The sequence below is a fragment of the Streptomyces sp. NPDC102402 genome, from assembly GCF_044765765.1.
In the GTDB taxonomy this organism is placed as follows: Bacteria; Actinomycetota; Actinomycetes; order Streptomycetales; family Streptomycetaceae; genus Streptomyces.
The window spans coordinates 388,143-443,997 of record NZ_JBIWKR010000002.1 but is presented as its reverse complement, the minus strand read 5'-3'; the positions used below and the strand labels follow the sequence as shown (position 1 = coordinate 443,997).

At 72.0% G+C, this 55,855-nt stretch carries 50 protein-coding genes (2 of these 50 only partly in view); 16 read left to right on the top strand and 34 right to left on the bottom strand.

Going from position 1 to position 55,855, the window contains the following annotated elements:
- Window positions 1-556: the 5' portion of a response regulator transcription factor gene (locus tag ACIRJR_RS06935; protein ID WP_103516958.1), read on the bottom strand. It extends 140 nt beyond the left edge of the window; the window shows 556 of its 696 coding nt (coding positions 1-556); it begins with the start codon at window positions 554-556; its stop codon lies beyond the left edge, outside the window.
- Window positions 553-1,845 (bottom strand): PspC domain-containing protein, encoded by a 1,293-nt coding sequence (locus tag ACIRJR_RS06930; RefSeq protein WP_403774917.1) that lies wholly within the window; start codon window positions 1,843-1,845, stop codon window positions 553-555. The genes ACIRJR_RS06935 and ACIRJR_RS06930 overlap by 4 nt, the downstream gene beginning before the upstream one ends.
- A 172-nt stretch (window positions 1,846-2,017) precedes the next feature.
- Here ACIRJR_RS06930 and ACIRJR_RS06925 point away from each other — a divergent pair, with 172 nt between their 5' ends.
- Both ACIRJR_RS06925 and ACIRJR_RS06920 read left to right on the top strand, forming a co-directional pair.
- On the top strand, window positions 2,018-3,352 hold the full coding sequence (locus tag ACIRJR_RS06925; protein WP_403774914.1) for a PspC domain-containing protein: 1,335 nt from the start codon (window positions 2,018-2,020) through the stop codon (window positions 3,350-3,352).
- A complete protein-coding gene (locus tag ACIRJR_RS06920) occupies window positions 3,339-3,587 on the top strand; it encodes a hypothetical protein (protein WP_403774911.1) in 249 nt (82 codons plus the stop codon). Before ACIRJR_RS06925 ends, ACIRJR_RS06920 begins: the two co-directional genes overlap by 14 nt.
- Window positions 3,588-3,777: 190 nt before the next feature.
- Here the strand turns inward: ACIRJR_RS06920 and ACIRJR_RS06915 are convergent, their stop codons facing one another.
- From ACIRJR_RS06915 to guaA, 5 genes are all read right to left on the bottom strand, one after another.
- Complete coding sequence (locus ACIRJR_RS06915; protein ID WP_403774908.1) at window positions 3,778-4,287, bottom strand: DoxX family protein; 510 nt, start codon at window positions 4,285-4,287, stop codon at window positions 3,778-3,780.
- Between the two features lie 75 nt (window positions 4,288-4,362).
- Window positions 4,363-5,631: a hypothetical protein gene (locus ACIRJR_RS06910; protein WP_403774905.1), complete on the bottom strand. Its 1,269-nt coding sequence runs from the start codon at window positions 5,629-5,631 to the stop codon at window positions 4,363-4,365.
- Between the two features lie 129 nt (window positions 5,632-5,760).
- On the bottom strand, window positions 5,761-6,516 hold the full coding sequence (locus ACIRJR_RS06905) for an SAM-dependent methyltransferase (RefSeq protein ID WP_403774902.1): 756 nt from the start codon (window positions 6,514-6,516) through the stop codon (window positions 5,761-5,763).
- Window positions 6,517-6,559: 43 nt separating this feature from the next.
- Entirely contained in the window at window positions 6,560-7,156 is a 597-nt protein-coding gene (locus tag ACIRJR_RS06900) for a Uma2 family endonuclease (protein WP_403774899.1), read from the bottom strand.
- Between the two features lie 133 nt (window positions 7,157-7,289).
- Window positions 7,290-8,876 (bottom strand): glutamine-hydrolyzing GMP synthase, encoded by a 1,587-nt coding sequence (gene guaA / locus ACIRJR_RS06895; protein ID WP_403774896.1) that lies wholly within the window; start codon window positions 8,874-8,876, stop codon window positions 7,290-7,292.
- A gap of 311 nt (window positions 8,877-9,187) precedes the next feature.
- Here guaA and ACIRJR_RS06890 point away from each other — a divergent pair, with 311 nt between their 5' ends.
- A complete protein-coding gene (locus ACIRJR_RS06890) occupies window positions 9,188-9,493 on the top strand; it encodes a chorismate mutase (RefSeq protein ID WP_403774893.1) in 306 nt (101 codons plus the stop codon).
- Between the two features lie 309 nt (window positions 9,494-9,802).
- On the opposite strand, the gene ACIRJR_RS06885 is transcribed toward ACIRJR_RS06890, so the two are convergent.
- Window positions 9,803-11,554 carry a peptidase gene (locus ACIRJR_RS06885; protein ID WP_403774890.1) on the bottom strand — a complete coding sequence of 584 codons (1,752 nt, stop codon included), beginning with the start codon at window positions 11,552-11,554 and terminating at the stop codon, window positions 9,803-9,805.
- Window positions 11,555-11,856: 302 nt separating this feature from the next.
- Between ACIRJR_RS06885 and ACIRJR_RS06880 the strand changes: the two genes are divergently transcribed.
- Window positions 11,857-12,861: an LAETG motif-containing sortase-dependent surface protein gene (locus ACIRJR_RS06880; RefSeq protein WP_403774887.1), complete on the top strand. Its 1,005-nt coding sequence runs from the start codon at window positions 11,857-11,859 to the stop codon at window positions 12,859-12,861.
- Window positions 12,862-12,931: 70 nt separating this feature from the next.
- Here ACIRJR_RS06880 and ACIRJR_RS06875 read toward each other — a convergent pair whose 3' ends face one another.
- From ACIRJR_RS06875 to ACIRJR_RS06855, 5 genes are all read right to left on the bottom strand, one after another.
- Window positions 12,932-14,770: a GMC oxidoreductase gene (locus ACIRJR_RS06875; RefSeq protein WP_403774884.1), complete on the bottom strand. Its 1,839-nt coding sequence runs from the start codon at window positions 14,768-14,770 to the stop codon at window positions 12,932-12,934.
- Between the two features lie 47 nt (window positions 14,771-14,817).
- Entirely contained in the window at window positions 14,818-16,455 is a 1,638-nt protein-coding gene (locus ACIRJR_RS06870; RefSeq protein WP_403774881.1) for a succinic semialdehyde dehydrogenase, read from the bottom strand.
- A 261-nt stretch (window positions 16,456-16,716) separates the two neighbouring features.
- Window positions 16,717-18,381 carry a protein kinase gene (locus ACIRJR_RS06865; protein ID WP_403774878.1) on the bottom strand — a complete coding sequence of 555 codons (1,665 nt, stop codon included), beginning with the start codon at window positions 18,379-18,381 and terminating at the stop codon, window positions 16,717-16,719.
- Window positions 18,382-18,498: 117 nt separating this feature from the next.
- Window positions 18,499-21,423 carry a protein kinase gene (locus tag ACIRJR_RS06860; protein WP_403774872.1) on the bottom strand — a complete coding sequence of 975 codons (2,925 nt, stop codon included), beginning with the start codon at window positions 21,421-21,423 and terminating at the stop codon, window positions 18,499-18,501.
- A 215-nt stretch (window positions 21,424-21,638) separates the two neighbouring features.
- On the bottom strand, window positions 21,639-23,711 hold the full coding sequence (locus ACIRJR_RS06855) for a protein kinase (RefSeq protein WP_403774869.1): 2,073 nt from the start codon (window positions 23,709-23,711) through the stop codon (window positions 21,639-21,641).
- A gap of 608 nt (window positions 23,712-24,319) precedes the next feature.
- On the opposite strand from ACIRJR_RS06855, the gene ACIRJR_RS06850 reads away from it, so the two are divergent.
- Complete coding sequence (locus ACIRJR_RS06850; protein WP_403774866.1) at window positions 24,320-24,799, top strand: hypothetical protein; 480 nt, start codon at window positions 24,320-24,322, stop codon at window positions 24,797-24,799.
- Entirely contained in the window at window positions 24,799-25,068 is a 270-nt protein-coding gene (locus tag ACIRJR_RS06845; RefSeq protein ID WP_403774863.1) for a hypothetical protein, read from the top strand. Before ACIRJR_RS06850 ends, ACIRJR_RS06845 begins: the two co-directional genes overlap by 1 nt.
- 343 nt (window positions 25,069-25,411) lie before the next feature.
- Here the strand turns inward: ACIRJR_RS06845 and ACIRJR_RS06840 are convergent, their stop codons facing one another.
- Window positions 25,412-27,118 carry a glycerol-3-phosphate dehydrogenase/oxidase gene (locus ACIRJR_RS06840; RefSeq protein ID WP_403774861.1) on the bottom strand — a complete coding sequence of 569 codons (1,707 nt, stop codon included), beginning with the start codon at window positions 27,116-27,118 and terminating at the stop codon, window positions 25,412-25,414.
- A gap of 253 nt (window positions 27,119-27,371) precedes the next feature.
- On the opposite strand from ACIRJR_RS06840, the gene ACIRJR_RS06835 reads away from it, so the two are divergent.
- Together ACIRJR_RS06835 and ACIRJR_RS06830 are read left to right on the top strand one after the other, a co-directional pair.
- Window positions 27,372-28,634 (top strand): nucleotide sugar dehydrogenase, encoded by a 1,263-nt coding sequence (locus ACIRJR_RS06835; RefSeq protein WP_403774858.1) that lies wholly within the window; start codon window positions 27,372-27,374, stop codon window positions 28,632-28,634.
- A gap of 114 nt (window positions 28,635-28,748) precedes the next feature.
- Window positions 28,749-29,366 carry a hypothetical protein gene (locus ACIRJR_RS06830; protein ID WP_403774855.1) on the top strand — a complete coding sequence of 206 codons (618 nt, stop codon included), beginning with the start codon at window positions 28,749-28,751 and terminating at the stop codon, window positions 29,364-29,366.
- A 67-nt stretch (window positions 29,367-29,433) separates the two neighbouring features.
- On the opposite strand, the gene ACIRJR_RS06825 is transcribed toward ACIRJR_RS06830, so the two are convergent.
- The 4 genes from ACIRJR_RS06825 to ACIRJR_RS06810 form a co-directional block, all read right to left on the bottom strand.
- Window positions 29,434-30,558, bottom strand: coding sequence for a GuaB3 family IMP dehydrogenase-related protein (locus ACIRJR_RS06825; protein ID WP_104788355.1), 1,125 nt, complete (start codon window positions 30,556-30,558; stop codon window positions 29,434-29,436).
- 104 nt (window positions 30,559-30,662) lie between these two features.
- Complete coding sequence (guaB, locus tag ACIRJR_RS06820; RefSeq protein WP_403774851.1) at window positions 30,663-32,165, bottom strand: IMP dehydrogenase; 1,503 nt, start codon at window positions 32,163-32,165, stop codon at window positions 30,663-30,665.
- Window positions 32,166-32,301: 136 nt separating this feature from the next.
- Window positions 32,302-32,877, bottom strand: coding sequence for a sigma-70 family RNA polymerase sigma factor (locus tag ACIRJR_RS06815; RefSeq protein WP_030123887.1), 576 nt, complete (start codon window positions 32,875-32,877; stop codon window positions 32,302-32,304).
- 426 nt (window positions 32,878-33,303) lie between these two features.
- The gene (locus ACIRJR_RS06810; protein WP_003948568.1) at window positions 33,304-33,915 is read right to left on the bottom strand and encodes a response regulator transcription factor; all 612 of its coding nucleotides are present in this window, start codon (window positions 33,913-33,915) and stop codon (window positions 33,304-33,306) included.
- Between the two features lie 433 nt (window positions 33,916-34,348).
- Here ACIRJR_RS06810 and ACIRJR_RS06805 point away from each other — a divergent pair, with 433 nt between their 5' ends.
- On the top strand, window positions 34,349-34,678 hold the full coding sequence (locus tag ACIRJR_RS06805; protein ID WP_099173812.1) for a WhiB family transcriptional regulator: 330 nt from the start codon (window positions 34,349-34,351) through the stop codon (window positions 34,676-34,678).
- Between the two features lie 246 nt (window positions 34,679-34,924).
- On the opposite strand, the gene ACIRJR_RS06800 is transcribed toward ACIRJR_RS06805, so the two are convergent.
- On the bottom strand, window positions 34,925-35,815 hold the full coding sequence (locus ACIRJR_RS06800) for a LysR family transcriptional regulator (protein ID WP_403774846.1): 891 nt from the start codon (window positions 35,813-35,815) through the stop codon (window positions 34,925-34,927).
- 82 nt (window positions 35,816-35,897) lie between these two features.
- Between ACIRJR_RS06800 and ACIRJR_RS06795 the strand changes: the two genes are divergently transcribed.
- Complete coding sequence (locus ACIRJR_RS06795; RefSeq protein ID WP_403774843.1) at window positions 35,898-36,572, top strand: MOSC domain-containing protein; 675 nt, start codon at window positions 35,898-35,900, stop codon at window positions 36,570-36,572.
- A 64-nt stretch (window positions 36,573-36,636) separates the two neighbouring features.
- Here ACIRJR_RS06795 and ACIRJR_RS06790 read toward each other — a convergent pair whose 3' ends face one another.
- From ACIRJR_RS06790 to ACIRJR_RS06780, 3 genes are all read right to left on the bottom strand, one after another.
- Window positions 36,637-38,247 carry an aldehyde dehydrogenase (NADP(+)) gene (locus tag ACIRJR_RS06790; RefSeq protein ID WP_403774840.1) on the bottom strand — a complete coding sequence of 537 codons (1,611 nt, stop codon included), beginning with the start codon at window positions 38,245-38,247 and terminating at the stop codon, window positions 36,637-36,639.
- A 37-nt stretch (window positions 38,248-38,284) separates the two neighbouring features.
- The gene (gene kdgD, locus ACIRJR_RS06785) at window positions 38,285-39,214 is read right to left on the bottom strand and encodes a 5-dehydro-4-deoxyglucarate dehydratase (RefSeq protein ID WP_403774837.1); all 930 of its coding nucleotides are present in this window, start codon (window positions 39,212-39,214) and stop codon (window positions 38,285-38,287) included.
- Between the two features lie 317 nt (window positions 39,215-39,531).
- On the bottom strand, window positions 39,532-40,713 hold the full coding sequence (locus tag ACIRJR_RS06780) for a mandelate racemase/muconate lactonizing enzyme family protein (RefSeq protein WP_403774834.1): 1,182 nt from the start codon (window positions 40,711-40,713) through the stop codon (window positions 39,532-39,534).
- Between the two features lie 398 nt (window positions 40,714-41,111).
- On the opposite strand from ACIRJR_RS06780, the gene ACIRJR_RS06775 reads away from it, so the two are divergent.
- From ACIRJR_RS06775 to ACIRJR_RS06760, 4 genes are all read left to right on the top strand, one after another.
- On the top strand, window positions 41,112-41,987 hold the full coding sequence (locus ACIRJR_RS06775) for a LysR substrate-binding domain-containing protein (RefSeq protein WP_403774831.1): 876 nt from the start codon (window positions 41,112-41,114) through the stop codon (window positions 41,985-41,987).
- Between the two features lie 178 nt (window positions 41,988-42,165).
- Window positions 42,166-43,560 carry an MFS transporter gene (locus ACIRJR_RS06770; protein WP_403774828.1) on the top strand — a complete coding sequence of 465 codons (1,395 nt, stop codon included), beginning with the start codon at window positions 42,166-42,168 and terminating at the stop codon, window positions 43,558-43,560.
- A 91-nt stretch (window positions 43,561-43,651) separates the two neighbouring features.
- Window positions 43,652-43,897, top strand: a complete 246-nt coding sequence (locus tag ACIRJR_RS06765) for a hypothetical protein (RefSeq protein WP_403774825.1) — start codon at window positions 43,652-43,654, stop codon at window positions 43,895-43,897.
- A 60-nt stretch (window positions 43,898-43,957) separates the two neighbouring features.
- The gene (locus tag ACIRJR_RS06760) at window positions 43,958-44,731 is read left to right on the top strand and encodes an SDR family NAD(P)-dependent oxidoreductase (protein ID WP_403774822.1); all 774 of its coding nucleotides are present in this window, start codon (window positions 43,958-43,960) and stop codon (window positions 44,729-44,731) included.
- Between the two features lie 72 nt (window positions 44,732-44,803).
- On the opposite strand, the gene groL is transcribed toward ACIRJR_RS06760, so the two are convergent.
- The 3 genes from groL to ACIRJR_RS06745 all read right to left on the bottom strand — a co-directional run bounded on the left by groL (window position 44,804) and on the right by ACIRJR_RS06745 (window position 48,082).
- Window positions 44,804-46,429, bottom strand: coding sequence for a chaperonin GroEL (gene groL / locus ACIRJR_RS06755; RefSeq protein ID WP_403774819.1), 1,626 nt, complete (start codon window positions 46,427-46,429; stop codon window positions 44,804-44,806).
- Between the two features lie 101 nt (window positions 46,430-46,530).
- Window positions 46,531-46,839, bottom strand: a complete 309-nt coding sequence (gene groES, locus ACIRJR_RS06750) for a co-chaperone GroES (RefSeq protein WP_003966899.1) — start codon at window positions 46,837-46,839, stop codon at window positions 46,531-46,533.
- A gap of 289 nt (window positions 46,840-47,128) precedes the next feature.
- Window positions 47,129-48,082: a polysaccharide deacetylase family protein gene (locus tag ACIRJR_RS06745; RefSeq protein WP_403774816.1), complete on the bottom strand. Its 954-nt coding sequence runs from the start codon at window positions 48,080-48,082 to the stop codon at window positions 47,129-47,131.
- Between the two features lie 90 nt (window positions 48,083-48,172).
- On the opposite strand from ACIRJR_RS06745, the gene ACIRJR_RS06740 reads away from it, so the two are divergent.
- Complete coding sequence (locus ACIRJR_RS06740) at window positions 48,173-49,396, top strand: methyltransferase domain-containing protein (RefSeq protein ID WP_403774813.1); 1,224 nt, start codon at window positions 48,173-48,175, stop codon at window positions 49,394-49,396.
- Between the two features lie 133 nt (window positions 49,397-49,529).
- Here the strand turns inward: ACIRJR_RS06740 and ACIRJR_RS06735 are convergent, their stop codons facing one another.
- The 5 genes from ACIRJR_RS06735 to tsaB all read right to left on the bottom strand — a co-directional run bounded on the left by ACIRJR_RS06735 (window position 49,530) and on the right by tsaB (window position 52,545).
- The gene (locus tag ACIRJR_RS06735) at window positions 49,530-49,802 is read right to left on the bottom strand and encodes a DUF1876 domain-containing protein (protein WP_403774810.1); all 273 of its coding nucleotides are present in this window, start codon (window positions 49,800-49,802) and stop codon (window positions 49,530-49,532) included.
- Between the two features lie 235 nt (window positions 49,803-50,037).
- Window positions 50,038-50,307, bottom strand: coding sequence for a hypothetical protein (locus ACIRJR_RS06730; protein ID WP_403774807.1), 270 nt, complete (start codon window positions 50,305-50,307; stop codon window positions 50,038-50,040).
- Window positions 50,304-51,410 (bottom strand): tRNA (adenosine(37)-N6)-threonylcarbamoyltransferase complex transferase subunit TsaD, encoded by a 1,107-nt coding sequence (gene tsaD / locus ACIRJR_RS06725; RefSeq protein ID WP_403774803.1) that lies wholly within the window; start codon window positions 51,408-51,410, stop codon window positions 50,304-50,306. Before tsaD ends, ACIRJR_RS06730 begins: the two co-directional genes overlap by 4 nt.
- Complete coding sequence (gene rimI / locus ACIRJR_RS06720) at window positions 51,410-51,901, bottom strand: ribosomal protein S18-alanine N-acetyltransferase (RefSeq protein WP_033297630.1); 492 nt, start codon at window positions 51,899-51,901, stop codon at window positions 51,410-51,412. Before rimI ends, tsaD begins: the two co-directional genes overlap by 1 nt.
- The gene (gene tsaB / locus ACIRJR_RS06715) at window positions 51,898-52,545 is read right to left on the bottom strand and encodes a tRNA (adenosine(37)-N6)-threonylcarbamoyltransferase complex dimerization subunit type 1 TsaB (protein ID WP_403776383.1); all 648 of its coding nucleotides are present in this window, start codon (window positions 52,543-52,545) and stop codon (window positions 51,898-51,900) included. Before tsaB ends, rimI begins: the two co-directional genes overlap by 4 nt.
- Window positions 52,546-52,714: 169 nt before the next feature.
- On the opposite strand from tsaB, the gene ACIRJR_RS06710 reads away from it, so the two are divergent.
- Entirely contained in the window at window positions 52,715-53,275 is a 561-nt protein-coding gene (locus ACIRJR_RS06710; protein ID WP_403774800.1) for a hypothetical protein, read from the top strand.
- A 78-nt stretch (window positions 53,276-53,353) separates the two neighbouring features.
- Here ACIRJR_RS06710 and ACIRJR_RS06705 read toward each other — a convergent pair whose 3' ends face one another.
- From ACIRJR_RS06705 to alr, 4 genes are all read right to left on the bottom strand, one after another.
- Window positions 53,354-53,545: a hypothetical protein gene (locus tag ACIRJR_RS06705; protein WP_403774797.1), complete on the bottom strand. Its 192-nt coding sequence runs from the start codon at window positions 53,543-53,545 to the stop codon at window positions 53,354-53,356.
- Window positions 53,546-53,718: 173 nt separating this feature from the next.
- Window positions 53,719-54,252, bottom strand: coding sequence for a tRNA (adenosine(37)-N6)-threonylcarbamoyltransferase complex ATPase subunit type 1 TsaE (gene tsaE / locus ACIRJR_RS06700; protein WP_403774794.1), 534 nt, complete (start codon window positions 54,250-54,252; stop codon window positions 53,719-53,721).
- Between the two features lie 19 nt (window positions 54,253-54,271).
- Complete coding sequence (locus ACIRJR_RS06695) at window positions 54,272-55,498, bottom strand: alpha/beta fold hydrolase (RefSeq protein WP_403774791.1); 1,227 nt, start codon at window positions 55,496-55,498, stop codon at window positions 54,272-54,274.
- A 69-nt stretch (window positions 55,499-55,567) separates the two neighbouring features.
- Window positions 55,568-55,855: the final stretch of an alanine racemase gene (gene alr, locus ACIRJR_RS06690; RefSeq protein ID WP_403774788.1), read on the bottom strand. The gene runs 867 nt beyond the window's last position; the window shows 288 of its 1,155 coding nt (coding positions 868-1,155); its start codon lies beyond the right edge, outside the window; it ends in the stop codon at window positions 55,568-55,570.

Here is a 55,855-nt window from a genome sequence, read left to right as displayed (position 1 = left end):
ATCCCCGGGCGATCAGCCGCAGCACCTCGCGCTCGCGCTGCGTCAGCCGGTCCAGGTCCTCGTCGACCGGCGGCGCGTCCGTCGAGGCGAAGGCGTCGAGGACGAAGCCGGCCAGCCGGGGCGAGAACACCGCGTCGCCGTCCTGGACCCGGAAGACGGAGTCGACCAGGTCGGCGCCGGTGATGGTCTTGGTGACATAGCCGCGGGCACCGCCGCGGATGACCCCGATGACGTCCTCGGCCGCGTCCGAGACGGAGAGCGCCAGGAACCGCACCGGATTCTCGACGGCGCCCATCATCGGGGCGCAGCGCCGCAGCACCTCGACGCCGCCGCCTCCGGGGAGGTGGACGTCGAGGAGGACGACCTCGGGGCGGGTCGCGGTGATCACGGTGACCGCCTGGTCGACGTCGGCGGCCTCGCCCACGACCTCGACCCCGGTCTCCTCGGTGCGGCCGATCTCGGCCTGCACCCCGGTGCGGAACATCCGGTGGTCGTCGACGAGCACGACCCGTACCCGGCGCTCCGGGCCCCCGGTCGCTTCGGTGTTCTCGGTCATTCGCTCGCCCTCTCCATCTCCAGCTCGACTTCCGTGCCCCCGCCGGGCACCGAACGCAGCCGTGCCGTGCCGCCGTTGCGCTGCATCCGGCCGATGATTGATTCTCGTACGCCCATCCTGTCGCCCGGGACGGAATCCAGGTCGAACCCCGGCCCCCGGTCCCGTACGGAGACGAAGACCGTGCGGCCCTCGACCTCCGCGAACACCTGGACGGCACCGCCCTCGCCACCGTACTTGGCGGCGTTGACCATCGCCTCGCGTGCGGCCTGCATCTGCGCCGTCAGCTTCTCGTCGAGCGGGCAGTCCCCGACGACGACGACCTCCAGCGGGACGCCGTGCTTGTCCTCGACCTCGGCTGCGGCGCGCTTGACCGCCTCGGCGAGGCTCGACGGCTCCTCGGCCTCGTCCTTGCCGGTGCCCTCGGGGTTGTACAGCCAGTTGCGGAGCTCGCGTTCCTGGGCGCGGGCGAGCCTGCGGACCTCACCGCCGTCGTCGGCGTTGCGCTGGATCAGGGTGAGCGTGTGCAGGACGGAGTCGTGGACATGGGCGGCGACCTCGGCACGCTCCTGGGCCCGGATGCGCATCAGCCGTTCCTCGGAGAGGTCCTGCGTCATCCGCACGAGGTAGGGGCCCGCGAGGAGCGCGATGCCGGTGAGCACGGCGATGGCGGCGGTCAGCGCGGTGCCCAGCTGAGCGGCCGATCCCCGGACCACCACGAAGGCGGCGAGGCCGAGTCCGACGAGCGCGACGCCGGCCAGCCCACGGGCCAGGTGCAGTAGGCGGCGCCGTCGGCCGACCTCGATCCACTGGGCGCGCCGGGCGTTGTCCGCCTGGCGCCACACGAGGACGGAGCCCGCGCCGATCAGCAGTGCCGGCCAGACGTAACGGTCCGCCTTGCTGCCCATGTCGACGTTGCCGACGAAGATCATGGCGCCGACGAGCAGCGCGACCAGGGCGAAGACCTGGCCCTTGTCGGGCTTGCGGAGTCTGCGCCGGCCGTCCGGGGCGGTCTCGAAGAGGGACCGCGTCTCCACCCCGCCGACCCCTCCGACCCCGAGGGGTACGACGATCCAGAACACCGCGTACAGCAGGGCGCCCAGGCCGTCCGCGAAGAACAGCCCGAGGAAGACGAACCGGACCCAGGCGACGGGCAGACCCAGATGTCCGGCGAGCCCGCGCGCCACACCGCCCAGCATCCGTCCGTCGGCGCTGCGGTACAGCTTGCGCGGCGCCGGCTCCTCCGGGTCCGGGGTGTGGGAGCTCGGCGCTCGGGTCGTGGCTGCTGGCATGGACCGATCGTCACACGTTCCGGCGGGTCATGGCATCAGGGTCTGCCCGGATCCGACCCTGAGGGCCGGACACCTCCGGGAGGGGGCCCGGGGGTGTCCGGGACGCAATATCAGGGACGGGCCAGGGTCGCCACGGACCCCACACGGGCGTACGGGCCGTCACCATGGAGCCATGACCGTTCCCCAGGACGCCTCCCCCGGCGTCGCTCCGCCCCCCGAACCCGCACCGCGGCTGCGGCGCAGCAAGCGGCAGAAGGTGGTGGCCGGGGTCTGCGGCGGGCTCGGCCGGTACTGCGACGTGGACCCGGTGATCTTCCGGATCGTGCTCGGTGTCCTCGCGGTGACGGGCGGCATCGGCCTGATCTTCTACGGCTTCGCGTGGCTGCTGCTCCCCGTGGACGGCGAGGACGAGAACGAGGCGCGCCGGCTGCTGTCCGGCCGGGTCGAGGGCGCCTCGCTGATCGCGCTGCTGCTGGCCCTGGTGGGCTGCGGGCTGCTGCTGTCGATGCTGCACAACGGCGGGATGCTCGCCTTCGCCGCGATGCTGTCGCTGACCGTGATCGGCTTCTCCGTCTGGACGCAGCACCGCAGGACGGCTCCGCCCGAGGAGGCACCGGGCGCCGCGCCGCACGTACCGGGAGGTACGGCGCACGCCGCCGGTCACGGGGCACCGCCCGAGGTGAAGGCACCGCCCAAGACGGCGGGCCCGTCCTGGTGGCGGGATCCGATCGTCAAGGACGGCACGACCGGTCCGGCTGGTACGGGCTATCTGTGGGGGCCCGCGAACGCGGTGTCCGAAGCGGCGGGACACGGCCGGCGCGGGCCGACCGCGGACGCCCCGTTCCGCCCGCCCCACCGTCCGCAGGGCACCCGGGGCCCCCGGTCGATCGGCGGCCTGGTCTTCCTGCTCGCCCTGCTCGCGGGCGGCCTCGGCACCGGGCTGAGCTGGGAGACCGAGCCGCTGGGCACGGCCCTGCAGACCGGGCTGGCCGCCGCGCTCGGGGTCTTCGGCCTCGGCCTGCTGGTGGCCTCCGTGCTCGGCAGGACCGGCTTCGGCACGATCCTGCTGGCCATGATCACGGCGGGACTGCTGGCGGGGGCCTCCCTCGTCCCGGCCGACATCGGCACCGACTGGGCCCGCAAGGAGTGGCGTCCGGCGTCGGTGGCCGCGGTCCAGCCGGAGTACAGACTGAACACCGGCGTCGCGAAGCTCGACCTCTCCCGGGTCACGGTGCCCGAGGGCGAGACACTGCGCACCCGCGTCCAGCTCGCGGCGGGCCGCGCGCTCGTCGTCGTACCGGCCGGGGTGACGGTGAAGATGGACGCCGAAGCGGGGCTCGGCGACATCCAGTTCCCCTCGGACCAGCGCAAGGACGTGGACATCGCCCCCGACCGGCGCACCCGGCGCACCCTGGCACCTCCCGCGAACAGCGAGCCCGCCGGCACCGTCGAGCTGGACATGGGAATCGGCATCGGACAGCTGGAGGTCATCCGTGCTGCGTCATGAGATCCGCCCGGGCCGCGCGGTGGCAGGCCTCGTCATGCTCACCCTGGCGGCCGGTTACGCGGCGGACGCGGCGGGGGCCTGGAACGCCCCGTGGACGTTCTTCGTGCCCGTCTTCATCGGCGGTCTGTGGCTGGCGGCCACGGTGACCTGGGTCAACTACAGGGTGCGGCGGAGGCGGGAGGCGCGGAAGGCATCGGCGGAGGCACCGGCACCTGGCTCGACCCGGATGCTCTGACCACCACGGGTCAGCCGGTCTCCGGCGCGCTGCCGGGGCGCTCGACCGTCTGGGAGCCGGCCACGCGGGCCGTCGTGAGGCGGGCGAAGTCCGCTGCCAGGGACACGGCCTCTTCCTGCGCCCCCGGTCCTCCGGGTCCGCTTCCCCCCTGTCGACACCGGCGTCCGCTCGCCTTTACGGTCCTCCGCGCTCAGATGCGCCCGGGGCGCCGGCTCCCCCTCAGAGCGTCCACCGACCAGTACGACGCGCCCGCCAGCAGCAGTGGCAGCCAGGCCATGAGGTAGACGAGGTCGTTGCCGTAGTAGTACGGCGTGGCCTGCCAGCTGACGGTCAGCCACAGGCTCAGCGAGATCAGGGCGCCGCCGAGGGCGGCGAGGCGGGCCCACAGGCCGGCGAGGGTGCCGAGGCCGACGAGGAGCTCGCCGATCGCGATGGCGTAGCCGAAGCCGTCGGGGCTCTTCAGGGCCAGGTCGACGAGGCCGGGGATCGCCGCGCTGTCGCGTACGCCGTTCATCATCTCGCCGATGGAGCCGGGGCCGCTCGCCGACAGGAAGGCGCTGTCGGTGAGCTTGTCGAGCCCCGCGTAGACGAAGGTGACGCCGAGGAAGATCCGCAGGGGCAGGAGCGCGTACTGCCCCGCCCGGTCCCTGAGACTCCTCGGCTCGTCCAGCCCGTACGAACCGCCCCTGTACCCGCTCATCACTGTCCCGCTTTCCGTTGGCCCTTCAACAGACCATACGTACGCCGGTTCGGTGCCGCTCACCAGGTGCGCGGTTCAGTCCGTGACGTCGATGAGGCAGGAGTTCGTCTCCACGCCCGCGGCCGTGACGACCTGCACCTCCACGGTTCCGGGTTCGACCTCCACGGGCACGGGCACGGTGAGCACCGTGTCCGACGGGTTGGCGAAGCCCCCGGCGACCGGGATGAGAGGGACGTGCACATGCACCCGGCCGATCCTGACGACCACCCGCGCCAGCCTGTCGGGGCCGCCGGCACCGGGCGGGACGAATCCCGCGCCGCGGATCTCGACGTCGTCGCCGGTACGGATCGGGGCGTCCAGGTCCCCCGCCTCCCGGGCCCGTACGACCGACAGGATGACGGGCCGGCCGCCCTCCGCGTACTTCCCGGCGAAGTACGTCGCCGCCGAGACGGCCACCAGGACCGCCAGGCCCCACGGCAGATCCGGGAGCTGCTCGGGCCGGCGGGCCAGGCGGACCGCGGAGAACAGCACGGCGACGGCGCTGACCAGCACGTACTGCACGTCCGTGAAGCTGCCGCGCCCGGAGTCGTCGGTGAGCAGGTCGGCCGCCCGGGGCCGGTCCGCCCGGAGCTTCTGCAGCCGCTGGGCCAGCACCCGTACGGTCACCACCCGGCGTACGACGACGGCGACGGCGCACACCAGAGCGAGCACGGTCAGTACGCCCGCCGAGCGGATCAGGTCGAGCCCCTCGATCAGGGCGTCGCGGTCGGCGTGGTCGGACGCCCCGGCCAGCTGCAGCGCGAGGACGAGCACGGCGAAGACGGCGAGGAGCACCCAGGACGCTGCGACCGTGCGCGAGGTGGAGAGCCGGTTGTCCTCGCCGATCAGCGGGGCGAGGAGGCCGCCGCGGGCCCGGTGGACGCGGGCCGCGCCGGTCAGCAGGCCCGCGGTGACGAACGCCGCGATCAGGCCCGCGGTGCGGGCCGTGGACCAGCCGGCACCGATCGCGGTCACGGCCTCTCCGATGACCAGCAGCGCGACACCGCCCCAGACCACCACGAGGGTGCGATGCCAGAGCGTGTGGAGCCAGGCGTCACCTGCCTCACGGCTCCGCTCGGCGACGGCGCGGGCCGACTCGGTCAGCTCGTCGGACACCCACTGGCGGGACGCCGACACGGACTGGGCTACGCCGGAGGGCAGGCCCTTCCCGGCGGCGAGTTCGTCCCGTTTGGCGAGGAAGGCCGCCACCGCGCGCCGGTGTCCTTCGTGTGCTCCGTGCGGGCAGTCGCCGCACGTACAGCCACCGCCGTGCGCACTCTTCGCCCTCGCCTCGTCCAACGCCACGGAGAACGCCGCCCTTTCCCGCCCCGGTAGAACCAACTCGCCTGTGATTTCTGCGAATTGTGCCGTACGTGGCGGGCTCGCCCCACATCGGGGCGGGCCGGGAGCGCCTGTCGTAGAAATGTGCGATTCTCAGGCGCCGAGCACGAGGTAGGCAAGACCCAGTGTCCCCCGGTATCCCCCGTAATACCCGGTGCGGCGGGCGTCGACGGCCTCGGTCACCCCGGCGTGCAGCGGGTGGCCCGGATTGGCCAGCGCCCAGCGCTCGCCGCGTCCGATGTTGGCCGCCGACTCGAAGAGGTCCCACTCCCGACGGTCGGCGACGGTCACCTGGAGCGGCCTCAGCCCCGCGGCCTCAGCCTGCCGGATCAGCTGCAGCAGCGAACCGAAGTCGTCCGGCTCGGCGCCCAGCCCCTCCAGCGCGGCGGCCGAGGGCTCGCGCTCCCAGAAGCCGTCCCCGAACAGCACCCGCCCACCGGGACGAACGGCTGCCCGCAGGGCCCTCAACGCGTCCGGGGTGCCGCCGGGCCAGGCGTGCGATGAGCCGATCGAGACGGCGAGGTCGTAGCCGCCCCCCGGATGTTCGGCGGCAGGGACCTCGTGGAACCGCACCCGGTCGGTGAGTCCGCGCTCCTCTGCCAGCCGGAGTCCTCGCGCGACGGCTTCCGGATCGGTCTCGATACCGTCCCCGGTTGATCCGGGCGCCGCTTCGACCAGGCGCATCAGCAGCTCGCCCCAGCCGCTGCCGAAGTCGGCGATGCGGGCGCCGGGGGGTGGCTCGCAGGCGGAGATCAGCCGGGCCGCGTGTTCCTCGGAGAGCGGGGTGTTCCAGGTGAGGCGGTCGTTCCCGGGGGCGGACATGAGGGCGCGGATCTCTTCGCTCGGCATGACCGGGAGCCTGGCACGGGACGTCGGCGGAGGCCAGGAATTTCTACCGGCCCCGGTTGTAGATCTCCGTGAGGTCCGCCTCGATCGGGAAGGGCGAGTCCAACTTGATCTTGTTGTGATGGATGCCCGTGGGTGTGTAGGCCTTCAGGGCCGGATCCAGTTCGTAGACGTAGACGATGGGCAGGCCGTCCCCGTTCGCCTCGACCCGCCAGAAGTGCGGTACTCCGGCGGCCGCGTACTTGCGAGGCTTGACCTCACGATCGCGGTCGACCGAGTCGGGAGAGACGACCTCGACGACGAGGACGACGTCCTCGGGGGCGTACCACGTCTGATCGGCGCCCAGATCCGCCTCCGCGCGGTAGACGAGCAGGTCCGGTTCCGGGCGGTTCCGGGCGTCGAGCCGGATGCCCATCTCACGATCGACATCCAGATCGTGCGGCAGATACGCCAACAGGGCCTTTTCCAGCAGCCACATCGTGCGGGTGTGGAACTTCCGCTGCGGACTCATGAAAACGAGACTCCCGTCGATCAGCTCCGTGTGGGGCGGGAGGCCCGGGATCCGGTCGAGGTCGTCCGACGTCCATCCGCCCTCGGGCGGGATGGGCCAGCGATACCGCTGTTCGTCGGATGCGGCGCTCATAAGTGCTCCCATGGGGCTGAGTCTCGTCTCCTCGGTCAGCGTACCCAGCGGATACGACGATGCCGCCGCCCAAACGAATGAGCGACGGCATCGGCGTTGACCTCAGGGAGCAGTTGACCTCAGGGAGCAGGGGTCACTCCCACTCGATCGTCCCCGGCGGCTTGCTCGTCACGTCGAGGACCACGCGGTTGACGTCGGCGACCTCATTGGTGATGCGGGTGGAGATCTTCGCCAGCGTCTCGTACGGCAGGCGCGACCAGTCGGCCGTCATCGCGTCCTCGGAGGAGACGGGGCGCAGCACGATCGGGTGGCCGTAGGTACGGCCGTCGCCCTGGACGCCGACGCTGCGGACGTCGGCGAGCAGGACCACCGGGCACTGCCAGATGTCACGGTCGAGGCCGGCTGCCGTCAGCTCCTCGCGGGCGATGGCGTCGGCCTCGCGCAGCAGGTCGAGCCGCTCCTTGGTGACGTCGCCGACGATGCGGATCCCGAGGCCGGGGCCCGGGAACGGCTGGCGCTGGACGATCTCCTCCGGCAGGCCGAGCTCCTGGCCGACCATCCGGACCTCGTCCTTGAACAGCTGGCGCAGCGGCTCGACGAGCTGGAACTCGATGTCGTCGGGGAGCCCGCCCACGTTGTGGTGGGACTTGATGTTGGCGGTGCCGGTGCCGCCGCCGGACTCGACGACGTCCGGGTAGAGGGTGCCCTGCACGAGGAAGGCGACCTCGGGGCCGTCCTCCTGGAGGATCTCCAGCTGGGCCTGCTCGAAGACGCGGATGAACTCGCGGCCGATGATCTTCCGCTTCTGCTCCGGGTCGGACACGCCGGCCAGGGCGTCGAGGAAGCGCTTCTCCGCGTCGACGACCTTCAGCTTCGCGCCGGTCGCGGCGACGAAGTCCTTCTCGACCTGCTCGGTCTCGCCCTTGCGCATCAGGCCGTGGTCGACGTAGACGCAGGTGAGCTGCGAACCGATGGCCTTCTGCACGAGGGCCGCGGCGACCGCGGAGTCCACGCCGCCGGAGAGGCCGCAGATGGCGCGCTTGTCGCCGACCTGCTCGCGGATCAGGGCGATCTGCTCCTCGACGACGTTGGTGGTCGTCCAGGTCGGCTCGATGCCCGCGCCCCGGTAGAGGAAGTGCTCCAGGACCTGCTGGCCGTAGGTCGAGTGCATGACCTCCGGGTGGTACTGGACTCCGTAGAGCTTCTTCTCGTCGTTCTCGAAGGCGGCGACCGGCACGACGTCCGTGGACGCGGTGACGGTGAAGCCCTCGGGGGCGGCGGAGCAGGCGTCGCCGTGCGACATCCAGACGGACTGCTCGGTGGGGGTGCCCTCGAAGAGGGTGGAGCCGGCCTTGGAGACGGCGAGCGGGGTGCGGCCGTACTCGCGGGCACCGTTGTCGTCGACCGTGCCGCCGAGGGTGGTGGCCATCAGCTGGAAGCCGTAGCACATGCCGAAGACCGGGACCCCGGCCTCGAACAGCGCGCGGTCGAGGCTCGGCGCGCCCTCCGCGTACACCGACGACGGGCCGCCGGAGAGGATGATCGCCCGCGGGTTCTTGGCCAGCATCTCGGCCACCGGCATCGTGGACGGGACGATCTCGCTGTAGACCCGGGCCTCACGGACGCGACGGGCGATGAGCTGGGCGTACTGGGCGCCGAAGTCGACTACCAGGACGACGTCGGTCGTGGTGTCGGGGGCGGCGGGGGGTGCTGCTGGCACGGGGCGGCCTTCCGGCGGTGGAGAGGGGTCGGTCCTCCCAATTCTACCGGCCGTGGAACGGCGCTCCGCCGGGCTCCCGTCTCACCATCCGGGCCCGGCGTGGACCCGGCCGGGGGCGGGGTCCATACTTGCCCCATGCGTCAGCACACGATCTTCGTCTTTACCTATGGCACCCGGCCCGCCGGCTGCCATGGTCGTGCTGCTTGAGCAACTGACAAGCACTTTCCAAGGCGCCCCGGGCCGACAGGCCCGGGGCGCTCTGGCGTTCCGGGCCCGTCGCTCCGGGGGCCCCGGCCCACCAGGAGTCACAGATGAGCAGCACCACCGCACCCACGAAGACGGCCGCCGAGCGGACCGGGGCGCACACCGACGAGGCCGCTTCCCTGATCGGGGGCGCCAGGACGCGCATCGACGCGCTGGACGACCGGATCATCGGCCTCGTCCAGGAACGGATGGCCGTCTCGGCGGTCATCCAGGAGGCCAGGATCACGTCCGGTGGCCGCCGGGTGAACCTCTCCCGGGAGATGGACGTCCTCAGCCACTACAGCGACGCCCTGGGCAAGCCGGGCACGTCGCTCGCCATGACGCTGCTGGAGCTGTGCCGCGGCCGGGTGTGACCGACGGGAAGGCTGTACGGCCGTACCCGCGTTCGGCACCGGTCTCACCCGTACGGCGCGTGACCGGGGCCCGGACGGCCTCGTTGGTCCAGGTGTCCGTGCCAGCCAGGGGCGGCATCGGTGGGAATCCACGTGTGGCTCCGCCGGATCGTGTGACGTGCCGCAGGTACGTCGTGGGACCACGACCCGGCGTGTGTGACCGGTCCGCAGGGGACAGCAGCCCGGTCACCCATGTGCGGCCGGCCCCGGGGACGCCCGGGACCGGCCGCCTTCGGACCGTCGTCACGGCGGTCCGCGACGACGACGGCGTCAGCCCTGCCGGGCGCGGCGCCGCGTCGTCATGTACAGCGCGCCTCCGGCGGCCAGGGCGACCGCCGCGGCCGCGGAGGCCATCAGTGCGACCGAGCCGGTGGAGGCGAGGCCGCCGTCCGTGCCCGGCGACGCGGAGCCGGACGTGCCGCTGCTTCCGGCCGTGCCCGAGCCCGGGCCGGACGAGGCACCCGGCGTGCCGGCAGTCCCGGAGCCCGCGGTGTCACCGCCGGTGGAGCCCTCGGAGGCGCCCGCCGTGCCGTCGGCGCCGTCCGACGTGGCGCCCGTGTCCCCGGACCCGGAGCCGTCGCCGTTGAGCACCAGCTCGGCCTTGTTGTTCGCCGGCTTCACGTCGAAGGGAAGCTCGGGGTCGGCCAGCCAGGTGTTGCGGATCCGGACGTCGCCGGAGGCGTTCGGGACAGCCTTGGTGATCTTCAGGTCGAACGGCCACGTGCGCTCCGAGCCGTCGCGCACGGTCATCCGCGTGTTGCAGACGTAGCGCGGCGCGGCGCTCTGGTCCTCGCGGTACTTGCCGTCGGCCGTGACGCCCCGGCAGGCGTCCGGCTTTCCGGTGACCTCGGCGCCCTCGGGGACGGTGAAGTCGAGGGTGGCGACGGGCTCGCCGGAGCGGATGTAGCCGATCCAGGCCGGCCCGTCGTTGCGGAAGCCGATGTCGGCGGTGACGGTGTCGCCCACGGATCCGTCGGCCTTGCCGCCCACCGCCACGAAGTCCGCGGTGTTCTCGGTGCGGAAGTCGGCCTCCTGCTGGTTGTTCCAGGGGTCGAGGTCCGCGCTCCGCGCGGAGGAGGTGACCTTCTTCAGGGTCAGCTCGGGGCCGGTGCCGCGGGTGAAGGGCGCTCCCGCGCGCTGCGCGGAGCGCTGGGCGTCGCCGTCCTCGCCTATGCGGTAGATGAACGTGTCGTAGAACGCGCGCTCGGTGGCCTTGACGGACATCGGCACGCCCAGCGTGTAGGTGGCGCCCGGCTCGTAGGAGCCCTCGACGAAGCACAGGGTGGTGGCCCAGGCGTAGCTGTCGAACGGCTCGTCACCGGCCTCGCCGTTGTACTCGCAGTTGGCGTACTGCTCGGGGATCTCCAGCCCGCGCGAGTACCTCAGGGTCAGCAGGACGCCGTCCGCGGCCGTGGTGCCCTTGTTGGTGAAGGTGATCGGCGCGGGCTGCGCGTCGCCCGGCTTCAGCTCCTGCTTGAAGGGGAGCTGCTTCATGGCCAGGTCGGGGCCGCCGATGGTCACCGTCGTGGAGAACGGGGTGAAGGTGACCCCGTCCGCCGAGCCCGTCACCTCGATGGTGCCGGAGGCTCCGTCCTTGCTGCCCTTGGCGGCGGCGAGGTCGAAGTCGGCGATGGAGCTGAGACCCGCGTACACCCCGTAGTCGTGGCAGACGGCGGTGGCGCCGGTGATCTCGCAGTCCGATCCGGTGTCCTCGGCCGGGAGGACCTGGGCGACGCCCGCGATGCCGCTGAGGTCGAGGGTGTACGTCACCTCCCCCTCGTAGCCCATGCTCTCCTCGTCCGGATCCGGGTTGTGGACGGTGAATTCGAGCGCGGACCTCTGCGGGGAACCGGACGCCGGATAGGGGTGCAGGGCCGTCTCGGCGGGCCCGCCGAGGGTGAAGACGGGGTCGGCGGCCTGCGCCGGGGTTCCGGCGGCGAGAGATCCGGCGGCGAGCAGACCGGCGGCGGCGAGACTGCCTGCCGCGCGGCGCAGGGCTGGTCTGGGGGACATGCGTGACATCGCGAACCTCTGGGGATCGGCGGAGCTGTGTGACTGCTGTGACTCGGTACGGGTTCGACCGCGCTGCGGCGTGAACAGTTGCGCCGGGCAAGATCACGAATTGACTACGCCGGGATCCGGTGGAAGGTGTGGCGCGCGCCACATAAAGATTCTGTGAAACGGAGGACAACCGTTACCGGCCCTCGCAGGTCATCCATGGCGAACACACCGGCTCGTTCCGTGCCCCACAACGGCAGGCCCGTTCGCCCTTCCACTTCGCCGTACCGCAACCCGCGCGGTACCACGGACCGCTGAGGCCACAGATGAAGCTTCGCCGCACCCTGGCAATCGCCGCCGCCACCGCCGTCATAGGCCCGGTCGTCCTGCTCTCGGCGCCCGCCGCGTTCGCGGACCCCGAGACCACGACGACCGAGACCACCTCGCCCGCTCCGACCGAGACGGCGAGCGAGACGCCGTCCCCGACGGAGACCCCGGAGAACACCGAGTCCGCCTCGCCCTCCGAGACGCCTGAGGCCACGGAGTCGTCCGAGGGCACCACGCCGGAGACCACCTCCCCGGCCCCGACCGCCACCGAGTCGGAGACGGCGTCCGCGACGCCGACGCCCACCGCCTCGGAGACCGAGGACGAGGAGGAGCCCACCCCGACGTGTGAGCAGGGTCCGCTGGAGCTCTCCATCAACGGCCTCTCCGGGAAGATCGTCCGGGGCAGCGGCTGGGACCGGTTCACCTTCAACGTCTACAACGACTCCGAGAAGACCGTGAAGAACGTGGCGTTCTTCGCGGGCGCCGCCGCCGACGAGGCGGGCGAGCAGCTCTTCACCTCCAAGCAGGTCCGCCTCCAGGCGCTCAACGAGGCCGACGGCACCTGGGAGGACCTGGACGAGCTGGGCACCTCGTCCGGTTACGTCGGCGAGACCGACTCGATCAAGCCCGGCTACGAGGTCGACATCTCCCTGCGCCTCAAGGTGGAGGCGAGCGCACCCGTGGGGGCCGGCTTCAGCCTCGGTGGCGGGCTCGTCTTCGGCGAGGAGCTCGAGGCCGTGCCGTGCTTCACGGACGTCGCCTACAAGTTCCAGATCGTCAAGGCCGGTGACGAGGACGGTGTGAAGCCCCAGGAGGGCGGCAAGATCCCCGCGCCCGCGGAGAAGCCGGCCGACGGCGCCAACAAGGTCACCGGCAGCCTCGCCGAGACCGGTTCGTCCTCCAGCACCCCGGTGTTCGCCCTCGCGGGCGGCGCGGCCGTGGTCCTGGGCGCCGGCGCGATGTTCGTCGTGCGCCGCCGCAAGAACGGTGACGCCGCCGCGTAAGGCGCGTCACCGGTGGATACGCGGAGGGGCTGCACTCGGAGGGGGGTGCAGCCCCTCGGCGTACCCGGGGTCAGGCGTCCGACGCCGTCCTCTTCGGCGGAACCGCCGGCATGCCGAGGAACGGAAGCCTCAGCGCGCCGAACGCCTTCTCGGGCACGGCGGGCGCCATGGGCTCGACCGCGGAGAGCCGCTCGTACGCCGCGCCCTGTGCGGGGCGCGGGTCCTCCTCGCCCTTGTTGGGCCAGAAGGACATGGCGCGCTCGGCCTGTGCCGTGATGGTCAGCGACGGGTTGACGCCGAGGTTCGCGGAGACGGCGGAGCCGTCGACCACCGAGATGCCGGGGTGCCCGTACAGCCGGTGGTAGGGGTCGATGACGCCCTCCTCCGCGCTCGCCCCGATCGGGCAGCCGCCGAGGAAGTGCGCGGTGAGCGGTGTGCCCATCAGCTCCCCGATGTTCGATCCTGCGAAGCCGTTGATCTCCTGGGCGAGCAGGGTCGCGCCCTGGGTGGCCTCGGCGATCTGGGTGGGGTTGGGCGAGCCGTGGCCCTGCCGGGCGGTGAGCAGCCCCTTGCCGACGCCGCCGGGCTTGCGGTACGCGGTCAGTGAGTTGTCCAGCGACTGCATGACGAGGCCGATGATGGTCCGCTCCGACCAGCGCCGGTTGGACAGTGACCTCATGGTCAGCAACGGGTGCTTGGCCACGTTGCCGAACCAGCTCAGCACCCGGTGGGTGCTGTAGGGCACCTGGAGGATGGTCAGCGCGCCCATCGCGTTGGAGCCCTTGCCGTAGCGCACCGGCTCGATGTGGGTGTTCTCGTCGGGGTGGATGGACGAGGTGATGGCGACGCCCCGGGTGAAGTCGGCCTTGGTGGTGCCGTGCTTCCTGCGGTAGCGGCGGTCGCTGGTCTGCGCGCCCACCAGCCCCTCGGAGTTGGTGCGGGTGAGCTCGCCCAGCCGGGACGAGAGCCGGGGCAGCCGCCCCTCGTCCTTCATGGTGTGCAGCAGGGTCTGGGTGCCGTACGTGCCCGCGGCGACGACCACCTGCCGGGCCCGCAGCACGGACGGCTTCGCCTTGCGGCGGCGGTTCGTGGGGACGGTCGACACGCGGTAGCCGCCCTCGGGGCCGTCCGTGACCGCGACGACGGACGTCATCGGGTGGATGACGGCTCCGGCCTTCTCCGCGAGGTACAGGTAGTTCTCGTTGAGGGTGTTCTTCGCGCCGTGCCGGCAGCCGGTCATGCACTCGCCGCACTGGGAGCAGGCCTTGCGGGCGGGGCCCGCGCCGCCGAAGTAGGGGTCGGGGACCTCTCCGCCGGGCTCGGTGCCCGCCGTGCCGTCGGCGTCCTTCCCGTCGCCGAAGAAGACGCCGACCGGCGCGAGGTGGAAGGTGTCGCCGACGCCCATGGTCTCGGCGACGGCCTTGAGGTGGACGTCCGCCGGAGTGACCGTGGGATTGAGCCGGACCCCGAGCATCCGCTTCGCCTGGTCGTAGTACGGCGCCAGTTCGTCCTTCCAGTCGGTGATGCCGGACCACTGCCGGTCCTCGAAGAACGGTGCGGGCGGTACGTACAGCGTGTTGGCGTAGTTGAGGGAGCCACCACCGACGCCGGCGCCCGCCAGCACCATCACCTTGCCCAGCAGGTGCACGCGCTGGATGCCGAACAGGCCGAGGGCCGGGGCCCACAGGTAGTTCTTGATGTCCCAGGAGTTCTTGGGAAGCGTCGCGCGGGTGAAGCGGCGCCCCGCCTCCAGGACGCCGACCCGGTATCCCTTCTCGCTCAGCCGCAGGGCCGAGACCGCGCCCCCGAAGCCCGACCCGACGACGAGGACGTCGTAGTCGTACGCGTCGTCGTCCGCCGCCTGAGCGGCCGGCACGGCCTGATTCCGGGCAGGGCTGTCCTGGGGCATGGCTCTCCTCGGTACGAAAAGGGCGGCAAGGGTGGTGCCGCCGGGGGTCAGCGCAGCCGGAAGGCCTTCATCGCCTTGAGGCTGCGGCTCATGAAGGCCGCGTACTTCTCGTCGTCCATCCCGAAGGCCGGTGCGAGGGGCATCAGCCGCTGCTGGGCGACCGTCTGGGCCTCGGTGTACTTCAGGATGCCCTCGGAGCCGTGCCGCCGGCCGAGACCGGATTCCTTCATGCCGCCCATCGGTGACTGGACACTGCCGTACGCGGGTGCGTACCCCTCGTTGATGTTGACGGTGCCCGCCCGCAGCCGCGCCGCGATCCGGTGGGCGCGCCGGGCGTCCTTGGTCCAGACGCTGGCGTTGAGTCCGTAGGGGGTGGCGTTGGCGAGGGTGACCGCCTCGTCCTCGTCGGTGAACCGGTAGAGGGAGACGACCGGGCCGAAGGTCTCCTGGGTGCAGACGGCCATCGGCTCCTGCACGTTGTCGAGGATGGTCGGCTCGTGGAAGAACGGGCCGATGTCGGGGCGGGCGGCCCCGCCCGCGACGATCACGGCCCCCTTCTCCACGGCCTCGGCGACGTGGTGGGTGACGGTCTCCAGCTGGCGCCCGCTGACGAGCGAGCCCATCTCGGCACCGTACGCGAGGGAGTTGCCGAGGCGCATCGCCTTCGTACGGGCGGCGAAGCGCTCGACGAAGGCGTCAGCGACGGACGCGTGGACGTACAGCCGCTCGATGGAGATGCAGAGCTGGCCGGCCGAGGAGAAGCAGGCGCGCACGGCGCCCTCCGCGGCCTTCTCGATGTCGGCGTCCTCCAGGACCAGCATCGGGTTCTTGCCGCCCAGCTCCAGCGAGACACCGACCAGCCGTGCCGCGGCGCGCAGGGCGACGTCGCGGCCCGTCGTGGTCGAGCCGGTGAAGGAGACGTAGTCGGCACGCTGGACGACCTCCGGCCCGACGACGGGCCCCACACCGAGGACGACCTGGAACACCTCGGCGGGCAGACCGGCCTCGATCAGCAGGTCACGGGCCCACAGCGCGGTCAGCGCGGTCTCCGTGTCGGGCTTCATCACGACGGCGTTGCCCGAGACGAAGGCGGGGAGCGCGTCGCCGACGGAGAGTTCGAGCGGGTAGTTCCAGGGGGCGATCTGGCCGATGACACCGCGCGGCTGACGCAGTTCGGTGACCTTGGTCAGGGTGGGGACGACCCCGGTGTGGCGCTTCGGCCTGAGGTACGCGACGGCCCTGCGCCCGTAGTGACGGGCCGAGACGGCGACGGCCTGCACCTCCTCGTGGGCGTGCAGCCGGGCCTTGCCGGTCTCCAGCTGGATGAGGTCGAGGACCTCGGACTGGCGCTGCAGGATCAGGTCGTGGAAGCGCAGCAGCACCGCCGCTCTGGCCCTGAGGGGCGTCGCGGCCCAGGCGGGCTGGGCGGCGCGGGCCCGGTCGAAGGCGGTCTGGACGTCCTCGGGGGTGGACTCCGGAAGGTCCGCCAGCTTCTCCCCGGTGAAGGGGCTGTGGTTGAGCGTGCGGCCGGAACCCACGACGCCACGGGTCAGCTGGGCGATCACCTCGGGCGTGACCACGTCCGCGGCGGTACGCGCGCCCGTCGGGGCGGCGGCCACCGGATTGGTGCCGACACGGCCACCGGAGGCGGCGGAGGTGGTCGAGGAAGCCTGCGAGTCCGTCATGAGGGCGAGAGTATGTCCACCCGACGACTTTGGGTACCCGTGGGTAACAGGTTTTCACAGACCCCGCCAGGGACGCCTGCCGCACCTGCCCATACAGCCAGTGATCACTGGCTGTATAACCGCTGATCAGGGGCGATCCACCGTCGCTCCCGGCGCCGGGCGTCAGGAATCGTGAATTCCCAGCCGCCCGGTCACCTCGGCGTCGACGTCCGCCCCGCCCGCCGCGGCCGGACCGGCCGCGGATGCCCCGGCGGGACCGTGTCAGCCGGTCCCCTCCGGCGGTTCCCAGCCGCGCAGCATGGTCTCGAAGAGCTGCCGGGTCTCGGCCTGCTCCCCGGCGGGGCCGGTCAGGTAGAACGCGTACTCGGGTCCGCCCGTCTCGGCGAAGTACATCTGGTCGATCCCGTGGCGCGGCCCCGGCTGCCCTGTGGACTCGACCCAGGTGAACTCCCAGCGGGAGCCGGGGCGGTCGCGGAAGACGTTCTCCTCCAGCCTCAGTCGTGCGTACTCCGGGAGGCGCTTCGCCAGGTCCTTCTCGATGCTCCGCATGTGCGCGTACGAGGTGCCGAAGTCGGGCTGGGGATCCAGGCTTATCCGAAGGCTGTGCGCCCCGCCGTCGGGGCTGTACTCGATCTGGTCACCGCCCGTCCGCCGCTCCCAGCCCTCCGGGAGGAGCAGGCCGAAGCCCTCGGGGGCGGTGACCTTCTCCCAGCCGTCGGGGACCTCCGTCGAGGTGGGCTCGTCCTCCACGGGCGGCGGATTCCCCCCGTTCCCGGAGGAGGCGGAGGGAGCCGGGTCCACGGTGCTCCGCTCCCCCGTGCCGCCGGACGTACTCCCGCCTCCGTCACCGGTGTTCCTGATGACCAGACCCACCGCTCCGCCGAGCAGCGCGGCCACCGCGAGGATCAGCAGGACGGTGCGCCAGCGGCTCCCGCCACGCCGGGTGGCCGGAGCCGTGGTGTGCGGGGCCGCGGGAGGCGGAGGCGGCGGACCGGACAGCCGGGCGGTGGAGTCCTCCGGGGCCGAGAAGGCCCTCATCTCCTCCTCCGAGACCCGCTGCGTCGGCACGTGCGCCTGGGCGGCCCGGGGCTTCCGGCCCTCCATCGCGTCCAGGAGCATGCGCTCCGTCTCCTCGGCCGTCGGGCGGTCCGCGGGGTCCTTGCGCAGCAGGGCGGTGATCACGGGCGCCAGGGCGCCGCCGCGCAGCGGCGGGAGCGGTTCCTCCGCGACCACGGCCTGCATGGTGGAGATGGGGGACGTCCGGCGGAAGGGCGAGCGCCCCTCGACCGCCGTGTAGAGAGTGGCTCCCAGCGACCAGAGGTCGGAGGCGGGTCCGGGATCGCCGCCGCGCACCCGCTCGGGTGCCAGATAGTCGACGGATCCCACCAGTTCACCGGTCCTGGTGATGGTGGAGTCACCCTCGATCGCGGCGATCCCGAAGTCGGTCAGCAGGACCTGCCCGTCACGGGCCAGCAGGACGTTGGCCGGCTTCACGTCCCGGTGCAGGACGCCCGCGCCGTGGGCGGCCCGCAGGGCGCCCAGCACATGGAGCCCTATCCTGGCCGCCTCGCGCGGCCCGACCTCGCCGGACTCCTTCGCCGCGTCGGCGAGCGAGGGCCCGTCGACGTACTGCATGACGATCCAGGGGCGGTTGTCGTACTCGATGACGTCGTGGACGGTGACGACTCCCGGGTGCGTGATACGTGCCGCCGCGCGCGCCTCCTTCTGCGTGCGGGCGTGCAGCACGGCCCGGTCCGCCTCGGCGACGTACAGCCCGGCGGTCAGCTCCTTGACGGCCACGGTCCGGTGGAGCACCTCGTCCTGGGCGCGCCAGACCTTGCCCATGCCGCCGCGCCCCAGAACGTCACCCAGCCGGTACCGCCCGGCCAGTACGATCCCCTCATCCGTGCCCTGCGCGTGTTCCACGTGTGTCCTCGCCCCGTTCCTTGGGACGACAGGGTACGGACGGGAGGTGGTGTCACGGAACCTCACACCGCCCACGAGACGGGACTGTGATGCTTGTCGCGCATCGCTGTCGCCCTGTCAGGAGCCCACTCGGTACGACGAGATGGCCTGCTCGTAGATCTCGGACACCCGGTCCCGCTCGCTCTCCGGGCCGATGACCTGGACGATGTGGTACCTGCCGTCCACGATCATGGCCAGGTTGCGGACGTACACCTGACGGCCGCCGCTCTCCTGCCAGGTGAACTGTCCCTCGGCCATGGCCTGCCGCCCCACGTCGACGCGGCGCAGGCCGGTGGACGTGGCCCAGCTCGACTCACGGAAGGGCTTCAGCTCCGGCTCCGCGTTCCGCTGGTAGTCCAGCGGGTCGCTGCCGTTGGCCTTGACGGTGTCCCGGCCTGGCACGACCAGCACGCTGAACCCGTCACTGCCGTACCGGACCTGACGGTCCGCGTTGGCCGGGCTGCGCTGCCAGTCCTCGGGCAGGCCGATCTCGAAGCCTTCGGCGTCCTTGCGCAGCTCGTAGCCGGGCGCGAGGGCCACGGCGGAGCGGCTGGTCTGCGGTTTCTCCGCGCCCGAGGACGTGGAGGGCTCGGGCGTACCGGATGGTGCCGTGGCGCCGGTGGACGGGCTGCCGCCCGGGCCCGCCGGGGCGACGGAGTCCGAAGGCGCCGCGCCCGTGCCGGACCCCTGCTCGGGCATGAACATCACGGCGTAGGCGACGGCGGCCGCCATCGCCAGCAGGATCAGCACCAGCAGCAACCGTCCGAGCCGCCTCGGTGCCCGGCCGCCGGGCGGCGGCCGGCGCAGCACCTTGGGCTCCTTGGGTTCGCGGACCGCACGCGGCGGCTTCTCGTACGCCTGCGGCTCCTCGAACGCCCTCGGCTGCTCGTACGCCTGCTGCCTCTCGCGGCGCTGCTGCCTTCCCTGACGGTGCCGGCCGTGCGCCGCCCCCCGGCCCCGGCGCCGGCGCACCAGCTCGCCCCGGCGGCGCACGACGGGCAGGCGGGTGGCGTCGGCGGGCGGCAGCGTGACGATGTCGGTGCCGGCCTCGGGCTCGGGCGCCGAGCGCACGAGGGAGCGCAGCCAGCCGCGCAGCTCCTCGAAGTCGGGCCGCTCCGTGGGGTCCTGACGCAGCAGCGATTCGACGACGGGCCGCAGCGGGCCGCACTCCTCGGCGAAGGCGGGCGGTTCGCCGCAGACCATCTGCACGAGTTCGGCGGCGTTCTCCTCCGGGTAGGGGGCGTGGCCCTGCACGGCACGGTAGAGCAGCGCGCCGAGCGCCCACAGGTCGGTGGAGGGGCCGATCGGCGGGGCGAGCTGCCAGTTGTCGTGGACCGGGCCCGCCTGCTCGGGTGCCCACCGCTCGGTGACGGCGCCGACGACGGCTATACGGGCCTGCCGGGCGCGTTCGGCGGCCAGTGGGGTGGCCGGGCCCCGGTACGCGGAGGCGCCGCCGCCTCCCGCGACGACCTCGTCCCACCCTCCGGCGGGCACGCGGGCGGCGACGGGCTGGGGCAGGCGGTCCTGGCGCTCCACGGACCCGCTGCCGAGGCGCCGTGCGTCGGCGCGCAGCGCGTCCTCGCCCGAGCGGCCGGGCCCGCCGGAGCCGCCAGCGGGCACGGGACGGGCGGAGCCGGGGCCGTCGCCCCAGGTACCGGCGAGATGGACGCGCCGGCCGGGGGGCATGGGACCGCCGGGCCCCTCGTCGTCGTCGTCCTCGTCGTCCTCGTCGTCGTACGCGTACGGGGATCCGGCGGGCCCGCCCCAGGTGCCGGGCAACTGCGGGGGTCCGGCTGTGCGCGGGACGGCGGTGTGCGGGACGGCGGGCTTCCCGGTCCCGTCCGCCTCCTCGGTCCCGTCCGCCTCCTCGGTCGCCTCCGTCTCCTGGCCACCGTCCCGGTCGTCGTCCGCGCGCCTGCGCTCCTCGCCGCGGGCCGCGGCCCGGGCACCCGCGCGGTAGGCGGCGATGGCTCCGGCGCGGGCGGCGCGCAACTGTGCCGCGCTCCCCGCCCCGGGCTGCGCCGCGGGCAGGGCCGGCTGAGCCACCTCGATCTCGGCGCGGGGGCCGGCGGGCGGTACACCGTCGGCGGGCGTCCTGGGGGCGGGCAGTGCCTCCGGGGGCGCGTCCGGGCCGGGCAGCGCGGCGGGGCCCGGCCCGTACGGCGCCGGGGACGCGTACAGAGGGGACCCGGCCGCCGGGAGCTCGTACGGGGGCGACTCCGCCTGCGGGGGCTCGTGCGGGCCGGGCTCCACCGCCGGGAGCTCGTACGGGGGCGACTCCGCCTGCGGAGGCTCGTACGGGCCGGGCTCCACGGCCGGAGGCTCGTACGGGCCGGACTCCACCGCCGGGGGCTCGTACGGGCCGGTGGGGCCCGATTCGACCGCCGGGGGCCCGTATGCGTTCTCGTCGTCCGGCTGCGGCGCCGGAACGTATCCGCAGAGCGCTTCCTCGGCCGCGCCCGCCGCCAGTCCGGTCAGCACCACACGGCCGTCGTCACAGACCAGCACCGTGCGGACCGTGATGTTGCGGTGCGTCCAGCCGTGCGCGTGCAGCACCCGGAGCGCCGTGAGCACGTCGGAACCGATCTCGGCGGCCCGGTAGGGGTTGAGGGGGCGCTCCGCGAGGAGGGCGGCGAGGGACCGGGCGGCGACCAGTTCGCTCACTATCCAGAGCGATCCCGCCTCGGCGAACACGTCGAAGACCTGGTCCAGGCGCGGATGGTCGGGTACCTGGGCGGCCGCCTGCGCGGCCTCGATCGCCCGCCGGACCGCGGGGTCCGTGGACCGCCGCACCGTACGCCCGGTGGCGCGCCTGGCCGGGGGGGCACCGTCGCCGTCGAGCACCTCGGCGTCCACGACCTCCGGCAACGGCACCTGCCGGACCAGGACTTCCTGTCCGCTGTAGGTGTCGAAGGCCCGCGTCTCGGCCAGTTCGTACGCATCGGACGGCGGCAGGGGAAGGCGGTAGCGGTCGGCAAGCACCCGACCCGCGTAGTCGTCCACGACGCCTCCCCAGAGCGCGCTGTTCCCCCGGTCACGGAGACCGCATGAATCCATCAATTGCGTTCAGCTGCTGTGCAACTGACACATGATTCCGGCTGCGTACGGTCCTCGGTCTCTCACCATACGTGGCAAGACCTGACCGTGCGGCCGGGTCAGGGCAACCCGGCCGCTCCCTCGTGCGCACCGGGCGTGTCAGCCGGGTGCCGGGTGTCAGGTCAGTCGGTGGGCTCGAACGTGGCGAACGCCGTCTCGCGCAGGGTCTTGCACGCGTCGCCGTCCCACTCGTCCGCCTTGCAGCTGATCATGATCGAGTAGCCGTGGGTGGCGTCGACCTTGAAGCCCCGGTTGAGGACCCGGACCCGCATGCCCTGCTGGTCGCGCGTGAACTCCCAGTCCGCGACGGTCGGGTAGCCGTTGTAGTCGACCTTCTTTATCCCGATGTGCTGGTAGCCCTCGCTGAGGCTCTTGGTGCCCGCGACCGCCCCGGCCCAGGCAGCTGCGGCGTCTTCCTTGGGGGACGAGTTGTAGTCGACCTGGACTCGGGGGAAGCCGCCGTCGGAGTTGTAGATGGCGCCCGAGTTCCGTCCCGCTATTTTGAAGAACTCGAAGTTCCCGGGCATCGCCATCGAGAAGTGGAACTGCTTGTTGGTGACCGTCTTGTAACCGGTGGGCGGCGCGTCCGGGTCGGGAGACGGCTCCTCGGGTTCTGCCGATGGCGAGGTGTCGCCCGACGCCTCACCCTTGTCCTTCCCCTGGCCGTCCTTGCCGCCGTCCTGCGCGGCATCGCCCTCGTCCTTGCCCGAGCCGCCGCCGGTGGCCTGCTCGGTGGCGTCGCCGGTCGTGGCTCCGGCCGACGAGGCGGTGTCGCCCTTGGACCCGCCGCCCTCGTTGCCGGTGTCGTCGTCGCCGAGTGTGAGGGCCAGGACCGTGCCGAGCACGGCGAGCACGACGACGCCTGCGATGACCGCCAGGGTGCGGCGCGGCACGACGTCGGTGATGGACGCCCGGGTCGCGGCAGGCCGTCCGGGCGGCACGGCGGGCCCGGAGGCGGACGCGGTGGTCGCGGTGGCGGTGGGGGCTGGGGACTTGGCGTTGCGTACCGACCGCAGCGCGCCGCGCAGGCGTTCCTTCGTCCCCTCCGCGCCCGCCGGAGCGGTCGCCGACGAGGAGCCGGGACCGGAGGGGGAGCCGGACGCCGCGTCCTCGGGGGCCGAGCCGTCGGTGGCCGGCCTCCCGGAGCCCGCGAGCGCCCCTGAACCGGCCGATGAACCGGCCGAGGCGGGCACGGAGGCCGCGGCGGCGCCCGCTGCGGCCGCACCCGCGGTCTTCTTGGCACCGCCCCTGCCGCTCCGGCCGCCCTTGCCGCTCCCGGCGTCACCGATCGTGGGCAGCGCCATGACCTGAGTGCGTTCCGCCGGAGGCACGGCGGGTGCCTCCGGAGCGTTGACCACCGCGTTGAGCAGGACGCGCGCCCCGGCGTCGTCCAGCCGCTGGTCGGGGTCCCTGGCCAGCAGACCGTAGATGACCTCTTCCAGCGGACCCGCGTGGACGGGAGGTTCGACCGGCTCCGTCATCACCGCCGTCAGCGTGGCGATGGCCGAGCCCTTGTCGTACGGCGGGCGCCCTTCGACGCTGGCGTACAGCAGCCCGCCGAGCGACCAGAGGTCGGCCGGCGGCCCCGGCTTGTGGCCGCGGGCCCGCTCGGGCGAGATGTAGGAAGGGGCGCCGACGAGCATGCCCGTCGAGGTGACGGAAGGGTCGCCCTCGACCTGGGCGATCCCGAAGTCGGTCAGGACGACCCGCCCGTCCTCCGAGATCAGCACGTTGGACGGCTTCACGTCGCGGTGCAGGATGCCCTCGCGGTGTGCCGAGCGCAGCACGTCGAGGATGGCGAGGCCGACCTCGGCCGCGCGCCTCGGCGTCAGTGTCCCGTCCTCGCGGATCACCTCGGCGAGGGACTTGCCCTCGATCAGCTCCATGACGATCCACGGCCGGTCGTCCTCGTCGACCACGTCGTAGACCGTCACCGCACTGGTGTTGCGGATCCTCGCGATCGCCTTCGCCTCACGCAGGGTTCGCGTGATGAGACGCCGCTTCTCCTCCTCGTCGATGGACGAGGGGAAGCGCAGTTCCTTGACCGCTACCGTGCGTCCCAACGTCTCGTCGGCAGCACGCCAGACCGTGCCCATGCCGCCCCGGCCGAGCACCTCCCCGAGACGGTACCGCCCCGCCAGGAGACGTCCTTCCTTGTCCCCTTGGGGCTCCCGCGCCTGCTCCGCCTCCGACATGCGTCCCCTCTGCGATCAACCCGCCCTGGCAGAGCGTTCATTGTCCCTCACCCCGGGACCGCCCATGGTCCCGGGTCTGGGTCGGCCATGTTGTGGCCGGAGGGAGGAACCCGTTGCCCTGCCGATATCCAGGGCGCTGCCCGTCGCCCCGCTGCCGCTGACTCCGCTCGCCCCGGGACCCGCGAGCCTGCCCAGCGAACCACACCCCACGCCCGCATCGTCCTACCTCCCCCGGCTCGCCGTCGAGGGCCGTGCTCCGGCGGCCCCCTTTCCGGCACTCCGGCGCACCCCCGCCGACGGCGGACATCCGCCTCCGCGCGCTCCGGCATCCGGGGCGGGGGACCGCTTCCAAGCAGGCGGTTTCACCGGGACGTTCGTCGCGACGGTGGTCCGCCGGCCCGCCCGCCAGGGCGGACCCGGACCGGACGACAGCGTCGAGGAGCATCCGCCGGGTCTCGTTGCGGGGGCACGGGTGTGACCGAGCGCGACAGGTGGGTGGCCCTTGAGCACGCCGGTCGGCCCATGGGCGCGGTGGATGGCCCACGGCTCGAGCGGGCCCTGGCCGGCAGGCGCTCGTGAACCGCCGAGGGCCCGTCTACCCTGGCCGGATGATTGGCGAGGGGGACTTCCGGGTCGGTGACGTGCTGTCGGTCGCGTGCCCCTTCACGGTCACCACGGTCGAGCGGGGCGTCACGTGGGATCACGTCTCGGTGCGATGGCCGTGGTGGGAGATCGACAGCGGCAACGAGTTCGCGCACTGGAACGGGATCGTCGCCCTCGGCGTGGACGGCGGCGGCAGCATCGCGTCCGAGACGGAGCCCGAGCTGTTCCGAACGGACCCTCCGCCCGAGCATCTGAAGGCCGGAGACGTGTGCCGGGTCGGTGTGCCGCCCACCGTGGTGCACGTAACGGGCGTCGACCACCACGATCCCCCGCTGGAGACGGCCTGGCTGCCACGTCCCACCGAGACCGTGCCGTGCTGCGCCGAGGTCTGTCCTGTCGCGAGTTCCCGGATGAGAGCCATCTCGACGGCTCGGGGTACACCATCCACCCCGGCGACGGGATCCCCTTCACCTTCGAACTGCTGATGCGTCCGTACGCGTCTCTCCAGGTGGGCGACGAAGTCGCCGACATCGCCGGCCGGGCATGGCGGTTCGAAGGCCCCTGGGACTGGACCGCCTTCGACGAAGAGCCGGCAGGTAAAGGCCCCACGTGGCCGCTCGTCCTGCTCACCCGGGCGGGGACTCCGTGCTCCGTCGAGGACGCCGAAGCGGTGGCCGCTAGCACGGCGAGCGGCTCGCACCAGGAGACGGTCCGACACTGGATGGCACTCACCGAGGCCTTGCCCACACCCTGACCTGCCGGGACGTCCGCGGGATCCCCCCGTGGTGAGCGCGGACCCGACCCCCTGGGCCGACTGTCGTGCACGGTCACATCGGGAAAGACGGTTCCGCCCTCACCCTGCGCGCGCCTGCCCCGCACGAGCGGACCCGACGACGGCACGGCTGCCCGTCCCGCCACGGATCCGGCGCTCACGGGCTGCCGGCCCGCGACCCGTGACCGTGGCCCGCGACCCGTGACCCTCGGTACGTCCTCACCTTCCGGGTCACCACGGACACACCGCCCGGGGCGGCCCTCGAAACGGAGTCGGTGGAGGCGGTGTTCTGTCCGCCGGCCCGCTCCGAGGGCCCGTGGGGCGCCTAGAGCGGCACGATGTCGGGCGCCCCCAGCCGCGCCGCGTCCGCGGTCAGGTCGTCGGGCTGGCGCTGGGACTCCCTCTCCGCCTCCACCCGCTTGCGGTAGTGCTCCACCTCACGCTCGACCTGGTCGGCGTCCCAGCCGAGGACCGGCGCCATCAGGTCGGCGCATTCACGGGCACACCGGGTGCCCCGGTCGAAGGTCTCTATGGAGATCCGGGTGCGCCGCGTCAGGACGTCGTCGAGGTGCCGGGCACCCTCGTGGGAGGCGGCGTAGACGACTTCCGCCCGGAGGTAGTCCTCGGCCCCGGCCAGCGGCTCCCCCAGCGACGCGTCGGCCTTCACGAGATCGAGGAGCTCCTCGGCCATCGAGCCGTAGCGGTTGAGCAGGTGCTCCACCCGGACGACGTGCAGCCCCGTGCGAGCGGCGATCCTGGCGCGGGCGTTCCACAGGGCCCGGTATCCCTCGGCGCCCAGCAGCGGGACGTCCTCCGTGACACAGTCCGCCACCCGCTGGTCCAGGGCGTGGACCGCCTCGTCCACGGCGTCCTTCGCCATCACCCGGTACGTCGTGTACTTGCCTCCCGCCACCACGACGAGCCCCGGTGCGGGGTGGGCCACGGTGTGCTCGCGCGAGAGCTTGCTCGTGGCGTCCGACTCGCCGGCCAGCAGGGGCCGCAGTCCGGCGTAGACGCCCTCGACGTCGTCCCTGCCGAGCGGGGTGTTCAGGACCGAGTTGACGTGATCGAGCAGGTAGTCGATGTCGGCACTGGAGGCGGCCGGGTGGGCCTTGTCCAGGTCCCAGTCGGTGTCGGTCGTGCCGATGATCCAGTGCCGGCCCCACGGGATCACGAAGAGCACCGACTTCTCGGTCCGCAGGATGAGCCCGGTCGAGGAGTGGATGCGGTCCTTGGGCACGACGAGGTGGATCCCCTTCGACGCCCGGACGTGGAACTGTCCGCGCTCGGCGATCAGGGCCTGGGTGTCGTCCGTCCAGACCCCGGTCGCGTTGACCACCTGCTTGGCCCTGACCTCGTACTCCCCGCCGCCCTCGACGTCCTGCACACGCGCGCCGACGACCCGCTCGCCCTCCCGCAGGAAACCGGTGACCCGCGCGCGGTTGGCCACGTGCGCGCCGTAGCCCGCGGCAGTGCGCACCAGGGTCGCCACGTAGCGCGCGTCGTCCATCTGGGCGTCGTAGTACTGGAGGGCTCCGACGAGGGCGTCCTTCTTCAGAGCGGGGGCGACCCGCAGGGCACGGCGGCGGGAGAGGTGCCGGTGCACGGGCAGCCCACGCCCGTGGCCGGAGGACACGGACATCGCGTCGTACAGCGCGACGCCCGAGCCCGCGTACAACCGCTCCCAGCCCTTGTGCTGCAACGGGTAGAGGAAGGGCACGGGCTTCACCAGGTGCGGCGCCAGCCGCTCCAGCAGCAGTCCGCGCTCCTTCAGCGCCTCCCGCACGAGGGCGAAGTCCAGCATCTCCAGATAGCGCAGCCCGCCGTGGATCAGCTTGCTGGACCGGCTGGACGTTCCGGACGCCCAGTCGCGCGCCTCGACCAGTCCGGTCGAGAGTCCTCTGGTCACCGCGTCCAGCGCGGTGCCGGCGCCGACCACGCCCGCTCCCACGACCAGCACGTCCAGTTCGCGCTCGGCCATCGCGGTCAGCGCCTCGGCGCGCTCCGCGGGTCCCAGTGTCGCTGTCCTCACTGCTGCCTCCCGGTAATCCCGGTGCATCGGGGTGGTACGGCACGGGAGCGGGGACCGGCCGGAAGGCCGGGCGCCCGTGCCCACCACTCGATTCTGTCCGCGCTCCGCGACTTCAGCCACCGCCTGTGGACAACACCCGCCCCACACGAGCCACAGAATGCGACATATAGGTCATATTTACGCCTAGTCTGACATTGCGCTGTCCACAGCGGTTGCGCTTTCTGTCTCTTGGCCTTAGGGAAGGACGGCCCACATGCCCGCAGACCTCGCCGTCATCGGACTCGGACACCTCGGCCTGCCCCTCGCCCAAGCAGCCGTCGGCGTCGGCATCCACACCGTCGGCTACGACACCGACCCACGCACCTTCGCCGAACTCTCCGCGGGCCGTACGCCGGTCGAGGGATCCCTCAGCGCGTCCGACATCCGCAGGATGGTCTCGGGCGGCTTCCGGCCCACCGCGGACCCGGCCGAGCTGGGCCGGGTCCGCACCGCCGCGATCTGCGCCCCCACCCCCCTCGGCCCGGACCGCACCCTCGACCTGGGCGCCGTGACCGCCGCGGCCCGGGCGCTCGCCGCCCGGCTCCGGCCGCACACCACCGTCCTGGTCGAGTCCGCCGTGCCTCCCGGCACCACCGAGAACGTCGTACGCCCGCTGCTGGAGGAGGGCTCGGGGCTGCGCGCCGGACGCGACTTCCACCTCGCGCACTCCCCCGGCCGGCTCGACCCCGGGAACCGCACCCACGTCTACGCCAACACCCCGAAGGTCATCGGTGGCCTCACCCCCGCCTGCACCGAGTCGGCCGCCGCCTTCTACGGGCGGCTCACCGACAAGGTCGTCCGGGCCCGCGGGCCGCGCGAGGCGGAGATGACGAAGGTCCTCGAGACCAACTTCCGGCACGTCAACATCGCCCTGGTGAACGAGATGGCGGTGCTCTGCCACGACCTCGGTGTGGACCTCTGGGACGTCATCAGGTGCGCCGAGACCAAGCCGTTCGGCTTCGAGGCGTTCCGCCCGGGCCCCGGAGTCGGCGGCCACGGCGCCCCGGTGGACCCCGGGTACTTCCCCTACGACAGCCGGACGTCCGGCCACCCGTTGCGCATGGTCTCGCTGGCCAAGGAGATCAACGACCGGATGCCGAGCTACGTGATCCAGCGCTGCGCGACCCTGCTGAACGAGCACGGCAAGTCCGTCCGCGGTGCCCGGGTCCTGCTGCTCGGCGTCACGTACAAGCCCGACCTCGCCGACCAGGAGGCCTCGCCCGCCCGCGAGATCGCGACCCGGCTGATGGACATGGGCGCCCAGATCGGCTATCACGACCCGCTCGTCCTGGACTGGCGGGTGCGCGACCTGCCCGTACCGCGGGCCGACTCGCTCTACGAGGCCGCCGCCGGGGCCGATCTGACGGTGCTGCTCCAGCACCACCGCACGTACGACCTCCAGGGGCTCGCGGTGAAGGCCCAGCTCCTCCTCGACACCCGGGGGGCCACTCCGGCTGGGGCCGCCCATCGCCTCTGACCTGCCCCGGGGCGGGTCCTCAGGGATTCCGGTGGGCGGTGTCGGCGCGGACTGCTAGCCTGCGGCGTCACTTCTCGCACATCCGTGCGTACCGCTTCCCAGGGGGGAACCCGTATGAGCCAGCCCGTGCAGCCGCCGAACCCACCGCAGCAGCCCTACGGCGGCGGACAGCCGACCGACGGCAACCCGTACGCGGCGCAGCAGCCCCCGGCCGACGCCCCGTACGCGCCGCACCCGGGCGCGCAGACGGGTGGCAACCCGTTCGCGGGCGGGCAGCAGCAGCCCGGCCAGTTCGGCGGCGGTGCCCCGTTCCCGCCCGCCGCGCCCGCCACGCGCAGCGGCCTCGGCCTCGGACTTCTGGTCGCGCTCGGATCGGCCGTCGTCGCGGCGATCCTGTACGGCGTGATCCTGGGCTCCATCGAGCGTGAGGTCGGCTACGCGGCCGTCGCCGTCGGCTTCCTGATCGGCTACGCGGCGAGCAAGGTGAGCGGGCCGATGCCGGTCGTAGGGATCGCCAGTGCCGCGCTCTCTCTGGCAGCCGTCTTCTTCGGCCAGCTCATCGGGATCTCGATGATCCTCGCGGACGGCCTGGGCGTCGGCTTCTCCGAGGTCTTCTTCGACCACTTCGGAGACCTCGTCGACGTCTGGAAGGAGGAGGGCGACGTGATGACGTTCCTCTTCTTCATCCTGGGCCCGGTCGGAGCCTTCGCGGGCGCCAAGAAGGCCGGCTGACGCCTCGCGCCACGCACGGCGGCCCGGACCGAGATGGTCCGGGCCGCCGTGCGTGGCGCGTGTGAAATCAGCGCCGGTGCTGGGAGTCCGCCACCGTCACCTCGACGCGCTGGAACTCCTTGAGGTCGCTGTAGCCCGTGGTGGCCATCGCCCGGCGCAGCGCGCCGAAGATGTTCATCGAGCCGTCGGGGTTGTGCGAGGGGCCGGTCAGGACCTCCTCGGTCGTCCCGACGGAGCCCAGGTCGACCAGCTTGCCGCGCGGCACGTCCTCGTGGACGGCCTCCATGCCCCAGTGCCGGCCGCGGCCGGGCGCGTCCGTGGCGCGGGCCAGCGGGGAGCCCATCATCACGGCGTCCGCGCCGCAGGCGATGGCCTTCGGCAGGTCGCCGGACCAGCCGACGCCACCGTCCGCGATGACGTGGACGTACCGGCCGCCGGACTCGTCCATGTAGTCGCGGCGGGCACCGGCCACGTCGGCGACGGCGGTCGCCATCGGGACCTGGATGCCGAAGACGTTGCGCGTGGTGTGCGCGGCGCCGCCGCCGAAGCCGACGAGGACACCCGCCGCGCCGGTCCGCATCAGGTGCAGGGCGGCGGTGTACGTGGCGCAGCCGCCGACGATGACCGGGACGTCCAGCTCGTAGATGAACTGCTTCAGGTTGAGCGGCTCGGCCGCGCCGGAGACGTGCTCGGCGGAGACCGTCGTACCGCGGATCACGAAGATGTCCACGCCCGCGTCGACCACGGCCTTGGAGAACTGCGCGGTGCGCTGCGGCGACAGCGCGGCGGCGGTGACGACACCGGAGTCGCGCACCTCCTTGATGCGCTGCCCGATCAGCTCCTCCTGGATGGGGGCGGAGTAGATCTCCTGGAGCCGCGGCGTCGCGGTCTCCACGGGCATCTCGGCGATCTCGTCGAGGAGGGCCTGCGGGTCGGCGTGCCGGGTCCACAGCCCCTCGAGGTTGAGGACGCCGAGGCCGCCCAGCTCACCGATGCGGATGGCGGTCTGCGGGGAGACCACCGAGTCCATCGGCGCCGCCAGGAAGGGCAGCTCGAAGCGGTAGGCGTCGATCTGCCAGGCGATCGAGACCTCCTTCGGGTCACGGGTACGCCGGCTCGGCACGACAGCGATGTCGTCGAACGCGTATGCCCTGCGGCCGCGCTTGCCGCGCCCGATCTCGATCTCAGTCACGATGGTGTGGCCTTTCCCTCTACGTCTGCGCTGACCAGTATCCCCGACGCACGCGTGAGGGGCGGTCCCGGGAACCCGGTCCGCCCCTCACCTGCGCTGATGTGTTACTTCCTGCTGTAGTTCGGTGCTTCCACCGTCATCTGGATGTCGTGCGGGTGGCTCTCCTTGAGACCCGCCGAGGTGATCCGGACGAAGCGGCCCTTGCTCTCCATCTCGTCGACGGAGGCGGCGCCGACGTACCCCATGGTCTGGCGGAGGCCGCCGACCAGCTGGTGGAGGACGTTGGCCAGCGGGCCGCGGTAGGGAACCTGTCCCTCGATGCCCTCGGGGACGAGCTTGTCGTCCGAGGACACCTCGGCCTGGAAGTAGCGGTCCTTGGAGTACGACCGCCCCTGTCCACGGGACTGCATGGCACCCAGCGAGCCCATGCCGCGGTACGACTTGAACTGCTTGCCGTTGATGAACATCAGCTCACCCGGGGACTCCTCGCAGCCCGCGAGCAGCGAGCCGAGCATCACCGTGTCCGCACCGGCCACCAGCGCCTTGCCGATGTCGCCGGAGTACTGGAGACCACCGTCGCCGATGACCGGGACGCCCGCCGCGCGGGCGGCCAGCGCGGCCTCGTAGATCGCGGTGACCTGCGGGACGCCGATGCCGGCGACCACACGGGTGGTACAGATCGAACCGGGGCCGACACCGACCTTGACGCCGTCCACGCCGGCGTCGATCAGGGCCTGGGCGCCGTCGCGGGTCGCGACGTTGCCGCCGATCACGTCCACGTCCACGGCCGACTTGATCTTCGCCATCCAGTTGAGGGCGTTGCTGTTGTGGCCGTGCGAGGTGTCGACGATCAGGAAGTCGACTCCGGCGGACGCGAGCGCCTGAGCGCGGTCCAGCGCCTCGGGGCTGGCGCCGACGGCCGCGCCGACCAGCAGACGGCCTTCCGTGTCCTTGGCGGCGTTCGGGTACTGCTCGGCCTTCTTGAAGTCCTTGACCGTGATGAGGCCCTTGAGGATGCCGGCCTCGTCGACCAGCGGCAGCTTCTCGATCTTGTGGCGGCGCAGGAGCTCCATGGCGTCCACGCCGGAGATCCCCACCTTGCCCGTGACCAGCGGCATCGGCGTCATGACCTCGCGCACCTGGCGCGACCGGTCCGACTCGAAGGCCATGTCACGGTTGGTCACGATGCCGAGGAGCTTCCCCGAGGCGTCGGTGACCGGCACTCCGCTGATGCGGAACTTCGCGCAGAGCGCGTCGGCCTCGCCGAGCGTGGCGTCGGGGTGCACGGTGATCGGGTCGCTGACCATGCCGGACTCGGACCGCTTCACCAGGTCGACCTGGTTGACCTGGTCCTCGATCGAGAGGTTGCGGTGCAGGACACCGACACCACCCTGCCGGGCCATGGCGATGGCCATCCGGGCCTCGGTCACCTTGTCCATGGCGGCGGAGAGCAGCGGGATGTTCACGCGTACGTTCCGCGAGATGAGCGACGAGGTGTCGACCGCGTTGGGCAGCACGTCGGACGCGCCCGGCAGCAGCAGCACGTCGTCGTATGTCAGCCCGAGCGTCGCGAACTTCTCGGGCACTCCGTCGACGTTTGCAGTCATGACACCTTCCCCAAATGGCCTTGATCGGTGCGGATGTCCATGCTAACGGCCCCGCGGGGTGTCTCATTCCACGATCAAGATCACCTGGCTGTTCTGTGGCTTCCTCCACATCGCCGGGAGCCTCCGGAACCGGTTCCTACTGACCCGCGAGGGCCCTCAGCCTGCTCAGTGCGCGGTGCTGGGCGACGCGCACCGCGCCGGGTGACATTCCGAGCATCTGCCCGGTCTCCTCGGCCGTCAGCCCGACCGCGACGCGGAGGACCAGCAGCTCGCGCTGGTTCTCCGGCAGGTTGGCCAGAAGCTTCTTGGCCCAGGCGGCGTCGCTGCTGAGCAGCGCCCGCTCCTCGGGACCGAGCGAGTCGTCGGGCCGCTCCGGCATCTCGTCGGAGGGCACGGCCGTCGATCCGGGATGCCGCATCGCGGCGCGCTGGAGGTCGGCGACCTTGTGGCCCGCGATGGCGAAGACGAACGCCTCGAAGGGCCTGCCGGTGTCCTTGTACCGCGGGAGCGCCATCAGCACCGCGACGCAGACCTCCTGCGCGAGGTCCTCCACGAAGTGACGGGCATCACCGGGCAACCGGTTCAGCCGGGACCTGCAGTAGCGCAGAGCGAGGGGATGCACGTGGGCCAGCAGGTCATGCGTGGCCTGCGCGTCACCGTCGACCGCACGGTGCACCAGAGCACCGATCACCGTCGTCCCGTCCTCACGCATCGGACCATGGTGCCCCGGCCCCGTCCGATCCGGGGCATCGCGTCCCGAGTTGTGCACCGAAGCGTTATCAGCGTGGCGCACCGAAGCGTTATCAGCGTGGTGCACCGAAGCGTCGTCCGCCGGTGCGCCGGTGCGGCCGACGGCCGTACCGGGACGGCCGGCGCGGGCTTCGGGTCGTGCGTCGTCGGTGTCGTGTGCCAGTGCTCCAGCGTTCTGAGCGGGTGCGCCGGATGTCATGTCCTGCGCCCTCCCCTTCCGCTCGACCGAATGTTCCCCTGGGAACTCCACAACCCCAAGGATGCGGCATCGGCCGGAAAGCGTCACACAGCGCTGGTGCGGGAGGGCCCGGCCGCAGGTCCGCCACCACCGTCGCCCCGTCCGCCGCCATGCGGACGGGATCGCACGGCTACCGGGCTCGCCGCGGCGTCAGCGGACCAGACCCCAGCGGAATCCGAGCGCGACGGCGTGCGCACGGTCCGAGGCCCCGAGTTTCTTGAACAGACGCCTCGCGTGCGTCTTGACCGTGTCCTCGGAGAGGAAGAGCTCACGCCCGATCTCCGCGTTGGAACGGCCGTGGCTCATGCCTTCGAGCACCTGGATCTCCCGCGCGGTGAGCGTCGGCGCCGCACCCATCTCGGCGGACCGCAGCCGGCGCGGGGCGAGCCGCCACGTCGGATCGGCCAGCGCCTGGGTGACGGTCGCCCGCAGCTCGGCACGCGAGGCGTCCTTGTGCAGATATCCGCGGGCACCGGCGGCCACCGCGAGGGCGACACCGTCCAGATCCTCCGCGACGGTCAGCATGATGATCCTGGCCCCGGGGTCCGCCGAGAGCAGCCGCCTGACCGTCTCCACACCCCCCAGACCGGGCATGCGTACGTCCATCAGAATCAGATCCGAACGGTCGGCCCCCCAGCGGCGGAGGACTTCCTCGCCGTTGGCCGCCGTCGTCACACGCTCGACGCCGGGAACGGTCGCAACCGCCCGGCGGAGCGCTTCTCGGGCAAGCGGGGAGTCGTCGCAGACGAGGACGGATGTCATGACCGTCCTCCGCAGCTGATGCGCGTCACCTTGAGCCTCCAGGCTGATACAAGTCGTCACCTGTGCGGTTGACCCCCTCGGACATCTGCCCGAGCTCGATCTCCGTCAACCGCCTCCCCCTCATCAACGACGGTCACTCGAAAGAGTTACGGGCCAGAGCTTCCGGTTCGGCACTCTAAGTGAGGGGCCGCACACGGAGGAGAGCGACACGAGATCATTCATCCCTCAACCGATCACTCGCGCGGCGAACTGCCCCATTTAGCGGGTTTTCTTCCCTTTTGCTGGCGTCTATGGCTAGATTCGCAATCAGTCATATTTACATCTACTAACACCGTAGATGTACGGTCGGGACTCCGGTCATCGACGACGACGGACGAGCACCAACGGTCGAGGACGCCGTTTCCGAACCAGCAAGGTTTCGAGGGGACACGCAATGGCAGATTTCTCCCGCCTTCCCGGACCCAACGCGGACCTGTGGGACTGGCAGCTGCTGGCCGCCTGCCGCGGGGTCGACAGTTCGCTGTTCTTCCACCCCGAAGGAGAACGTGGCGCAGCCCGGAGTGCCCGTGAGACCTCGGCGAAGGAGGTCTGCATGCGCTGCCCGGTACGCGCCGAGTGCGCGGCACACGCACTCGCCGTACGGGAGCCCTACGGCGTGTGGGGCGGCCTGACCGAGGACGAGCGCGAGGAGCTGATGGGCCGCGCGCGCAACCGCCTCATCTCCGCCCACTCGGGTCCGGCTCCGGAGGCCGGCCACACCTGACAGTCCGCACGACCCGCCGAGCGCAGAAACGTTTTTTCATATCGGGCGCGCCCGCCCCCTCACACCGCGGGAGGCAGCCGACCGCACCGTCCGGCGTACGGCAGATCCGGTGCGCATACGTCCGGCACGCGGTGGATCCGGCACGCGTACGTCCGGCACGCGGTGGATCCGGCACGCGTACGTCCGGCACGCGGTGGATCCGGCACGCGTACGTCCGGCACGCGGTGGATCCGGCGTGCGGGCCGCTCAGCGCGCGGCCGCCAGGGACAGCTGGTCGAGGGTCGCCGCCACCGCGGGCACCCTGGCGAGATCGGGCAGGGTGAGGGCGACGATCTCCCGCTCGACGGCCGGCTCCACCGTCACGGTGCGCGCCCCCTTGGGCCGCACGGACTCCAGGGCCAGCTCGGGCAGGACGGCGACACCGAGACCCGCCCCCACGAGCCCGATCACCGCAGGGTAGTCGTCCGTGGCGAAGTCGATCCTCGGGGTGAAACCCGAGGCCTCGCAGACCTCCACCAGCTGCCGCCTGCAGCGCGGGCAGCCGGCGATCCACGACTCGTCGGCCAAGTCCCCGATGCCCACCGCGCCCGTGCCGGCCAGCCGGTGCCCGTCGGGGACCAGGCCGATCAGCCGGTCCTTCAGCAGCGGGCGTACGACCAGGTCGTCCCATTCACCTCCGGTGGCCCCGTAGCGGAACGCCAGGGCGATGTCGCAGTCGCCGTCGCGCAGCATCTCCACCGAACGCGGAGGCTCCGCCTCGACGAGCGAGACCCTGGTGCCCGGGTGCCCCGCACGCAGGGCGGCGAGGGCGCCGGGGACCAGGGAGGAGCTTCCGCTCGGGAACGACACGAGCCGCACCCGGCCGGCCCGCAGCCCCGCGATCGCGGCGACCTCCTCCTCGGCGGCGGTCAGCCCCGCGAGGATGCCCGACGCGTGGCGCACCAGCGCCTCACCCGCCTGGGTGAGACGCATCTCGCGCCCCGTACGGATCAGCAGCGGAGTGCCCGCGGAGCCTTCCAGGGCCTTCATCTGCTGGCTGACGGCGGGCTGGGTACAGCCCAGCTCACGCGCGGCGGCGGAGAAGGAGCCGGTGGTGGCCACGGCGCGCAGGACACGGAGATGACGGGCTTCGATCACCCTCCAACCATAAGGGACTCTTGCAGCACCGGTCGATTAATGGCGAGCGGCTTTGAGCGTCTCGCGATTAGCCTGTCCGGTCATGAAGGTCCTCACCGTGAATCTCGGCCGTCCCGCGCCCTCCCCTCACCCGGACGGAGCCGACGGGCTCACCGGGATCGGCAAGCATCCGTCCGACGCCCCTGTGCGGGTCGCCGACCCCGGGCCCAAGGGCATCGGCGGCAGCGGCCTGGCCGGTGACTCGGTGTGCGACCTCCGGCACCACGGCGGCTCCGACCAGGCCGTCTACGCGTACGCCCGCGAGGAGCTCGACGCCTGGGAGAGGGAGCTCGGACGCCCCCTGCCCAACGGGGCGTTCGGTGAGAACCTGACGACCCTCGGCCTCACCGTGAGCCACGCCCGGATCGGGGAGCGCTGGCGGATCGGCGACGAGCTGGTCCTCGAGGTGACGTCCGGCCGCATTCCGTGCCGTACGTTCGCGGGCCACCTGGGTGAGCGTGGCTGGGTGAGGCGTTTCACCCAGGAGGGCGCCACCGGCGCGTACCTCCGGGTCATCGAACCGGGGACGATCCGCTCGGGCGACCCGGTCGAGGTGGTGTACACGCCCGGCCACGAGATCACCGCGGCGCTGGAGTTCCGGGCGACGACCACGGAACGGGAACTGCTGCCCCGCCTGCTCGACGCCGGGGACGCGCTGCACACGGAGGCCCTGCGCGCCGCGCGGGCCTACGTGGCGCAGCGGGGTACCAGCGCCTAGCCGAGGCCCGGAGCGGGCCAGGACATCCTGGCCCGCTCCGGGCCCCGGCGGCGCGCGGCCGGGTTCAGCCCAGGGTGAGGGTGCCGTCGACGCGGCGGGGGATGCCGTACGGGTTGCCGTCCTGCAGGGGCTGGGGCAGCAGGCTGTCGGGGATGTCCTGGTAGGCCACGGGCCTCAGGAACCGTTCGACGGCCGACGAGCCGACCGAGGTGCTGCGGGCGTCCGTGGTCGCGGGGTAGGGGCCGCCGTGGACCATCGCGTGGCCGACCTCGACACCGGTGGGCCAGCCGTTGAACAGGACGCGGCCGACGCGGCGTTCGAGAAGGGGCAGCAGTGCCCGGGCGTCGCCGAGGTCGGACTCGGCGGTGTGCACGGTCGCCGTCAGCTGGCCCTCCAGGGAGCGGACGACGTCGGCGACCTCGGCGAGGTCGCGGCAGCGGACCAGCACGGAGGCGGCGCCGAACATCTCGCGCTGGATCTCGGGGTCGGCGCGGAAGGCGTCGCCGGTGACGGCGGCGAACAGCGCCCGCCCGGCGCTCGCCGTGGCGGGCTCGGCGCCCCTCGCGATGATCTCGACCGCGGGACGCCCCGAGACGGTGTCCGCCTCCTGCCGGTAGGACCGGGCGATGCGGGGGGTGAGCATCGTGGAGCCGCCGTCGGTCTCGACGTGTGCGGCCACGGCGGTGGTGAAGACGTCGAGGTCGCCGCCCTCCACGGCGATCACGAGGCCGGGGTTGGTGCAGAACTGCCCGCCGCCCAGGGTGAGGGAGCCGACGAACTCCCCCGCGAGCCGCTCGGCACGGCCGGCGAGCGCGCCGGGCATCAGGACGACGGGGTTGACGCTGCTCATCTCCGCGTACACCGGGATGGGCTGCGGGCGCTCGGCGGCGGCACGCGTCAGGGCGAGGCCCGCGGTGCGCGAGCCGGTGAAACCGACGGCCTGGACGCGCGGGTCGCCGACGAGCTGGGTGCCGGTACCCGCACCGTCGCCGACGAGCAGGGAGAACACGCCCTCCGGCATTCCGGTCTCGGAGGCGGCCGCGAGGATGGCGCGGGCGGCCAGTTCGGAGGTGCCGAGATGGGCCTCGTGTGCCTTGACGACGACCGGGCAGCCGGCCGCGAGGGCCGAGGCGGTGTCGCCGCCGGGCACGGAGAAGGCGAGCGGGAAGTTGCTCGCGCCGAACACGGCGACGGGGCCCAGCGGCACCAGGCGCCGGCGGATGTCGGCGCGGGGCTGCGGTGTGCGGTCGGGCTGTGCGGGATCGATGCGGGCCCCGTGCCAGCTGCCCTCGCACAGCGTCGCCGCGAACAGGCGGAGCTGCCCGGTGGTACGGCCGACCTCACCCTGGAGCCGGGCGACGGGGAGGCCGGTCTCGAGGTGGGCGCGGGCCACGAGGGCTTCGCCCGCTTCGGTGAGGTGGTGGGCGATGCGCTCCAGGAAGCGTGCGCGCTGCCAGGGGTGGGTGGAGCGGAAGGCGTCGAAGGCCTCCTCCGCGAGCAGGCAGGCCCGCTCGACGTCCGACGGCGCGGCGAAGTGGTAGGCCGGAGCGAGGTCTTCGCCGGTGCGCGGGTCGACGGACCGCACCTCCGGCCCCGTTCCCGCGACGGGCTCGGAGCCGACGAACATGGTCCCTGCGAGTTCCGTGGTGGGGGCCTGTGCGATGGGTGTGGTCACCTCGGGGTCCTTCCGTGCTGCTGGTGGTGAGGGGGCGTCAGGCGGTCGGGGCGGGAACGCCCGCGATGAGCGCGGTGAGTTCGGCGAGCTCGCCCTCGGTGAGGTCGGTCAGCGGGGGACGGACCGGTCCGGCGCCGTGACCGGTGGCGGTCATCCCGGCCTTGACGATGCTGACGGCGTATCCGCCCCGCCGGTCGCGGATCTCCGTGTACGGCAGCACGAAGTCGTTGAGCAGCTTGATGACGGTGTCGTGGCGGCGCTCGCGGACGGCGCCGTAGAAGTCCAGTGCGAACTCGGGGAGGAAGTTGAAGATCGCCGACGAGTAGGTGGTGACGCCGAGTTCGAGGTAGGGCAGGGCGAACATCTCGGCGGTGGGCAGTCCGCCGACGTAGGTGAGCCGCTCGCCGAGGCGGGTGTAGATCCGGGTCATGGCGTCGATGTCGCCGATGCCGTCCTTGTAGCCGATGAGGTTGGGGCAGGAGTCGGCGAGTCGGGCGAGGGTGTCCGCGCTGTACGTGGCGTTGGCGCGGCCGTAGACGATGACGCCGAGGCGGGTCGAGCGGCAGACGGCCTCGACGTGCTGGGCGAGCCCTTCCTGTCCGGCCTCGGTGAGGTAGGGCGGGAACAGCAGGATGCCGTCGGCGCCCGCGCGTTCGGCGGCCCGGGCGTATTCGACGGCGGTGCGGGTGCCGTAGCCGGCCGGGGCGAGGATCGGGGTGCCCTCGGGGGCGGCCTGCACGGCCGCGGTGACGACCTGCTCGGTCTCGGACGCGGTGAGGGAGAAGAACTCCCCCGTGCCGCCCGCGGCGAAGAGACCGCCGACCTCGTAGGCGGCCAGGCGCTCGATGTTGGCGCGGTAGGCGTCGGCGTCGAAGGAGAGGTCACCGGCCGTGAAGTGGGTGACCGGGAAGGAGAGCAGACCCGAGCCGATGCGCCGGCCGAGCTCGGTGGGGGTGAACGACGTCATGGTGGGCTGCTCCTGTGAGGTGGGTGGGCGATACGGGGCGGTCCTCGGACCGCTGTCGCTCCGAGGTGCGGCGGGCGGGGCGTGCGCGTCGGCGGCATCACTCCTCGCCGTGCCGGTGTCCACGCTACGAGCGACCTGTCATGCCGGTCCAACACCGTTTTCGCATCGACTCATACCTTGCATGCATCAATGCCGTCAGTCCGGCGACGACATGCGACTGGTGCGGGCCCCGCGCTGTCCGTAGCGGGGCCCGCACCAGGTGTGGGGCCGTCGGCACCTCGTCGGATGCCGGCGGGAGAGCGGCGTGCGCCGCGGAGTCAGGGGCGCTTGCCCACCTCGTGGGTGGCGGTCGTCCAGGCCCGCGTCTGCTCGCTGAGCGTGATGCCGAGGCCGGGGCGGGAAGAGACGTGCATGCGGCCGTCGCTGATGGCGAGGCGCTCGTCGAAGAGCGGCTCCAGCCAGTCGAAGTGCTCCACCCAGGGCTCGATCGGGTAGGCGGCGGCCAGGTGGAGGTGGATCTCCATGGCGAAGTGAGGGGCGAGCTGCAGGTTGTTGTGCTCGGCCAGTGCGGCGAGCTTGAGGAACTGGGTGATGCCGCCGATGCGCGGGGCGTCGGGCTGGATGACGTCGCAGGCGTTGTGCCGTATGAGCTCGTGGTGCTCGGCGACGCTGGCGAGCATCTCGCCCGTGGCGATCGGGGTGTCCAGGGAGGCGGCGAGCGCGGCGTGGCCCTGGGCGTCGTAGGCATCCAGCGGCTCCTCGATCCAGACGAGGCCGAAGTCCTCCAGCGCGCGGCCCATGCGCTGGGCGGTGGGCCGGTCCCACTGCTGGTTGGCGTCCACCATGAGCGGGACGTCGTCGCCGAGGTGCTCGCGCACGGCCGTCAGCCGGGCCAGGTCCTGCTTGCCGTCCGGGTGGCCGACCTTGATCTTGATGCCGCCGATGCCGTGCGACAGGGACGCGGTGGCGTTGTCCAGGACCTGGTCGACGGGGGTGTGGAGGAAGCCGCCGGAGGTGTTGTAGCAGCGAACCGAGTCGCGGTGCGCGCCGAGCAGCTTGGCCAGGGGCAGCCCGGCCCGCTTGGCCTTCAGGTCCCACAGCGCGATGTCCATGGCGGCGATGGCCTGCGTGGCGACACCGCTGCGGCCGACCGAGGCACCCGCCCACACCAGCTTGGTCCAGAGCTTGCCGATGTCACTGGGGTCCTCGCCGATCAGGTTGTCGACGACCTCCTTGGCATGGGCGTACTGGGCGGGGCCGCCGGCGCGCTTGGAGTAGCTGAACCCGACTCCCTGGTGCCCCTGCTCGGTCTCGATCTCCACGAACAGGAAGGCCACTTCGGTCATCGGCTTCTGCCGTCCGGTCAGCACCTTGGCGTCGCTGATCGGTGCGTGCAGCGGCAGAGTGACGGCGGAGAGCCTGACCCAGGCGATGGCGTCGAGCGTCGCGTCCCCCTGACGGAGTGCGGCGGAGGCGGCTGTGTGAATCGTGTTCACCACTTCATGTCCCTGATGTGTGAGGCGGATGCGGGGGGTACGGCGGCCCCGGGGAGCGGCCGGCAGCCCTTGCGGGATCACCGGACCGCGGAGGCGAGGGTGCGGAGGCCGTCGGGCGTGGACGGTGCGGCGCCGACCCGGATCAAGGGGTTCCGGGAACGTACCTCAGGGCGGAATCAGCGGTTCCGCCCAGGGGTGGAGTCGCTGCGGCATGACGTGCGTGCTCCCGGTGCGAAACGAGCGGTGCGAGACGAACGGTGCGAGGCGAGCAGCACACCGGCGACGGAACCGGCGGGTACCGGCGTGAGGGTGGATCGCCGCTGGTCGCTCCTGACGCTAAGGTCAGCGATTGATCCATGTCCAACATAGATTTTGGATGATTCGATACCTGGAGGGCATCGTTGTTCACGCTCGCACAGCTGGTGAGCTTCATCGCCGTCGCAGAGGAACTGCACTTCACCCGGGCCGCCGCCCGCCTCCGGATGACCCAGCCCCCGCTGAGCCGTCAGATCCAGCTGCTCGAACACGAGCTGGACGTCCAGCTCCTGGACCGTACGAACCGCACCGTCCGCCTCACCCCGGCCGGCCGCGCCTTCCTCAACGAGGCGCGCGCCATCCTGCGCCAGTCGGAGGCGGCGACCCTCGCCGCCAGACAGGTCTCCGCGGGCCAGGCCGGGGCGATCGCGGTCGGCTTCACGGCAGCCGCCGCCTACTCCGCGCTCGGACCGCTCCTGGCCGTCGCCCGCTCCTTGATGGCGGGCACCGAGATCGTGCTGCGGGAGAAGGTCACCCGCGACCAGCTCGAAGCGATCACCGAGGGCTCCCTGGACCTCGGGATGATCCGCCCCTCCAGCACCGGCCCCGACCTCGCGACCCGGCCGGCCATACGGGAGGGCCTGATCGCCGCCGTACCGCTTGAGCACCCGCTCGCCACAGGGGACGGGCCGCTGCCGATGAGCGTGTTCGACGGGCAGGACGTGCTGATGTACTCGCCGGTCGAGGCCCGCTACTTCCACGAGCTGCTCGTGAGCATCTTCCGCGCCGCGCAGATCGCCCCGCGCTTCACCCAGTACCTCAGCCAGGTCCACAGCCTGCTGGCGATGGTGAACGCCGGCTGGGGCATCGCCTTCGTCCCCGAGGCGGCCGCGCAGATGCGGTTCTCCGGCATCACCTACCGCTCGCTGGAGCTCTCCGACCCCGCCCCCGTCGAACTGCACCTGGTCTGGCGGCGCAACAACGACAACCCGGCACTGCACGCCCTGCTCCGCCATCTGTGACGCAGGGCGACCTCCCGGCGTCCGGCAGTGAGTCATACCGGGAAGGTATTGCAGCCTACAAAAATCAATGTAGACGGGAATGGAAAGCGAACCTACGGTCATCTCCAGCCATCGGCGCTGTGGCTCCGACCACACGCGGCAACGCCGCCGCCACTCCCAGGTCTAGGAGATCGCCCGCATGACAGCTCTCGACCGGCAGGACGCGCCGGTGACAGCAGCCGCTCCCCCCGAGGCAGGCCGGCTCAGGTACGTCGTCCTCGCCATGCTCTTCGTCGTCACCACGGTCAACTACGCCGACAGATCGACGCTGTCGATCGCCGGTGACTCCATGCAGAAGGACCTGGGCATCAGCTCCTCGGAACTGGGCCTGCTCTTCTCCGCCTTCTCGTGGTCGTACCTGATCGCCCAGATCCCCGGCGGGTGGCTGCTCGACCGCTTCGGCTCCAAGAAGGTCTACGGGATCGCCATCTTCCTGTGGTCGCTGTTCACCATGGCCCAGGGAGCCGTCGGCTTCTTCGCCGGGGCCGCGATCGTGCTGATGTTCATCCTGCGCTTCGTGGTCGGCTTCGCCGAGGCGCCCTCCTTCCCGGGCAACTCCCGCATCGTCGCCGCCTGGTTCCCCACCAGGGAACGCGGCTTCGCCTCCGCCCTGTTCAACTCCGCCCAGTACTTCGCGACCGTGGCCTTCGCTCCGCTGATGGGCTGGCTCGTCACCGCCATGGGCTGGGAGCACGTCTTCACCGTGGTCGGCGGCGTGGGTGTCGTCCTGGCGCTGATCTGGACCAAGGTCATCTATCCGCCGCGCAGCCATCCGCGGATGAAGCGGGCAGAGCTCGACTACATCGGCTCCGGTGGCGCGCTCATCGACATGGACGCCCCGGCCGGCGGCGAGGAGAAGGCCGGGAAGTCCGGCGGCGGCAACCTGAAGCACCTCAGGACGCTGCTGTCCGACCGCAACATGCTGGGCATCTTCGTCGGCCAGTACTTCATCAACACCATCACCTGGTTCTTCCTGACCTGGTTCCCCGTCTACCTGGTCCAGGAACGCGGGATGAGCATCCTCGAAGCCGGCTTCGTCGCCTCGCTGCCCGCGCTGTGCGGATTCACCGGCGGTGTGCTGGGCGGGTACCTGTCGGACTCCCTCGCCCGCCGGGGCGTCAGCCTCACGGCCGCCCGCAAGATCCCCATCGTCGTCGGGCTGCTGCTGTCGACCAGCATCATCATCTGCAACTACGTGACCGCGTCGTGGCTCGTCGTCCTCATCATGTCCCTCGCCTTCTTCGGCAAGGGCCTGGGCGCACTCGGCTGGGCCGTCATGTCGGACGTCGCCCCCAAGCAGATAGCCGGCCTGGCCGGAGGCGTCTTCAACACCTTCGGAGCGGTCGCCGGCATCGTCACCCCGCTGCTCGTCGGCTACATCATCGACACCACGGGCTCCTTCGACCTGGCCCTCGTGTTCATCAGCGCGTGCGCCGCCATGGCGGTCGTCAGCTACGCCGTCATCGTCAAGGACATCACGCGCCTCCACCTCGACGAGGAGGACGCCCTCGACAGCCGGACCGCGTCCGTCTGACCTGAGCGGCGGGCCGTACCGTGACGCCGGCCGCCCGGCGGACGGGCGGCCGGCTCCGTTCCACCCCGGCCCGGCTCCTCACCGGAGGCCCATGCACACCCCCGCTGCCGACGAGCGCTCCCTCCGCGACCTGATCAACTCCGCCCCGCCGCCGCAGTTGCGTACCGCCCTGCTGCACGTCCTCGCCGAGATCACCGCCGCACGCGGGCGGGATCACTACCCGCCCCCGTCGTCAGGGCTGTGCTCCAGCGCCGTCGCCGACGCGGAGTTCGACGCGCGCCGGCAGATGGGGCACGACATCGGCCGAGCCGTCCGGGCGGCCCTCCACCCGGACTGACCAGCCCGGAGTGGGACGGCGGGTCGGACGCCCGCACGCGCGGGCACTAACGTGCCGCCTATGACGACTGCACTGATTACGGGCGCCACGGCGGGGATCGGGGCCGCCTTCGCACGGCGGCTCGCGGGTGACGGGCACAACCTGGTGCTGGTGGCCCGCGACACGGAGCGGCTGCGGGCCCAGGCCACGGAGCTGCACGACGGACACGGCATCGAGGCCGAGGTGCTGACGGCGGACCTGGCCACGGACGCCGGGATCGAGGCGGTCGAAGCGCGGCTGGCGAACCGCGTGAGCCCGGTCGACCTGCTGGTGAACAACGCCGGCTTCGGCAACAAGGGGCGTTATCTGGACGTCTCGATCACCGATGAGCTCACGATGCTGAAGGTCCACTGCGAGGCGGTGCTCCGTCTCACCTCGGCCGCTACGGGCCCGATGCGGGAGCGCGGCCGCGGCGGTGTGGTCAACGTGGCTTCCGTGGCGGCCTTCCTGCCGCGGGGCACCTACGGGGCGTCGAAGGCGTGGGTCGTCCAGTTCACCCAGGGCGCGGCGAAGGACCTGGCGGGTTCGGGGGTGCGGCTGATGGCCCTGTGCCCGGGCTTCGTGCGCACCGAGTTCCACCAGCGGGCCGGGATGGGGACGGGCAACATCCCGGACTGGATGTGGCTCGACGCGGACAAGCTGGTGTCCGCGGCCCTGACGGACCTGGCCCGGGGCAGGACGGTGTCGATCCCGGACCCGCGCTACAAGGCGCTGATGAGCCTGGTCAAGCTGACGCCCCGCAGCGTGCTCGGCGGCGTGACCTCACGCGCGGGCCGGACGTACGGCCCGAAGTAGACCGCCGCAGCGACACCGAGGCCCGGTGCCCCCGCGACGGGGGTACCGGGCCTCGGCGGCGTACGGGGCGTACTAGTGGGAGTGGCCGTGGCCGCCGTGACCGGCGTCGGCCTCTTCCTCGGCCGGCTTCTCGACGACCAGGGTCTCGGTCGTGAGCAGCAGCGACGCGATGGACGCGGCGTTCTCCAGGGCGGAGCGGGTGACCTTGACCGGGTCGATGACGCCGGCCTTCACCAGGTCGCCGTACTCGCCGGTCGCGGCGTTGAAGCCCTGGCCCTTGTCGAGCTCGGAGACCTTCGAGGTGATGACGTAGCCCTCGAGGCCCGCGTTCTCCGCGATCCAGCGGAGCGGCTCGACGGCGGCGCGGCGCACGACCGCGACACCGGTGGCCTCGTCGCCGGTCTTGCCGAGGTTGCCCTCGAGGACCTTGACGGCGTGGACCAGAGCGGAGCCACCACCGGAGACGATGCCCTCCTCGACCGCGGCGCGGGTCGCGGAGATGGCGTCCTCCAGACGGTGCTTCTTCTCCTTGAGCTCGACCTCGGTGGCAGCGCCGACGCGGATCACGCAGACACCGCCGGCCAGCTTCGCCAGGCGCTCCTGGAGCTTCTCGCGGTCCCAGTCGGAGTCCGTGGACTCGATCTCGGCCTTGATCTGGTTGACGCGGCCGGCGACCTCGTCGGACTTGCCGCCACCGTCGACGATGGTGGTGTCGTCCTTGGAGACGGTCACGCGGCGGGCGGTGCCCAGCACGTCCAGACCGGCCTGGTCGAGCTTGAGGCCGACCTCCTCGGCGATGACGGTCGCACCGGTGAGGGTGGCGATGTCGCCGAGCATGGCCTTGCGGCGGTCACCAAAGCCCGGGGCCTTCACCGCGACGGCGTTGAAGGTGCCACGGATCTTGTTGACGACCAGGGTCGACAGGGCCTCGCCCTCGACGTCCTCGGCGATGATCAGCAGCGGCTTGGAGGCACCGGCCTGGATGACCTTCTCCAGGAGCGGCAGCAGCTCCTGGATCGAGCCGATCTTGCCCTGGTGGATCAGGATGTACGGGTCGTCGAGGACGGCCTCCATACGCTCCTGGTCGGTCACCATGTAGGGGGACAGGTAGCCCTTGTCGAAGGCCATGCCCTCGGTGAACTCGAGGTCCAGACCGAAGGTGTTGGACTCCTCGACGGTGATGACACCGTCCTTGCCGACCTTGTCCATCGCGTCCGCGATGAGCTCGCCGACCTGCGGGTCCTGCGCGGAGAGCGCGGCCACGGCGGCGATGTCGGCCTTGTCGTCGATCGGGCGGGCGGTCGCGAGGAGGTCCTCGGACACGGCCTTCACGGCGGCGTCGATGCCCTTCTTCAGGGCGGCCGGGGACGCGCCCGCGGCGACGTTGCGCAGGCCTTCGCGGACGAGGGCCTGGGCGAGCACGGTGGCGGTGGTGGTGCCGTCACCCGCTACGTCGTTGGTCTTGGTCGCCACCTCCTTCACCAGCTGCGCACCGAGGTTCTCGTACGGGTCGTCGAGCTCGACCTCGCGCGCGATGGTGACACCGTCGTTGGTGATGGTGGGGGCGCCGAACTTCTTGTCGATGACGACGTTGCGGCCCTTCGGGCCGATCGTCACCTTCACCGTGTCGGCAAGCTTGTTGACGCCGCGCTCAAGGGCGCGACGGGCGTCCTCGTCGAACTTCAGAATCTTCGCCATGGGCTGTTTTCTTCCCTCTCAAAACGAACTGCGCCCCTCGCCGCCCGGCTAGTCATCTCGCAGGGGGCCAGGGGCGCAGAACAGAAGCAAACGTGGGTGAACTACTTCTCGACGATCGCGAGGACGTCGCGGGCCGAGAGGACGAGGTACTCCTCGCCGTTGTACTTCACCTCGGTGCCGCCGTACTTGCTGTACAGCACGACATCGCCGGTCTTGACGTCGAGCGGCAGGCGCTCGCCGTTCTCGAAGCGGCCCGGGCCCACGGCCAGGACGACGCCCTCCTGGGGCTTCTCCTTGGCGGTGTCCGGAATGACCAGGCCGGAAGCCGTGGTCTGCTCGGCGTCGAGCGGCTGGACCACAATGCGGTCCTCGAGCGGCTTGATCGCAACCTTGGAGCTGGTGGTCGACACGATCCGGTCTCCCCCTTCGGAGATCTCACGGGGTTTAACAGTCTGTGGGGTGGCGACCAGGTGGATCCGTCGTCGCGGGTGCCGGACCTGCCCTGTCGCGCGGTTGTGCTGGCACTCTCCATCGGGGAGTGCCAGCACTGAGACTATGACCGCGATTAGCACTCGGTCAAGCGGAGTGCCAATTCACCACCCACGCGTGGCGCCGCGGGACCGGCGTACGACCGGGACAACGCGGAAGACCGCCACGTCGTTCCACCACCGGACGGCCGGGCGCGCCGCCACGCCCCCGTCAGACGTAGTCCTCCAGCCTGGCCACCGCGTAGCCCTTGTCCGTGACCGTCTTCATGACGCGCCGGACCATGTCGGCCATCGATCCCTCCCAGTCCTCGTCGCCCCGGAAGTGGGTGAGGATGATGTCCCCGGGGTGCAGGTCCCGGTCCCACTCGCGCCACTCCATGTGGTCGGGGAACGCCTCGGCGGCCCACAGGGGTACGGCCTTGATGCCGCAGGACTTCGCGACGCGCAGGGTGTCGCCGTTGTAGTTGCCGTACGGCGGCCGGAAGAGGGTGGGCCGCTTCCCGAAGTACTTCTCGATCTTGTCCTGCTCCCCGCAGATCTCCTGGCGCTGCTCGGCTTTCGAAAGCCCCGGGAGGTAGCGGTGGTTGAGCGTGTGGTTGCTGAGGGTGACCCCTCTGGCCTGCATGTCCTTGAAGTAGCCGTAGTCGTCGCTCACCACGTAGTCGCTGAGGAAGGCGCTGTACGGGATCTTCAGTTCCGTCATCATCCGCAGCAGTTCGGGGTCCTTCTCCGCCCCGTCGTCCATCGTCAGGAAGACGACCCGCTCCTTGGTGGGCACGGTGGTGAAGACCGGTGGCAGCGCCTCCCCGCCCTCCACCTCGAACCCCTCGCGGGTGGTGATGCGCGGCTTCACGGCGGGTGGCGCGGGAGGGGCGAGCGGGACCTTCGCCAGGCCCCACTTCTTCGCCACGGCCACGCGGGCGGCCAGTTCCCGCTTCAGCCGCTCGGCTTCGGCCCTGGCCTCGGCCGCGGCAGCGGCGGGTCCCGCCGGCGCGGCGGCGGCTCCCGGCTGTCCGGCGGCCTGCCCGCCCCGGCCGGGGGCCCCTTCGTCCGTACCGTCGGCGCAGCCGGCGGCGGCGGCGCCGATCAGCAGGGCGGCCAGGGCCGCGCAGATCCTTTTACGGCGCTTCGTGACTGATTTTTCTTTTTGTCGTACTAGCTGCATGGCGCCGCATCCTGCCACCGGGACACCGGCCGCCCACCGCGACACCTCCGGGGGATCAGCCGGGTCCCCCGGCTGGCTCACAATGGACAGGTGAACGCCCTTCCCCCTGCCGGTCAGGCCGGCCCGGCCGACCCGCTCGCCGCCTTCGCCGCCCTGCGTACCCCCGAGGGCACGGCACTCCTGGACGAGCTGCGCGACCACGACCCCGCCCAGGAGCTGGCGACCGCCACCCGGCTGCGCCGCACCCACCCCGCCGCACTGGTGTCGGCGGCACTCGGCCAGGCACGGCTGCGGCAGCGCGCGGTGGCGAAGTTCGGGGAGGCGGACGCGTACCGCATGTTCTTCACCCCGAACGGAGTGGAGCAGGCGACCCGCACCTCGGTCGCCGGCTACCGCGCCGGGCGGTTCGCGGAGCTCGGCGTACGCAGCGTGGCTGACCTGTGCTGCGGCATCGGCGGCGACGCGATCGCCCTGGCCCGGGCAGGCATCTCGGTCCTGGCCGTGGACCGGGATCCGCTCACGGCGCACGTCGCCCGTGCCAACGCCGAGGCGCTCGGGCTGCAGGACCTCGTCGAGGTGCGGTGCGCCGACGTCACCGAGATCGACACCTCCCCCTACGACGCGGTCTTCGTCGACCCGGCACGGCGCGGCGGGCGGGGCAGGATCTTCGACCCGGAGGCCTACTCACCGCCGCTCTCCTGGGCGACGGACGCCGCGCTGAAGGCCCCCCGCGCGGCACTGAAGATCGCCCCCGGGGTCCCGCACGAGGCGATCGGCCCACAGGCCGAGGCCGAGTGGATCTCGGACGGCGGCGACGTGAAGGAGGCCGTGCTCTGGTTCGGCGAGGGCTTCACGCCGGGGACCTTCCGTGCCACGCTGCTCCCGTCGCGCACGACCCTCGCCTCCGAAGGCCCGCTCCCCGCCCCGCCGGTCGGGCCCGTCGGCCGGTATCTGCACGAGCCGGACGGCGCCGTCATCCGCGCCCATCTGGTGGCCCAGGTCGTCGAACGGTGCGGCGGCAGGCTGATCGACGAGACGATCGCGTACGTCACGAGTGACACGCCGTACGCGTCCGAGGCCACGGCCGCGTACGAGATCACCGATGAGCTGCCCTTCAACATGAAGAAGCTGAAAGCCCTGCTGAGGGAGCGCCAGGTCGGTGTCCTGACCGTCAAGAAGCGCGGCTCGGCGGTCGAACCGGAGGAGCTGCGCCGGAAGATGAAGCTCCAGGGGCCGCATGCGGCCACCGTCTTCCTGACCCGGGTGGCCGGAGCCCCGACGATGCTGATCGGCCGGCCGGTGAAGCGTCCCTGACCACCACGCTGACCGGCCGGCCGGTGAAGCGTCCTGCCCGGCAAGGCGGCCGGTGAGGCGTCCTCGGTCAGCCGGCCACGCCGGCCGGCGGTTCCGCCCTCGCCCCAGGACCGGCGGTGCGGTGCCGCAGCCGTCAGGTCAGCGGGTACGACGCCCGGCCGGACGCCTCGTCGATCTCGTCGTGCGCCTTGGTGAGCAGCTTCATCGCCAGTTCGTTGAGCGCGCGGGCTCCGGCGATCTCCTCGCCCACCCGTGGCTGCTCCGCGTCGGAGGGGTGGCGGCTGGCGTACCCGTGGGCCCGCACCTCGGTCCCGTCACTCAGCCGCACCATCGCGGCCGCGCGGGTCCGGTGGGTGTCTTCCTCGAACTCCAGCTCGATGTGCCAGCCGACCGTGGTCTCCATCATGTTCGGTCACCTCCCGGGACTCCTGCTTCCAGGGTGCGCCCGATCCCCCGCCCCCGCACGGCGTGCGGCACCGCGCGGCTCAGGCGTCCCGCAGGGCCTGGACGCCTGCTTCCGCATCCCCGTCATCGCCTTCATCACGCGGTCGGCCCTGGCCCGGTCGGGACCGGGGGACGTCGTCCGCTGTGCAAGGCAGACCGGGCCCTCGCCCGGAACTCGCCCGGACACGCTCGGCCCGTCAGCCGGCCGCCGGACCCAGCGACTCGAACCGCCACCGGTGCACGGGGCGGCTGATCAGCCCCGCGTCCGGCTCCGGCAGCTCCGGCAGCTCCTCGTCGTACGCCGCGTCCCACCAGGTCAGTACGAGCACCCGGTCCTGCGGGGCGCGCAGCAGTTCGTCGCGCAGCGGCTCCCGGGCCAGCTCGGCCGTCCGGGCCCTGGCCCACTCCAGCAGCTCCGCGCCCCGGCCCTCCACCGCACGGGCCTCCCACATCAGGGCGACGGTCATGAGTAGAGGTTGTCCTTGCTGATCTCGTGCACGTGGTCGTGACCGTGGCTGTGTCCGCCCGCGCCCGGGACATGGGTCTCCGTGACCGGCAGCGAGGAGTCCGCCGAGAGGTCCAGGTCCGATACCGGGCGGTTGCGCGCCACCATCTCGGCGCCCAGCGCCGCGACCATGGCCCCGTTGTCGGTGCACAGCCCCGGCCGGGGCACCCGCAGCCTGATCCCGGCCTTCTCGCACCGTTCCTGTGCGAGCGCCCGCAGCCGCGAGTTGGCGGCGACGCCGCCGCCGATCATCAGGTGGTCGACGCCCTCGTCCTTGCAGGCCCGGACCGCCTTGCGAGTGAGGACGTCCACCACGGCCTCCTGGAAGGACGCCGCCACGTCTCTGACGGGCACCTCCTCGCCGGCCGCGCGCTTCGCCTCGATCCAGCGCGCCACGGACGTCTTCAGGCCCGAGAACGAGAAGTCGTACGCGGGGTCGCGCGAGCCGCTCAGCCCACGCGGGAAGGCGATCGCCTTCGGGTCGCCCTCCCGCGCCAGCCGGTCGATGACCGGACCGCCCGGGAAGCCGAGGTCCAGAACCCGGGCGATCTTGTCGAAGGCCTCGCCCGCCGCGTCGTCGATGGTCGCGCCGAGCGGCCTCACGTCGTTGGTGATGTCGGGGGCCAGCAGCAGCGAGGAGTGCCCGCCGCTCACCAGCAGTGCCATCGTCGGCTCGGGCAGCGGGCCGTGCTCCAGCTGGTCGACGCAGATGTGCGAGGCCAGGTGGTTCACCCCGTACAGCGGCTTGTTCAGCGCGTACGCGTAGGCCTTGGCGGCCGAGACACCGACGAGCAGCGCTCCGGCGAGCCCGGGACCGGCCGTGACCGCGATGCCGTCGAGGTCGCGGGCGCTGATCCCGGCGTCCTTCAGGGCGCGCTCGATGGTGGGGACCATCGACTCCAGGTGGGCCCGGGAGGCGATCTCAGGGACCACACCGCCGAAGCGGGCGTGTGTGTCCACACTGGACGCGACGGCGTCGGCGAGGAGCGTCGTGCCGCGCACGATGCCGACGCCGGTCTCGTCGCAGGAGGTCTCGATACCGAGTACGAGCGGTTCGTCAGCCATCAGTCTGTCTCTGTTCCTTGTACGGTCAGGCGCATGACGAGTGCGTCGATGTTCCCCGGCTGGTAGTAGCCCCGGCGGAAGCCGATGGGTTCGAAGCCGAAGCGTTCGTAGAGCTTCTGCGCACGGGTGTTGTCGACACGGACCTCCAGGAGCACCGCGGTGCACTCGAAGGCGGTGGCGTGCCGGAGCAGGTCGGTCAGGAGTTCGGAGCCGAGTCCGCCGCCCCACTGACCGCGGCTGACCGCGATCGTCTGGACGTCGGCGAGGTCCCCGGCCGACGCGAGGCCCGCGTAGCCGACGATCCGGCCGTCGGCGGGGTCCTCGGCCACGACATAGCGGTGAGTGGCACGCGGCCCGCGGGCACGGGCCAGTTCGGACCAGAACATCCCCGCCGACCAGGCGTCGTCGGGGAACAGCTCGTGTTCCAGCTCCAGCACCGGTGCGATGTCCCACCAGCGCATCTCGCGGAGCACAGCGGTCGCGGTGGTCACTTGGGCGTGACCACCTTGTAGTTCTTGGGGACCTGGGCGTCGGGCCTGCGCAGGTAGAGCGGCTGCGGTGGCGGCAGGGCGGCACCGGTGGCCAGGCGCTCGGCGGCCAGGGCCGCGAGCGCTCCGGCGGAGACGTGCTCCGGGCCACGGGCGTCCGGGAACGCCTCCGGGTAGAGCAGCGCCCCGGCGCCGGCGACGGGCAGGCCGGCGAGCCGGTCCGCGATGTCGGCGGGGCGGTCGACGGAGGGCTCTCCGTCCCGGGTCCGGAAGTCCTCGTACCGGGCCCAGTAGACCTCCTTGCGGCGCGCGTCCGTCGCGACGGCGAAGGGGCCTTCGAGGCCGTCCCGTCCGGCGGCGTACGCGAGGGCGTCCAGCGTGCACAGGCCGTGCACCGGCACGGACAGGGCGGAGCCGAAGGTCGCCGCGGTGACCAGGCCGACGCGCAGCCCGGTGTACGGGCCGGGGCCGACCCCGACGACCACGTCGGTCACGGCGTCGAGCTTCACCCCGGCCTCGGCGAGGACCCGGTCGACGGCGGGAAGCAGCAGCTCCCCGTGCCTCCGGGCATCGACCTGCCCGGTCTCGGCGACGACGGAGGTCCCGTCGTGAAGGGCGACGGTGACGGCGGGGGTGGCGGTATCCATGGCGAGCAGCAGCACGCAAACAGCCTACGGCTCCGTCGACTCGGCCATGGCAGCCCGTGGAGCGTCCTGGTCTCACCTGTAGCTGCTGGTACCGTCGCCGGGTATACGCGTGTACGACCTAAATGCTTGTACGACATGCGCCGGACGGCATGCGAAAGGGGACCTCACGGTGGCAAGGGGCAGCTCGGGATTGGTGGCCGGGCTCACCGCCGCGGCGGTGGCCGTGGTCTGTTTCCTCGCCTACCAGGCGTCGGCGAACGCGCCCGACTCGGTCGCGGCTCCTTCGGCCTCCGAGTCGTCGGGCCCTTCCGCCCGCCCCTCGGAGAAGCCCGCCCCCTCGAAGGACCCGCTCGCGGTACCGGAGGACTCCGACACGGGAACCCGCGTCGTGTACGGGCTGAAGGACCGCCGTGTGTGGATCGTGGACGACAAGGAGAAGGTGCTCCGGACGTTCACCGTCATGCCGAGCTCCGTGGACCCGCTGCCCGGCGTGTACGGGGTGACCTCGCGCTCCGGCACCATCAAGGGCTCCGACGGCGTTCTGATCGAGCACGTGGTGCGCTTCACGAACGTCGGCGACGTCTCCGTGGGCTTCAGCGCCGCGCAGGACGGCTCGATGAAGAGCCCCGACCCCACCAGGAAGACCGGCGGCGTACGCATGAAGCGGGCCGACGGCAACGCGCTGTGGACGTTCGCCACGGTCGGCGTGAAGGTCGTCGTCGTCCCGTAGCCCACCCGGGCGGACGCCGTGGCGGCCCGTCGCCGTGTGTCCGTGGGGCGGCCCGGCCGCGCGCTCCGGCCCCGGAGGTCAGGCCGCGTCGCGTCCCGCGGCCGGCCCCGTCTCCCCGGTGCCGTCGTCGTCCGCCTGTTCGTCGCGCGGGGGCGTCGACACCGCTGTCGCGGCCGCGCAGGAGGCCAGCAGGTCCTTCATCGACACCGCGGACACCGACGGCTGCTCCGCCTGCGACTGCGGGTGCACTTCACGCTCGGGTGCCGGCATGGATGCCTCCTCGGGCTTCGGCGGGAGACATGGTTAGGTAGACCTAACCAGTCCCTCCACCCATGTGACCACGACGGACCTCCCCCGCGCAACATTTTACCGACGCCCCGTCGGAAAGCGTCGGGGCGTACGGGACCGGACCCGCCTCGCGGGGCCCGGCCGGCCGCACACTCTCAGAGCACCGCCAGCTCCGCGGCCAGCCCGGCCCAGCGCGCGCCGATCCCCACCAGGGTCACCGCGCGGCGCTCGTCGTCCGTGTCCCCCACCGCACGGTCGATCACCACCCGCAGCCGGTCCTCCGACAGCTCCTCGACCTTGCCGTCGCCCCACTCCACGACGATCACCGACTCCGGCAGGGACACGTCCAGGTCGAGGTCCTCCATCTCGTCGAGGCCGCCGCCCAGGCGGTACGCGTCGACGTGGACCAGGGCGGGACCCGCGCCGAGCGGCGGATGGACCCGGGCGATCACGAAGGTGGGCGAGGTGACGGCACCCCGCACCCCGAGGCCCTCACCCAGGCCGCGGGTCAGGGTGGTCTTGCCCGCACCGAGCTCGCCGGTGAGCATGACCAGGTCACCGGGGGCCAGCACACCGGCGATCCGGCGGCCCAGCTCCTTCATCTCTTCGGGGGACTCGACCGCGACGTCCAGGGTGACGGTGCCCGGCGCGGCGGTCTCGGCCACCGGGCGGTTGCGCGCTGCTTCCATGCCGACCAACGGTAGAGGATCAGCGCGCCTCGGCCGGAACGGCTCCGATCCGCACCAGAAGGTCCGCGAGCCGGTCGGTGACGGTCTCCGGGTGCTCCAGCATCACCAGGTGACCGGCGTCCGGCACGATGACCAGCTCGGCGTCCGGAAGTTCGTCCGCGATGGCCTCGCTGTGCGAGCTGGGCGTCACGAGGTCCTTGTCCCCGGCCAGGATGAGCACCGGGATGTCACGGAAGGCGGGCAGAGCACCGCTCTTGTCGTGCTCGGTGAAGGCCGGGTAGAACTCGGCGACCACGTCGATCGGGGTCGACTCGATGAGCCGCTCCGCGAACCGCGCGACCGCCGGGTCCACGTCCCGCGAGCCGAAGGAATACCGCTTGATCAGCCCCGCGAACAGGTCGGCGGTCGCCCGCCGCCCACGCTCCACCAGCTCCGCCTGCGAGCCGAGCGCCCTCAGCACCCCGGGCAGCACCCGGCGCACCGCGTTGACGCCCGCCACCGGAAGCCCGAAGTTCACCTCGCCGAGCTTGCCGCTCGACGTCCCGACGAACGCGACCGCGGCCACCCGGTCGCGGATCAGCTCCGGATACCGGTCGGCGAGGGCCATCATCGTCATGCCGCCCATGGAGTGCCCCACCAGCACCAGCGGCCCCTCGGGGGCCGCCGCGTCCAGGACCGCCTTGAGGTCGCGGCCGAGCTGGTCGATGCCGACCGCCACCCCCTCGGTCTGCGCCCTGCCCCGCTCGGAGCGGCCGTGGCTGCGCTGGTCCCAGTAGACCGTGCGGACCAGCCCGCGCAGCGCCGCCCGCTGGAAGTGCCAGGAGTCCTGGCCGAGGCAGTAGCCGTGGCTGAAGACGACGGTCAGGGGCGCGGGGTCCTTGCTGCCGAAGAGCCTGCGTCGGCGTCCTCCGGAGCCCGCGGGGGCACTCGCACCGGCGCCCTTGCCCGCACGGCTCGTCCCGCCGTCCGGCTCGGTCTCGTCGACCTCGTAGTACAGCTCGGTGCCGTCGTCGGCGACCGCCCGGCCGGGCAGCCCGCGCAGCGACCCGTAGGGCCCGGAGGCGTCCAGAGCGAGGCGCGCCTTCTTGCGCATGCCCCGGCCCACGGTGAGCCGCTCGACGGCGACGCCCGCGGCCGCGCCCGCGGCGATGACGCCTATCGCCGCACCGGCGACGCCCGCCCGGCGCCAGCCGGCCGCCGCGACGGCCGCCGTCGCCACCACGTCCTCCGCGCTGGTCTCGCTCACCGTGCCGCGCTCCTTCGTCGTCGTTGTCGTCGTCGTCGTCGTCGGGCCATGATCCCTGCCGGAGGGCGATCAGTCCCGGCGGGAGTCCTCATGGAGATGGACGCGGGGGACGCGTGCGCCGATGCGCGTGACGATCTCGTACGCGATCGTGTCCGCCGCCCGCGCCCAGTCCTCCGCACTCGGCTCGCCCCGGTCCCCCGGCCCGAACAGCACCGCCTCCGCGCCCGCCTCCAGGGTGTCGCCCCCGAGGTCGACCACGAACTGGTCCATCGCGACCCGGCCCGCGATCGTGCGTACGGCGCCTCCGACGAGGACGGGGCCCCGCCCCGACGCGTGGCGCGGAACGCCGTCCGCGTA

Excerpts from the sequence above, each read along its gene's own strand:
- ACIRJR_RS06855 (WP_403774869.1), bottom strand. The coding sequence starts at position 23,711 with ATGTCGGAGGCGGAGCAGGCGCGGGAGCCCCAAGGGGACAAGGAAGGA.
- groL (WP_403774819.1), bottom strand. The coding sequence starts at position 46,429 with ATGGCGAAGATTCTGAAGTTCGACGAGGACGCCCGTCGCGCCCTTGAG.
- ACIRJR_RS06795 (WP_403774843.1), top strand. The coding sequence starts at position 35,898 with ATGAAGGTCCTCACCGTGAATCTCGGCCGTCCCGCGCCCTCCCCTCAC.
- ACIRJR_RS06760 (WP_403774822.1), top strand. The coding sequence starts at position 43,958 with ATGACGACTGCACTGATTACGGGCGCCACGGCGGGGATCGGGGCCGCC.
- ACIRJR_RS06805 (WP_099173812.1), top strand. The coding sequence starts at position 34,349 with ATGGCAGATTTCTCCCGCCTTCCCGGACCCAACGCGGACCTGTGGGAC.
- ACIRJR_RS06890 (WP_403774893.1), top strand. The coding sequence starts at position 9,188 with ATGAGCAGCACCACCGCACCCACGAAGACGGCCGCCGAGCGGACCGGG.
- ACIRJR_RS06815 (WP_030123887.1), bottom strand. The coding sequence starts at position 32,877 with ATGCGTGAGGACGGGACGACGGTGATCGGTGCTCTGGTGCACCGTGCG.
- tsaD (WP_403774803.1), bottom strand. The coding sequence starts at position 51,410 with ATGGCTGACGAACCGCTCGTACTCGGTATCGAGACCTCCTGCGACGAG.
- ACIRJR_RS06880 (WP_403774887.1), top strand. The coding sequence starts at position 11,857 with ATGAAGCTTCGCCGCACCCTGGCAATCGCCGCCGCCACCGCCGTCATA.
- ACIRJR_RS06870 (WP_403774881.1), bottom strand. The coding sequence starts at position 16,455 with ATGACGGACTCGCAGGCTTCCTCGACCACCTCCGCCGCCTCCGGTGGC.
- ACIRJR_RS06915 (WP_403774908.1), bottom strand. The coding sequence starts at position 4,287 with ATGAGCGGGTACAGGGGCGGTTCGTACGGGCTGGACGAGCCGAGGAGT.
- ACIRJR_RS06730 (WP_403774807.1), bottom strand. The coding sequence starts at position 50,307 with ATGACCGTCGCCCTGATGTGGGAGGCCCGTGCGGTGGAGGGCCGGGGC.
- kdgD (WP_403774837.1), bottom strand. The coding sequence starts at position 39,214 with ATGACGTCGTTCACCCCCACCGAGCTCGGCCGGCGCATCGGCTCGGGT.
- tsaB (WP_403776383.1), bottom strand. The coding sequence starts at position 52,545 with ATGGATACCGCCACCCCCGCCGTCACCGTCGCCCTTCACGACGGGACC.
- tsaE (WP_403774794.1), bottom strand. The coding sequence starts at position 54,252 with ATGGAAGCAGCGCGCAACCGCCCGGTGGCCGAGACCGCCGCGCCGGGC.
- ACIRJR_RS06925 (WP_403774914.1), top strand. The coding sequence starts at position 2,018 with ATGACCGTTCCCCAGGACGCCTCCCCCGGCGTCGCTCCGCCCCCCGAA.
- ACIRJR_RS06810 (WP_003948568.1), bottom strand. The coding sequence starts at position 33,915 with ATGACATCCGTCCTCGTCTGCGACGACTCCCCGCTTGCCCGAGAAGCG.
- ACIRJR_RS06850 (WP_403774866.1), top strand. The coding sequence starts at position 24,320 with ATGATTGGCGAGGGGGACTTCCGGGTCGGTGACGTGCTGTCGGTCGCG.
- ACIRJR_RS06905 (WP_403774902.1), bottom strand. The coding sequence starts at position 6,516 with ATGCCGAGCGAAGAGATCCGCGCCCTCATGTCCGCCCCCGGGAACGAC.
- ACIRJR_RS06830 (WP_403774855.1), top strand. The coding sequence starts at position 28,749 with ATGAGCCAGCCCGTGCAGCCGCCGAACCCACCGCAGCAGCCCTACGGC.
- ACIRJR_RS06875 (WP_403774884.1), bottom strand. The coding sequence starts at position 14,770 with ATGCCCCAGGACAGCCCTGCCCGGAATCAGGCCGTGCCGGCCGCTCAG.
- guaB (WP_403774851.1), bottom strand. The coding sequence starts at position 32,165 with ATGACTGCAAACGTCGACGGAGTGCCCGAGAAGTTCGCGACGCTCGGG.
- ACIRJR_RS06845 (WP_403774863.1), top strand. The coding sequence starts at position 24,799 with ATGCGTCCGTACGCGTCTCTCCAGGTGGGCGACGAAGTCGCCGACATC.
- ACIRJR_RS06770 (WP_403774828.1), top strand. The coding sequence starts at position 42,166 with ATGACAGCTCTCGACCGGCAGGACGCGCCGGTGACAGCAGCCGCTCCC.
- ACIRJR_RS06885 (WP_403774890.1), bottom strand. The coding sequence starts at position 11,554 with ATGTCACGCATGTCCCCCAGACCAGCCCTGCGCCGCGCGGCAGGCAGT.
- ACIRJR_RS06735 (WP_403774810.1), bottom strand. The coding sequence starts at position 49,802 with ATGATGGAGACCACGGTCGGCTGGCACATCGAGCTGGAGTTCGAGGAA.
- ACIRJR_RS06930 (WP_403774917.1), bottom strand. The coding sequence starts at position 1,845 with ATGCCAGCAGCCACGACCCGAGCGCCGAGCTCCCACACCCCGGACCCG.
- ACIRJR_RS06765 (WP_403774825.1), top strand. The coding sequence starts at position 43,652 with ATGCACACCCCCGCTGCCGACGAGCGCTCCCTCCGCGACCTGATCAAC.
- ACIRJR_RS06835 (WP_403774858.1), top strand. The coding sequence starts at position 27,372 with ATGCCCGCAGACCTCGCCGTCATCGGACTCGGACACCTCGGCCTGCCC.
- ACIRJR_RS06745 (WP_403774816.1), bottom strand. The coding sequence starts at position 48,082 with ATGCAGCTAGTACGACAAAAAGAAAAATCAGTCACGAAGCGCCGTAAA.
- ACIRJR_RS06900 (WP_403774899.1), bottom strand. The coding sequence starts at position 7,156 with ATGAGCGCCGCATCCGACGAACAGCGGTATCGCTGGCCCATCCCGCCC.
- ACIRJR_RS06705 (WP_403774797.1), bottom strand. The coding sequence starts at position 53,545 with ATGCCGGCACCCGAGCGTGAAGTGCACCCGCAGTCGCAGGCGGAGCAG.